The 57671-nt window shown below is 35.1% G+C and carries 53 protein-coding genes, 2 tRNA genes and 1 pseudogene (1 of these 56 cut by a window edge); 21 read left to right on the forward strand and 35 right to left on the reverse strand.

From position 1 onward, the window contains the following. Positions 1–1058: 1058 nt before the first annotated feature. Entirely contained in the window at positions 1059–1655 is a 597-nt protein-coding gene (locus CEY12_RS20795) for a Crp/Fnr family transcriptional regulator (protein ID WP_089029479.1), read from the reverse strand. 704 nt (positions 1656–2359) lie between these two features. Here CEY12_RS20795 and CEY12_RS22495 point away from each other — a divergent pair. Together CEY12_RS22495 and CEY12_RS22910 are read left to right on the forward strand one after the other, a co-directional pair. Then, a complete protein-coding gene (locus CEY12_RS22495; RefSeq protein ID WP_172821056.1) occupies positions 2360–2518 on the forward strand; it encodes a hypothetical protein in 159 nt (52 codons plus the stop codon). A gap of 19 nt (positions 2519–2537) precedes the next feature. After that, positions 2538–3485, forward strand: a pseudogene (locus CEY12_RS22910) (recombinase family protein); the annotation flags it as partial. 580 nt (positions 3486–4065) lie between these two features. Here CEY12_RS22910 and CEY12_RS20805 read toward each other — a convergent pair. Both CEY12_RS20805 and CEY12_RS20810 read right to left on the reverse strand, forming a co-directional pair. Next, positions 4066–4147 (reverse strand) — tRNA-Leu (locus CEY12_RS20805). Positions 4148–4214: 67 nt separating this feature from the next. Next, positions 4215–4982: an MBL fold metallo-hydrolase gene (locus tag CEY12_RS20810; RefSeq protein WP_089029480.1), complete on the reverse strand. Its 768-nt coding sequence runs from the start codon at positions 4980–4982 to the stop codon at positions 4215–4217. A gap of 53 nt (positions 4983–5035) precedes the next feature. On the opposite strand from CEY12_RS20810, the gene CEY12_RS20815 reads away from it, so the two are divergent. Then, complete coding sequence (locus CEY12_RS20815; RefSeq protein WP_089029481.1) at positions 5036–6463, forward strand: nicotinate-nucleotide adenylyltransferase; 1428 nt, start codon at positions 5036–5038, stop codon at positions 6461–6463. 12 nt (positions 6464–6475) lie between these two features. Further along, positions 6476–6925: a GAF domain-containing protein gene (locus CEY12_RS20820; protein WP_089029482.1), complete on the forward strand. Its 450-nt coding sequence runs from the start codon at positions 6476–6478 to the stop codon at positions 6923–6925. A gap of 219 nt (positions 6926–7144) precedes the next feature. On the opposite strand, the gene CEY12_RS20825 is transcribed toward CEY12_RS20820, so the two are convergent. From CEY12_RS20825 to CEY12_RS20835, 6 genes are all read right to left on the reverse strand, one after another. Continuing rightward, positions 7145–7879, reverse strand: a complete 735-nt coding sequence (locus CEY12_RS20825) for an ABC transporter substrate-binding protein (RefSeq protein ID WP_089029483.1) — start codon at positions 7877–7879, stop codon at positions 7145–7147. Positions 7880–7898: 19 nt separating this feature from the next. Beyond that, on the reverse strand, positions 7899–9221 hold the full coding sequence (gene mgtE / locus CEY12_RS20830) for a magnesium transporter (RefSeq protein WP_089029484.1): 1323 nt from the start codon (positions 9219–9221) through the stop codon (positions 7899–7901). Positions 9222–9423: 202 nt separating this feature from the next. Continuing rightward, positions 9424–9591, reverse strand: a complete 168-nt coding sequence (locus CEY12_RS22395) for a hypothetical protein (protein ID WP_157676869.1) — start codon at positions 9589–9591, stop codon at positions 9424–9426. Between the two features lie 20 nt (positions 9592–9611). After that, on the reverse strand, positions 9612–9755 hold the full coding sequence (locus tag CEY12_RS22400) for a bacteriocin-like protein (RefSeq protein WP_157676870.1): 144 nt from the start codon (positions 9753–9755) through the stop codon (positions 9612–9614). Between the two features lie 44 nt (positions 9756–9799). Further along, positions 9800–9943, reverse strand: a complete 144-nt coding sequence (locus CEY12_RS22405) for a bacteriocin-like protein (RefSeq protein ID WP_157676871.1) — start codon at positions 9941–9943, stop codon at positions 9800–9802. A gap of 381 nt (positions 9944–10324) precedes the next feature. Beyond that, the gene (locus CEY12_RS20835) at positions 10325–10882 is read right to left on the reverse strand and encodes a pyruvate decarboxylase (RefSeq protein ID WP_089029485.1); all 558 of its coding nucleotides are present in this window, start codon (positions 10880–10882) and stop codon (positions 10325–10327) included. 173 nt (positions 10883–11055) lie between these two features. Between CEY12_RS20835 and rpsO the strand changes: the two genes are divergently transcribed. Further along, positions 11056–11325 (forward strand): 30S ribosomal protein S15, encoded by a 270-nt coding sequence (rpsO, locus tag CEY12_RS20840; RefSeq protein WP_089029486.1) that lies wholly within the window; start codon positions 11056–11058, stop codon positions 11323–11325. Between the two features lie 260 nt (positions 11326–11585). Here the strand turns inward: rpsO and CEY12_RS20845 are convergent, their stop codons facing one another. Then, positions 11586–13010: a sugar MFS transporter gene (locus tag CEY12_RS20845; protein ID WP_089029487.1), complete on the reverse strand. Its 1425-nt coding sequence runs from the start codon at positions 13008–13010 to the stop codon at positions 11586–11588. Positions 13011–13509: 499 nt separating this feature from the next. Between CEY12_RS20845 and CEY12_RS20850 the strand changes: the two genes are divergently transcribed. Next, positions 13510–15732 carry a polyribonucleotide nucleotidyltransferase gene (locus CEY12_RS20850; RefSeq protein WP_089029488.1) on the forward strand — a complete coding sequence of 741 codons (2223 nt, stop codon included), beginning with the start codon at positions 13510–13512 and terminating at the stop codon, positions 15730–15732. Positions 15733–15798: 66 nt separating this feature from the next. On the opposite strand, the gene CEY12_RS20855 is transcribed toward CEY12_RS20850, so the two are convergent. The 9 genes from CEY12_RS20855 to CEY12_RS20895 form a co-directional block, all read right to left on the reverse strand. Then, positions 15799–18966: an ABC transporter permease/M1 family aminopeptidase gene (locus CEY12_RS20855; RefSeq protein ID WP_089029489.1), complete on the reverse strand. Its 3168-nt coding sequence runs from the start codon at positions 18964–18966 to the stop codon at positions 15799–15801. Between the two features lie 2 nt (positions 18967–18968). Beyond that, a complete protein-coding gene (locus CEY12_RS20860) occupies positions 18969–19841 on the reverse strand; it encodes an ABC transporter ATP-binding protein (RefSeq protein ID WP_089029490.1) in 873 nt (290 codons plus the stop codon). Positions 19842–20082: 241 nt separating this feature from the next. Continuing rightward, positions 20083–20286 carry a helix-turn-helix domain-containing protein gene (locus CEY12_RS20865; protein ID WP_040995723.1) on the reverse strand — a complete coding sequence of 68 codons (204 nt, stop codon included), beginning with the start codon at positions 20284–20286 and terminating at the stop codon, positions 20083–20085. A 1-nt stretch (position 20287) separates the two neighbouring features. Then, on the reverse strand, positions 20288–20800 hold the full coding sequence (locus tag CEY12_RS20870; protein WP_089029491.1) for a DUF2975 domain-containing protein: 513 nt from the start codon (positions 20798–20800) through the stop codon (positions 20288–20290). Positions 20801–21137: 337 nt separating this feature from the next. After that, the gene (locus tag CEY12_RS20875) at positions 21138–22196 is read right to left on the reverse strand and encodes a DNA polymerase beta superfamily protein (protein WP_089029492.1); all 1059 of its coding nucleotides are present in this window, start codon (positions 22194–22196) and stop codon (positions 21138–21140) included. 66 nt (positions 22197–22262) lie between these two features. After that, a complete protein-coding gene (locus CEY12_RS20880) occupies positions 22263–23009 on the reverse strand; it encodes a DNA polymerase beta superfamily protein (RefSeq protein ID WP_089029493.1) in 747 nt (248 codons plus the stop codon). 227 nt (positions 23010–23236) lie between these two features. After that, positions 23237–24988 carry a hypothetical protein gene (locus CEY12_RS20885; protein ID WP_089029494.1) on the reverse strand — a complete coding sequence of 584 codons (1752 nt, stop codon included), beginning with the start codon at positions 24986–24988 and terminating at the stop codon, positions 23237–23239. Between the two features lie 240 nt (positions 24989–25228). Then, positions 25229–25326 (reverse strand) — tRNA-OTHER (locus CEY12_RS20890). Positions 25327–25453: 127 nt separating this feature from the next. Further along, complete coding sequence (locus tag CEY12_RS20895) at positions 25454–26842, reverse strand: RtcB family protein (protein WP_089029495.1); 1389 nt, start codon at positions 26840–26842, stop codon at positions 25454–25456. A gap of 255 nt (positions 26843–27097) precedes the next feature. Between CEY12_RS20895 and CEY12_RS20900 the strand changes: the two genes are divergently transcribed. From CEY12_RS20900 to CEY12_RS20940, 10 genes are all read left to right on the forward strand, one after another. Further along, positions 27098–27430, forward strand: coding sequence for a HopJ type III effector protein (locus CEY12_RS20900; protein ID WP_089029496.1), 333 nt, complete (start codon positions 27098–27100; stop codon positions 27428–27430). Between the two features lie 86 nt (positions 27431–27516). After that, complete coding sequence (locus CEY12_RS20905) at positions 27517–28536, forward strand: helix-turn-helix transcriptional regulator (RefSeq protein ID WP_089029497.1); 1020 nt, start codon at positions 27517–27519, stop codon at positions 28534–28536. A gap of 47 nt (positions 28537–28583) precedes the next feature. Beyond that, positions 28584–28709, forward strand: coding sequence for a hypothetical protein (locus CEY12_RS22780; RefSeq protein WP_262484872.1), 126 nt, complete (start codon positions 28584–28586; stop codon positions 28707–28709). A gap of 300 nt (positions 28710–29009) precedes the next feature. Next, positions 29010–29573 carry a transporter gene (locus CEY12_RS20910; RefSeq protein ID WP_089029498.1) on the forward strand — a complete coding sequence of 188 codons (564 nt, stop codon included), beginning with the start codon at positions 29010–29012 and terminating at the stop codon, positions 29571–29573. A 115-nt stretch (positions 29574–29688) separates the two neighbouring features. Beyond that, on the forward strand, positions 29689–30735 hold the full coding sequence (locus CEY12_RS20915; RefSeq protein ID WP_089029499.1) for a glucokinase: 1047 nt from the start codon (positions 29689–29691) through the stop codon (positions 30733–30735). Between the two features lie 150 nt (positions 30736–30885). Beyond that, positions 30886–31452, forward strand: a complete 567-nt coding sequence (locus CEY12_RS20920) for a YceI family protein (protein WP_089029500.1) — start codon at positions 30886–30888, stop codon at positions 31450–31452. A gap of 78 nt (positions 31453–31530) precedes the next feature. Continuing rightward, complete coding sequence (locus CEY12_RS20925) at positions 31531–32157, forward strand: YceI family protein (RefSeq protein ID WP_089029501.1); 627 nt, start codon at positions 31531–31533, stop codon at positions 32155–32157. Between the two features lie 72 nt (positions 32158–32229). Next, a complete protein-coding gene (locus tag CEY12_RS20930) occupies positions 32230–32871 on the forward strand; it encodes an alpha/beta hydrolase (protein ID WP_089029502.1) in 642 nt (213 codons plus the stop codon). Positions 32872–32976: 105 nt separating this feature from the next. Continuing rightward, complete coding sequence (locus CEY12_RS20935; RefSeq protein WP_089029503.1) at positions 32977–34323, forward strand: ammonium transporter; 1347 nt, start codon at positions 32977–32979, stop codon at positions 34321–34323. A 95-nt stretch (positions 34324–34418) separates the two neighbouring features. Then, entirely contained in the window at positions 34419–35837 is a 1419-nt protein-coding gene (locus CEY12_RS20940; RefSeq protein ID WP_089029958.1) for an L-serine ammonia-lyase, read from the forward strand. A gap of 245 nt (positions 35838–36082) precedes the next feature. Here CEY12_RS20940 and CEY12_RS20945 read toward each other — a convergent pair whose 3' ends face one another. Further along, positions 36083–36928, reverse strand: a complete 846-nt coding sequence (locus tag CEY12_RS20945) for a prephenate dehydrogenase (protein ID WP_089029504.1) — start codon at positions 36926–36928, stop codon at positions 36083–36085. 162 nt (positions 36929–37090) lie between these two features. Further along, positions 37091–38368 (reverse strand): hypothetical protein, encoded by a 1278-nt coding sequence (locus CEY12_RS20950; protein WP_157676872.1) that lies wholly within the window; start codon positions 38366–38368, stop codon positions 37091–37093. A gap of 643 nt (positions 38369–39011) precedes the next feature. On the opposite strand from CEY12_RS20950, the gene CEY12_RS20955 reads away from it, so the two are divergent. Further along, a complete protein-coding gene (locus CEY12_RS20955) occupies positions 39012–39458 on the forward strand; it encodes a hypothetical protein (RefSeq protein WP_089029506.1) in 447 nt (148 codons plus the stop codon). Positions 39459–39624: 166 nt separating this feature from the next. Here CEY12_RS20955 and CEY12_RS20960 read toward each other — a convergent pair whose 3' ends face one another. From CEY12_RS20960 to CEY12_RS20995, 8 genes are all read right to left on the reverse strand, one after another. Next, positions 39625–41913, reverse strand: coding sequence for a cation:proton antiporter (locus tag CEY12_RS20960; RefSeq protein WP_228409748.1), 2289 nt, complete (start codon positions 41911–41913; stop codon positions 39625–39627). A 99-nt stretch (positions 41914–42012) separates the two neighbouring features. After that, a complete protein-coding gene (locus CEY12_RS20965; RefSeq protein ID WP_089029507.1) occupies positions 42013–42402 on the reverse strand; it encodes a hypothetical protein in 390 nt (129 codons plus the stop codon). Positions 42403–42510: 108 nt separating this feature from the next. After that, on the reverse strand, positions 42511–43221 hold the full coding sequence (locus tag CEY12_RS20970; protein ID WP_089029508.1) for a LytR/AlgR family response regulator transcription factor: 711 nt from the start codon (positions 43219–43221) through the stop codon (positions 42511–42513). Next, on the reverse strand, positions 43199–43969 hold the full coding sequence (locus CEY12_RS20975; protein WP_089029509.1) for a histidine kinase: 771 nt from the start codon (positions 43967–43969) through the stop codon (positions 43199–43201). Before CEY12_RS20975 ends, CEY12_RS20970 begins: the two co-directional genes overlap by 23 nt. A 26-nt stretch (positions 43970–43995) precedes the next feature. Beyond that, on the reverse strand, positions 43996–44367 hold the full coding sequence (locus CEY12_RS20980) for a hypothetical protein (RefSeq protein WP_089029510.1): 372 nt from the start codon (positions 44365–44367) through the stop codon (positions 43996–43998). Next, positions 44367–45560, reverse strand: coding sequence for an alanine dehydrogenase (locus CEY12_RS20985; RefSeq protein ID WP_089029511.1), 1194 nt, complete (start codon positions 45558–45560; stop codon positions 44367–44369). The genes CEY12_RS20980 and CEY12_RS20985 overlap by 1 nt, the downstream gene beginning before the upstream one ends. Positions 45561–45631: 71 nt before the next feature. Beyond that, positions 45632–46039 (reverse strand): tRNA (adenosine(37)-N6)-threonylcarbamoyltransferase complex ATPase subunit type 1 TsaE, encoded by a 408-nt coding sequence (gene tsaE / locus CEY12_RS20990; RefSeq protein WP_089029512.1) that lies wholly within the window; start codon positions 46037–46039, stop codon positions 45632–45634. A gap of 2 nt (positions 46040–46041) precedes the next feature. After that, the gene (locus CEY12_RS20995) at positions 46042–46635 is read right to left on the reverse strand and encodes a hypothetical protein (RefSeq protein ID WP_157676873.1); all 594 of its coding nucleotides are present in this window, start codon (positions 46633–46635) and stop codon (positions 46042–46044) included. A gap of 131 nt (positions 46636–46766) precedes the next feature. On the opposite strand from CEY12_RS20995, the gene CEY12_RS21000 reads away from it, so the two are divergent. The 4 genes from CEY12_RS21000 to CEY12_RS21020 all read left to right on the forward strand — a co-directional run bounded on the left by CEY12_RS21000 (position 46767) and on the right by CEY12_RS21020 (position 52184). After that, a complete protein-coding gene (locus CEY12_RS21000) occupies positions 46767–47513 on the forward strand; it encodes a T9SS type A sorting domain-containing protein (protein ID WP_157676874.1) in 747 nt (248 codons plus the stop codon). 80 nt (positions 47514–47593) lie between these two features. Next, entirely contained in the window at positions 47594–49573 is a 1980-nt protein-coding gene (gene dnaG, locus CEY12_RS21005) for a DNA primase (protein WP_089029515.1), read from the forward strand. A 121-nt stretch (positions 49574–49694) separates the two neighbouring features. Next, positions 49695–50381, forward strand: a complete 687-nt coding sequence (clpP, locus tag CEY12_RS21010; protein ID WP_089029516.1) for an ATP-dependent Clp endopeptidase proteolytic subunit ClpP — start codon at positions 49695–49697, stop codon at positions 50379–50381. 537 nt (positions 50382–50918) lie between these two features. Then, positions 50919–52184, forward strand: a complete 1266-nt coding sequence (locus CEY12_RS21020; protein WP_089029518.1) for an esterase-like activity of phytase family protein — start codon at positions 50919–50921, stop codon at positions 52182–52184. Positions 52185–52327: 143 nt separating this feature from the next. Here the strand turns inward: CEY12_RS21020 and tpiA are convergent, their stop codons facing one another. From tpiA to CEY12_RS21050, 6 genes are all read right to left on the reverse strand, one after another. Next, positions 52328–53086, reverse strand: coding sequence for a triose-phosphate isomerase (gene tpiA, locus CEY12_RS21025; RefSeq protein ID WP_089029519.1), 759 nt, complete (start codon positions 53084–53086; stop codon positions 52328–52330). A 16-nt stretch (positions 53087–53102) separates the two neighbouring features. Beyond that, a complete protein-coding gene (locus CEY12_RS21030) occupies positions 53103–53507 on the reverse strand; it encodes a hypothetical protein (protein ID WP_089029520.1) in 405 nt (134 codons plus the stop codon). Positions 53508–53511: 4 nt separating this feature from the next. Beyond that, a complete protein-coding gene (locus tag CEY12_RS21035; protein WP_089029521.1) occupies positions 53512–55638 on the reverse strand; it encodes a S9 family peptidase in 2127 nt (708 codons plus the stop codon). A gap of 28 nt (positions 55639–55666) precedes the next feature. Continuing rightward, complete coding sequence (locus CEY12_RS21040; protein ID WP_089029522.1) at positions 55667–56017, reverse strand: TerB family tellurite resistance protein; 351 nt, start codon at positions 56015–56017, stop codon at positions 55667–55669. A gap of 65 nt (positions 56018–56082) precedes the next feature. After that, complete coding sequence (locus tag CEY12_RS21045) at positions 56083–57192, reverse strand: BT_3928 family protein (RefSeq protein WP_089029523.1); 1110 nt, start codon at positions 57190–57192, stop codon at positions 56083–56085. A gap of 1 nt (position 57193) precedes the next feature. Next, positions 57194–57671, reverse strand: the 3' portion of a protein-coding gene (locus CEY12_RS21050; RefSeq protein ID WP_089029524.1) for a DUF1599 domain-containing protein. 89 nt of this gene lie beyond the right edge of the window; only the last 478 of its 567 coding nucleotides appear in the window; the start codon falls outside the window, past its right edge; it ends in the stop codon at positions 57194–57196.

Here is a 57671-nt window from a genome sequence, read left to right on the forward strand (position 1 = left end):
GGAATCAAAGTTGTTGCGCTTATTTCAGGTTGCAAAAATACTGTCCCAATGCTAAATTGGGTTTGTATTTTTGCCCAAGAACAGAAATGAAATAATTAAAAAATTACTGCTTTAATGCAGGTTAAAATAAACGTTTTTAGCTGTTTTTAAAAGATTACACATTTTATTTGGCTTTCAATCTCCTATCCATTATTTACCTGAAAGACTTGATTATTTTACTGGATATTTTTCAAAAGAAAAACCAAAAAAAAGAAAGCAGATACGCAGTGTTGACAATAATATAAGGCAAAAGGAAACGGAATAATGGGAGGATGTCAGTAGGGGAGGGTGCTGTTTATGCCGTAGTCTTTTGGTGGTTTAAGCGGTTGGCTGTCAACAATACCTTAGTTGCCTTTTTACTGTTTTAGGAAGAAATACCAAAGTCAATAAAACTCTACTATGGATTATTAGATTTAAGGCTACTTCTTGTAATGGTTCTGCAGATAGCTGCTCCTACAATTGATATACTTTATGGTCTAAGTAGGCAATTATTATCTCAATTCTTCCGACAATAAATTTATGTAAATAAAAATCACTGTAAAAATTACTACTAAATGATCTTAAAGGAGCCATTCATATTAAAAGACTTCCAGGAGGCACATTTATTCTCTGTGTTTTCGTAAAGCATCTCATAGCAGAAAAGTAAAGTAAGCAAAAATGATGAAAATTTATATTTTTCAGTTTAACTATTTAAATTTAGAAACTTGTTTTTAAATTATTTTATACTTCACATCATAAATATAATTAGATGTATTGAGTCCTTTTCTAAGGAGTCTCTAAATTAAAAGCTCATAAAAGGAGTCTTTCAAATCGAAAGACTCCTATCCAGTATTTATGATAATTTTAAAAAGTGTTCTAAAAAAGCTTCCCGGGGCAGGGAAGCAATATGACTGCAAAAATGATGAAAAATTATTATTAATGGATTTAAGTAATTCAAATTTATAGACTTATTTTGTGTTTATTTTATGATCATGATCATATTTTCACAATTGAAATTTGTTTCATTTTAATTTTTGGCATCAATAAAGTATCTTACCCCTTTCTATTTTTAAAATCTGTTCTGTTTCCATTTTCTTAATTGTTCTTATAACTGTCTCTACCGCTAGACCAGTGAGATTTGCAATTTGTTGTCTTGTAAATGGAACCTGAAAAGAATCGGATACATTTCTTAAGTTATAATCTTTGATGTAGTCTAAAACAGTCTTGATCTTTACAGATGGCTCTATACCAGATAAATTAAATAGCATTAAATATTTGTAATAAAGCCTCTCCGAAAGGCAGTGTAATAGATTTTGCATCACATGCACATTTTGACTCAATAAATTATCAAAATCACTCTTGCAAAGACACAATATTTTACAATCGGTCTTTGACATTGCACTCATTGGGTAGGGTCTTTCTGCAAATAATAAAGATTCGCCTATGCTTTGGCCGTCGTTTAAAATGTTTTGTGTGAATTCTTTTCCATTCTGATGATAATTAAATAACTCCACCATACCAGCGACTATTTGAAAGTAATACTTTGGAACATTTCCTTCTTCGAAAATTAATTCTCCTGGTTGAAAATTCTTATAAACCGCACCATGTGCAACTAATAAATCTTCACTTATTATCATAATCGTAAGCTTTTAGGTTAAAAAAATAATTATTAATAAAGATTGATTTAAATTGCTTATCAAATTATAAGCCATTTTTATTTATGATGTGGTATGTGATGCTAATAATTTTTAAAATAAGGAATTTTAAGTTCGTTTAAGATGGTGGATCAGGTATTTATTGGCACATTTTTTATATTATTAGGAACAATGTAATTTTTTTCAAATTATGTGTTTTTTTAGCCTGTCTTCTGATAGGCTTTTTTCTTGGTAGGTAATAGATGAATATAAACAGATAGTTTTATTGCGTTCGTCTCGAAAATCGCTGACAGTGATAGGGAACTGGCTATAACATTAATGAAAAGCAACCAGAAGAATTTATCGAAATTTATACATTATCGCTAATCTTACGCTCAAAGAATTTTACATCTGATTGATTATTTGTATTTTAGTTGACTATAAGAATGATGAATTTCTTCGCAACAATTTTCGCTTGTTGCTAATTAAAAATAAATTTTATTGAAACTGTAAATATTGTAGCTGCAGGAGAGAGTTTCTGTGAAAAGTCAAATCTTTTGTATAAATACTTAAAAATAGGAAACTGTTGTCTATCTATATTTATAAAAGATGAACAAGTTGGCAATTCTAAGCCAAGTACATCAAGAAAGTGACTTAGTTCATTAATATTTGAGTTGCCTGATACTTTTATTTAAAAAGGTATTGAAATGGATACGAATGTTGGAATTAAGAATATAAGCATTGATGAGGTTATCAAAATTTTTAGAGTAGAGGGAATTGAATTAACTCTTGAGGAAGCGGAGCAAATCATAACCTTCCTAACAATGCTCTTGAAAATTACCGTTAACCGGTTTTTAGATGAATAATATATTAGAAATTATAAAGATGAAAAAAGCCGATTTATATATTCGTGTTTCAACTGATGAACAGGCAGATAAAGGTTATTCTCAAAGAGATCAGGAGGAGAGATTAAGACGTTACTGTGAAAATAATAGTATCGTAGTTGGTCAGATTATTTATGAAGATTATTCAGCCAAGACTTTCAACAGACCCGAGTGGAGCCAACTACTTGAAACTCTTAAGAAGAAAAGTTCAAGAACAAATCTATTGCTATTTACAAAGTGGGACCGTTTTAGCAGAAATGCAGGTGATGCCTATCAGATGATCAATATTCTTAAAAAACTTAATGTTGAGCCACAAGCAATAGAGCAACCGCTAGATCTTTCCATTCCTGAGAACAAAATGATGTTAGCTATCTACCTTGCTGCACCTGAAGTTGAAAATGATAGGCGTGCTTTAAATACATACCATGGAATGCGTCGTGCCAAAAAAGAAGGAAGGTTGATGGGGAGGGCACCCTATGGCTACGCCAATAAGATTACTGAGGATGGGAGAAAGTATGTTACTCCAAAAGAACCAGAAGCTTCCAACATGAAATGGGCTTTCAATGAAATTTCGAAGGGTGTGTTTTCTGCTAGTCAAGTTATGGAAATGATGAATAGGCGAGAGGGGAAATCTGTAAAGGTCAGTGCATTCCTTGCTGGCCTACGAAATCCTGCTTATTGCGGAAAAATATTTATAGAACAATACCATGAAGAGGATGCTCATTTTATTGCAAGCATTCATGAGCCTTTGGTTAGTGACGAACTATTCGAAAAGGTTCAAAATATAATGGATGGTAATGCAAATCTAGCCAGACCCAATGTTAAAATACTGTCTGACGATAATCTACCATTAAGGGGTTTTTTGATCTGTCCTGAATGTGGACATTTGATAACAGGCAGTGCATCTACTGGACGCACAGGGCGAAAATATTATTATTATCATTGTCAGTCCCCTTGTAAATATCGTTATAAATCAGAAATTATAAACAGCAAATTTTTAGAGGTACTTCAGGCTTTGGAGATGAGGGAGTCCATAAAAAATTATTTGAAAAAAGTCCTGAAAAAAAATTTTGAGAAGTTGATTACTAATCCCCAACATGAAAGAAAAACAATTCTTTTAGAAATCGATGGTTTGAATAATAGATTAAAATTGGCAAGGAACAAATTGTTACAGGATATTATTGATGGTGATGAATACCTGGAAATTAAGAACGAATGTAAAAATCAAATTGAAAAACTAGAAGCCAAGTTAACCAAAGGAAAAGATAACAAAAAAATAGATTTTCCAAGATTACTAGACCAAGCATTATCGAACATAGCAAACCTTGCTAAAGTCTATACTGATGGCGATATAAATGAAAAACGTAAAATGATTGGTTCGATATTCCCTGAAAAATTGGAATTTTCTGAAAATCGTTATCGAACCACCAGGACGAATGTTTTACTCTCGTATATATATCAGATAAACAATGAGTTAGGAAAAGAAAAAAACCGGAATAAAAGTGAATTATCACCTCTTTCCGGTCTTGTACCCAGTGCCGGAATCGAACCGGCACATCTTTCGATACTAGAGTTTGAGTCTAGCGCGTCTACCAATTCCGCCAACTGGGCTTGCTTTAAATTGGTGTGCAAATATAGAAACTTTTCTGAAAATCTGAAAATTTTTATGAACTTTTCTTTAGAAAATTATTTCCAAACCATCGTAAGCAAGGTGCATTCCGGATGGAAGTAATTTATCTTCAACGTCATGCAGTCCTAAATGATGACTGATATGGGTAAGAAATAATTGTTTAGGTTGCAGCTCTTCGTACAGTTTAATAGTGTCTGGAAGGATAAAATGAGCCGGATGAGGGTCAAATTTCCGAATGGCGTTTAGAATGAGAACATCCAGATCTTTTAATTTTTCTTTTTCCGTATCCGAAATAAAACTGGCATCTGTGATGTAGGCAAGTTTTTTAAATTTATAACCGAAAATAGGGATCTGATGGTGCATCACCTCAATCGGGATAATTTCTGTATCTAAAATAGTGAAAGGTTTGTTTTCAATCTCATGTAAATCAAAAGCCGGGGCACCCGGATAACGTACATCTGCAAAAGCATAGGGAAAACGTTTTTTGATTTCATTTCCTACCCTTGCGTTGCTGTAAATAGGCATGTTTTGTCCACTTTTAAAAATAAGCGGACGCATATCATCGAGGCCGATAACATGGTCATTATGTTCGTGGGTAATAAGCGCGATATCTACTGTGTTTTCGTGGTTTACCAGCATCTGCTGCCTGAAATCCGGGCCGCAGTCGATCAGTATTTTTCGGTTTTCTTCTGTAGAGATCATTACCGAAGATCGTAAGCGACTGTCCTTTGGATTATCCGAAGTACAGACCTCACAAGTGCAGCCAATAACGGGTACGCCTTGGGAAGTACCAGTTCCTAAAAATTTCAACTTCATTTGTTTTGAGGTTGGTATTATTTTGGTAAATTTACAAAAAATTTAATGTCCTAATGTATCAGAAACTAACTCCTAAACAAAAAGCATTAACAATTAATCTAGATCCTACTATTTATGGTACTTTCGCGGAAATTGGAGCAGGGCAGGAGACTGTTCGACATTTTTTTAGAGCAGGTGGAGCTTCCGGTACAATTGCTAAGGCGATGTCAGCTTATGACAAAGATTTTAGTGATGCCATCTACGGGAAAGAAGCTAAAAACAGGTATGTAACCCAAAACAGACTTCGTAAAATGCTTCGCTATGAAGTAGCTTTGATCGAAGAACGAATTTCCAGAGAAAACAGCCCGAACAGAAAGTTTTTTTCCTATGCAAATACCGTTACTACCATTAACTTTGATAAGACCCTTAAAGGGCACGGTTGGGTAGGAATCCGTTTTCAGGTGAAAGAAAATGAAGGCTATAACGAAATTGTTATCCACGTTAAATTCAAAGAAAATGATGCTACTTTACAGCAGGAAACTCTTGGGAATTTAGGGGTAAACCTTATTTTTGGAGCTTTTACTTATTACGACAACCCACGAACTTTAATCGAGTCATTGTATGATGATGTAGCGACTGACAATCTTGAAATTGATATGATCGATTTCAGTGGGCCTGCATTTGATTATGTAGATAATAGACTGATGTCTTTACAGTTGGTGAAGAACAATATGACAGATGCGGTTATTTTCAACAGTCAGGGGAATAACATGCTACCTGCTGATATTTTATACAAGAAAAATATTTTTGCCGTACGGGGAAGTTTCAGACCTGTAACGAAGGTAAATATTGATATGCTTCAAAATGGTATTGATATGTTTATGAAAGATGCAGCCTGTACAGAAGATCAGACAGAAATTTTAATTGAAATTACCATTTCAAATTTACGTGCTGATGGTGATATCGATGAGAGAGATTTTATGGACAGGGTAGATATCCTGGGTAAATTAGGATATACTGTAATTGTTTCCAACTTCTCTGAATATTATCGTTTGATCGATTATTTTGCCTCTTATACCACAGGGAATATTGGGGTGGCAATGGGAGTAAATAACCTATTGATGGTATTTGATGAGAAATATTATAAAAATTTATCCGGTGGAATTCTTGAAGCTTTTGGTAAATTTTTCCGTAATGGGATGAGGGTGTATCTTTATCCGTATAAAGATCCTGAAACCCATGAACTGTTGGATGCATCAACACTTAAGGTAGAAGAAAACCTAAAAGAACTGTATAAATATTTCAAACTGAATAACCGTATTGTAGATATCAAAAATTATAATCCGGAATTCCTGGAGATCTATTCCAGAGAAATATTAAGGAAAATAGCTTGTAATATCAAAGGTTGGGAAACTCAGGTTCCTGAGGGGGTTGCAGAAATGATCAAAGAGCGTGGAATGTTCGGCTATAAAGAAGAACTTTCATTAAAACAATTTTCTTAAAACAATAATATAATGTCAGAATTAAAGAAAAGACTTTCTTCTATTCTTGAAAGTCCAAAACATAATACAGAAGAGAAACTTCAGAAAGTTTGTCACCTGCTGGATCAGGAGATTTCCTATTTCAACTGGACCGGTTTCTATTTTAAAAATGGAGATAAGGAAGAACTAATATTAGGTCCTTATGTGGGAGCTGAGACCGATCATACAATTATTCCTTATGGAAAAGGGATTTGTGGACAGGTCGCTGTTTCTAATGAAACGTTTGTAGTTCCTGATGTAAACCAGGAAAGTAATTACTTAAGTTGTTCAATCGATACAAAAGCAGAAATCGTAGTTCCTATCTTTAAAAATGGAGAAAATATCGGTCAGATCGATATTGATTCACACAAAGTAGATCCATTTACAGATGAAGATCGCGAATTATTAGAATGGCTTTGTAAGGAAGTTTCTAAAATTTTGTAATAAAGAATATCTTAAAGAAAAATAGAACTCCGGCTTTAGTCGGAGTTTTTTTTAATCTCTCGCAGATCAAGCTGATTTAGCAGATGAGTGAACATGAAAAAATCTGCATTATCTGCGCAATCTGCGAGCAAAAACAATATGCTTATTTATTCAATAGAAATGGGCTTTAGCCCGTTTAAAAAAACAAAGTATCTAAAATCGATTGGCTTTAGCCAAAACTTAAAAAGAAGAATTTATTTCAGATATCAATTCTCTGAAATAATTTTCACACTTCGCGATATGTGTTCCATACCAGGAAAAAGCTTCCCCATCCACGATCATGATTTTCTTGTCAGGATAATATTCCTTTAGCTCTGCAATATGTTTTTCCTTAAATGGGAAAGGTTCGGAAGATAGCATGATCAGATCGGTATCAGCAAGGTCTTCAATGGTAATTTCCGGATAACGCGTTTTATCCTTGAAAGTATTTTCAAAGCCTATTTCTGTTAAAATCCTGTGAATAAATGTATCAGATCCAATGGTCATATATGGATTTTTCCAGATCAGGTAAGCTGCTTTAATTTTAGAATTAATTTTAGCCAGATTTAAAACCTCATAAATTTTCAGATTGTAGGCTTTTGCCTTTTCCTCCTGATGGAAAATATTGCCAAGGCTTTTTAATAAATAATAATTATCTTCAATGGTTTCAACATTAGTGATTATAACTTTAAAATCCTCCATCAATGCTTCAACCTGCTCCTTGATATTTTCTTCTTTATTAGCAAGGATGAGATCGGGCTGCAGGCTTTTAATCTTTTCGATATTCAGATTTTTAGTTCCACCTATTATGGGAATGTTCTTGATTTTTTCTTTGGGATGAATACAGAATTTTGTTCTTCCTACAACTTCGTTTTCAGTTAACCCCAAATCAAATAAGGCCTCCGTAATAGAGGGTACCAGAGAAATAACTTTCATTGTCAGACTTTGTCTAAAATTACAAAAGTTTGCCGGTTAAGAAAAGTCCGGCTACAGAAAAGTAAATAATTAATCCTGTAACATCTACCAGAGTAGCGACAAAAGGAGCTGAAGAGGTAGCAGGGTCCAATTTTAGCTTTTTCAGGATAAATGGAACCATTGAACCTGAGAGAGTTCCCCAAAGTACGATCAATACTAAAGAAACAGCAACACTTAAGCCTACGTATACCCAATGGTCACCATAGCTGAAGAATCCTGCTTCATGCCAGATCATAATTCTTAAAAAACCGATTATCCCTAATATTCCCCCTAGGAACAAGCCTGTGAAAATTTCTTTTCGCATGACGTACCACCAGTCTTTCAAACCGATCTCCTGAAGTGCCATAGCTCGAATAATAAGTGTAGCTGCCTGTGAACCTGAGTTTCCACCACTGGAAATAATCAGAGGGACAAATAATGCCAGTACAACGGCTTTTTGAATTTCATCTTCAAAATATCCCATTGCTGATGCGGTAAGCATTTCGGAAAAGAATAATATGATCAGCCACATTCCTCTCTTTTTTACCATTTCGATAAGAGAAGTTTGTGTATAAGGTAAATCTAAGGCTTCAAGACCCCCGAATTTCTGAATGTCTTCCGTATTTTGTTGCTCAATCTGATCGAGGATGTCATCAATGGTTACAATCCCTACAAGAACCCCGGATTCTGTGATAATGGGAAGTGCCGTGCGGTCATATTTTTCAAAATAGGTCACCGCATCCTCTTTTGAGGTCATTGTAGTGATGGCTACGAAATGATTATCGGTGAGATCTGATACTAAAGTATCTTCTTCAGCCAATAGTAAACTTCCAACAGCTAAGTCATCAATAAGTCGGTTTCTTTCGTCCACCACATACAAGTGGTTCATCGTTTCAACCCTTTTTCCTACTTTTTTTATTTGTTGCAGGCATTTTTTTACGGTCCACTCTTTACGGATCTGGATGTAATAGGGAGTCATCAGACGGGCGATGGAATCAGAATGATATCCGAGCAGTTTTAAGGCAATCCTTCTTTCCTGTGGATTCAGATGATTGATGGAGTATTTGATAAGCTCATCAGGGAAATCCTCGAATAATGCTGTTCTGTCATCCGGTGTCATTGCATTCAGGATTTCTGAAACATCATCACTTCCGATGCTTCGGATAGTTTCTTCCTGAAAGTCAGGATCAAGATGTGAAAAAACCTCTGCCTTATATTCTTTAGGAACTTTCAAAAATGCCAGGAGCCTCTCATCAGCAGGAAGGTTGCTAAGAGTTTCGGCAATATCGGCAGGATTTAAGATAAGTTCGTCAGTATAATTCAAAACGTGAGATTTTTGGATATGCAAAAATAATTCAATTTTTTAAAATTGACCAATGATGTTGCAAAATTAAGGATTTATTAAAGTTTTATTCTTGTCGAAAATGTTAATTAACATGCATTTGTAGGGATATAAAAATAAAAAAAACATCCGTAAAAAACGGATGTTTAAATTAGTTTAAAACTGTTTGAAGGTTTTTGCTTGATTATTCCAGCGGTTCGCAAACCGGAAAAGGAGAGATGATACACATGCCTCCGCTGCAGCATTCTCCATCCCAACATTGAGTTGAATCTTTGCATTTTCTGATCAGCCCACCACCATTAATATCCTTTTGCATCAGCCTGCTTAGTTTTTTTAGATTTGCATTTTTCATAGTCGTTTACGTGTATTAAATTAATCTTCAATACAGGCCTGAGGTACACAGATTCCGTTACAGCACCATGCCCCGAAACACTGTCCATGGCTGGTACATCTTTTAAGAGCACCCCCATTGATTTCTTTCTGTTCTTGTCGGTTAAGTCTTTTTAGATTTTTCATAGTATTTGGTATTTAGATTGTAAAAATCAGTTGAAATAATAAGATCAAACTTCGATACATGCATCTATCATGCAAAATCTGTTGCAGCAGAATCCTCCAAAACATTGAGAATTCTCAGTACATCTTATGATGCCTCCACCATTAACTGTTTTTTGTTCCTGTCTGTTGAGTTTTTTTAAATTTTTCATAGAGTAAGATATTTTGGTTGTAATGTGAAACTAAAATACTGAAAAATATTTATATTATTCACTAAATAGTAGAATTAATTATTCATTATCAGTGCGTTATGGTATTGAGGTGTTTTGCTTAAAATAAAACACCCACAAAGAAATTGTGGGTGTAATAATGAATTTAAAAAATGAAGAGATTTATTTTGTTTGATAAATTACTTTTCAAAATGTTGATAATCCAGCTCAAATTATATCTTAATACTTGTTGGATTATTAATGCTAAACTAAATTAACAAAAATATTTGAATTATTCTCAAATAAATTCAATTTTTTTTGTCAAAATTTATTAAAATTTTGATTTGTAATGAGATGTGTGAAATTTGAAGTGTTCGAAAGATGTTAGAACCCCGCTTCTGAAGATGGTTTTATTTTTCTTAATTTTTTAAGAATAGCTTTTATAGCTCCGTTTGTTCCAATTTTAATAGAATTTTCTGCTGAACCTAACAGACGCATATTTTTACGGTAAGTATCATAATCAGATTCTGTAATTAAATTACCGGAAGCATCAAATAGTTTCATGCTTACAATAACCTGATTTGAGAAAACATATTTTCCGATGCCTACTTTGAAATATTTTACTTTTGGAACGATTGCAAAATCAGCATCATTATTAATGCAGTAATCAACAATCGTTTGAGTATCCACACTGTCAAAAGGGATCTGGATTTCGGTTCGCAGCATTTTATTCTTTTTATAACCACTTAAGTTATCCGAAACAGCACTGAAAAACGCGTGATTCGTAGGCTCCTTTATTTCTTCAATATCGGGCTCTACTTCTGGATTGAAGTATAAAACCTTTTTTATTTTATCCTCAGAAGCACCTTTTTGTGCTTTTACTGAAGTGATGCCTATCAATAAAAGGGTAGAAACTGTTGTAAAAAGTAAAATTTTTCTCATTTGTATTCATTTGTAAAATTACTGTCTTTTAATGGGATGGCATAAAATTTATTAAGAAATTTTTAACATTTTTTTCTATCAATTTTGATATATGAAATCAATAATGTTTTGCTAACTTAAAAAATAGTCGTACTTTTGCACCCGTTACATAATAATCATTAAACAATATTGGAATGTACTTAACAACAGAAAAAAAGCAGGAAATTTTCTCAAAACACGGGAAATCTGCACAAGACACAGGAAGTGCTGAAGGACAAGTAGCTCTTTTCACTTTCAGAATCAATCATTTATCTCAGCATTTAAAGGCTAACCGTCACGATTTTGCAACGGAAAGATCTTTGGTGAAATTAGTAGGTAAAAGAAAAAGTTTACTAGATTACCTTAAAAATAAAGATATCGAAAGATATAGAGCAATTATTGCTGAACTAGGTTTAAGAAAATAGTCTACAAAGATTTTCAAAATAAAAAGCAACTTCGAAAGAAGTTGCTTTTTTTATTACCGGCACAAAATAGTGTAAATACAAACTAATGAAGTTTGGGAAACCAAATCTAAGGAATAGGAGGTTTATTAAAGATTTGGGAAGCAGGAAGGCCTGGAATAGGGAGGATTAAATCTTTTTTGAATGGCGATTTGCTTTTTAACCGTATATAAAAAAAATGAGATACAAGAAGTACCTCATTTTTTACATTTATTTTAAAATTATTAATGTCCTGATTTTGATTCCGTAGCTTCTACATGTCCGAGATATTTCGTGCAGTAGGCGCCGAAGATCAGAATAATAAGATAACAGAATACCGGAATGATAAATGAGTGCTGTACTCCAAACTGATCCGCGAGGTATCCCTGGAAAATAGGAACAATAGCACCTCCCAAAATAGCCATTACAACTAAAGAAGAACCCTGGCTTGTGTATTTTCCTAATCCCGAAATAGCTAACGTATAAATATTGGAGAACATGATGGAATTGAAAATTCCAATACCTAGGATACTGTACATTGCCAGTTCACCATGATTCACCATTGCTGAAATCAGCAAGGCAACATTTATTGCCGCAAATATTGATAATGTTCTTGCCGGAGCAGCTTTACCAATGAAGAACGCTATAAAATTAAGAATGATGAAGATCAGGAAAAAGCTGATCTGAGAAAAAGTAAGATTAACAATGCTGAAGATAACGAGGAAAACAATACTTGCTGCTCCCAACATATAAATAGCCTTTTTCCCCTGACTTATGGATTGGTTTAATGAAATAGCTCCCAGGAAACGTCCAATCATAGCACCTCCCCAATACAGAGCAAGGTAATTCTTGCTTATAATTTCATTAAAGCCCATGATTTGTGGCTGTTCCAGAAAGCTGATAATAAAACTACCTACTGCAACTTCTCCGCCTACATAACAGAACATGGCGAAAACTCCAAATTTTAAATGGCTGAATTCCAGAGCTCCCCATCCTTTTACAATTTCTTCTTCTTCACTTTGGAAAGAGGGAAGCTTTACTCTTGAGATCAATAAAGCGACTAACAGGAGGATTGAAGCGAAAATTAAGTAAGGAATCCTTGTTGCTACTGCACTGAATGATCCATCTGGAGATGAAAAGAATTCAAAGATCAAATGTCCGCCCAATACGGGAGCAATTGTAGTTCCAAAGGCATTAAATGCCTGGGTCATATTTAAACGGCTGGAAGCAGATTCTTCACTTCCCAGCAAAGAAACATATGCATTAGCCGTAATTTGTAATACGGTAAAACCAAGTCCTAAAATAAACAAAGCTCCCAGGAATAAAGGATAGTAGGAAAAAGTAGCTGCAGGATAGAAAAGAATACACCCAAATGCTGCCAGGAAAATACCGAAAATAATTCCTTTTTTATATCCCACTTTGTTAATAGGATCCCCTTTAGAGATAGAAATAAAGAAATAGATGAGTGAGCCGATAAAGTAAGCCCCAAAGAAACAGAATTGTACCAACATGGACTCGAAAAACGTAAGGTTGAAAAGCTGTTTCAGGTAAGGGATCAGAATGTCATTCATACAGGTGATAAATCCCCACATAAAAAATAGCAACGTAATCGTGATCAAAGGAATTGTATAATTTCTACTTTCTGACTTTACTTCTTTATTATTAATCATAAAATTTATTTAAAAGAAAGAGAGAATCACCTGCTCTTTCATGAGTTATAAAAGTTGGATTTTCAAAACTATTATGTTCAGTCTAAAATAGATTTTGAAAAGCAGAGCAAATATAGGGGAACAACTTTTTTTTCTGCAACTTTTAAGACGCTTTTTATGTTAATTTTATCTTTAAACACAATTATTATCTCTGATTGAGACAAAAAACTGAAAAAGAGGACTTATTGTTATGAAATTATTATTAAAAAGTAAAGATAACTGGAAATGACAGATTTAGAAAGTGGTTGTTGGTTCTCCCGTCCCTTAGGTTAAAAAGTTTAAAATAAGCTCAGAGTTTTAAAAGTTGAAATAAGTAGCTGATGGATAGTTGTTTAATGCGGTAATCTCTTTTCTTTTTTATAATGGCAGTTAACGGGAAAATAGTTTATCTTTGCAAACAAAATTTAGACGAATTTATATCAATCACACTCAATACGGAGTGTTTAAACAAAAATTATTTATGAGTATACCTCAAGCGTTTACAGAAACGATTACTCTTGCAGATGGCAGAGAAATCACAATTGAAACAGGTAAATTAGCAAAACAGGCTGATGGTTCTGTAGTAGTAAAAATGGGTGGAACAATGCTTTTAGCAACAGTTGTAGCCAATAAAGAAGCTAATCCTGGTGTAGATTTCTTACCATTAACAGTTGATTACAGAGAAAAATTTTATGCGGGAGGAAAAATTCCTGGAAACTTTTTCCGTAGAGAAGCAAGACCTTCTGATCAGGAAATTTTAACAATGCGTTTGGTGGATAGAGTTCTTCGTCCGCTTTTCCCTGAAGATTTCCATGCTGAAGTTCAGGTAATGATTTCTCTTATTTCTTATGATGGACAATCTATTCCTGATGATTTAGCTGGTTTAGCTGCTTCAGCTGCAATCGCTATTACAGATATTCCTTTCAACGGACCGATGTCTGAAGTAAGAGTAGTAAGATTCGATGGAAAACTTGCTATAAACCCAAGTTATGAAGATCTTAAGAACTCTGAACTTGATATTATGGTTGGAGCTACAAAAGATTCAATTGTAATGGTAGAAGGAGAGATGAAAGAGATCTCTGAGCAGGAAATGTTAGAAGCTATTATCTTCGGACATGCTGAAATTAAAAAACAAATTGAAGCTCAGGAAAGACTGGCTGAAAAAGTAGGTAAAGCTTTCCCGAAAAGAGAATATAGCCACGAAAATCACGACGAAGATATTCGTGAGAAAGTGTGGAAAGAAACATATGATAAAGTATATGAAGTAGCAAGAACTCCTTCAGGGAAAGAAGAAAGAGGTGAAAAATTCAAAGCGGTTCGTGAAGAATTTTTAGCTCAGTATGTTGACAATGCAGAAGAACTGGAAAGAGTAACTCCTTTTGTAAAAGTATATTACCACGACGTAGAGAAAGAAGCAATGCGTCAGATGATCTTAGAGGACAATATCCGTCTTGATGGTCGTGATCCTAAGACGATCCGTCCGATCTGGTCAGAAATTGATTATCTTCCGGGAGCACATGGTTCAGCGGTTTTCACAAGAGGTGAAACTCAATCATTAACAGCTGTTACTTTAGGATCTGTAAAAGATGCTAATATGGTGGACAGCGTTATGGCAAACTATGACGAGAAATTCTTCTTACATTATAACTTCCCTCCATTCTCAACGGGTGAAGCAAGACCTTTAAGAGGAACTTCAAGAAGAGAGGTTGGACACGGAAACTTAGCTCAAAGAGCTTTACAGGCAGTTATTCCTGCTGAAAATCCATACACCATCAGAATTGTTTCTGATATTTTAGAATCTAATGGTTCTTCTTCTATGGCTACAGTTTGTGCCGGAACATTAGCATTAATGGATGCCGGTGTACAGATTACAAAACCAGTTTCGGGAATTGCTATGGGACTTATCACAGATACTAAGTCTGGAAAATTCACGGTGCTTTCTGATATCTTAGGAGATGAAGATCACCTTGGAGATATGGACTTTAAAGTAACGGGAACTGCAGATGGTATTACAGCTTGTCAGATGGATATTAAAATCCAGGGACTTTCTATGGACATCATGGAAAAAGCTCTAATGCAGGCTAAAGACGGAAGATTACACATTCTTAATAAAATCACTGAAACAATCGCAACACCAAGACCAGACGTGAAACCTCACGCTCCGAAAATGGTTGTATTGGAAATTTCTAAAGACTTTATTGGCGCAGTAATCGGACCTGGTGGAAAAATTATTCAACAATTACAAAAAGATACGGATACGGTTATCGCGATTGAAGAAGTTGGTGAGATCGGACGTATCGAAATTGCAGGAACAGACAGAGAGAAGATCAATGCTGCTATTGCAAGAATTAACGAAATTACTTTTGTGCCGGTTATAGGTGAAGTTTATCAAGGGAAAGTAGTGAAAGTAATGGATTTCGGAGCTTTTGTAGCTATTGCAAAAGGAACGGAAGGATTGCTTCATATTTCTGAAATTGAATGGGCTCGTCTAGACAAGGTACCTTATAAAGAGGGAGATGAAGTGGAAGTGAAATTTATGGGCTATGATGACCGTAAAAAAATGAAGTTGTCTCGTAAAGTTCTTTTACCAAGACCTCCAAGACCGGAGCAAAAACCAAGACAAGAACAACAGGCAAGACCTGAAGGTGATAAACCTGCAGCTCAGGCTCCACAGGAAAATCAAAATCCTTCAACTGAAGCATAAGATGTATCCTTAATAATAAAAAATCCCTCTTTTAGAGGGATTTTTTTGTTGGAGAAGCTTCAATTATTATATTTTTTTAAATAATCGGTCCACTTCTTTTTTAGCGGAATCATTGGGGCATATTTTATAAAATTCCAAAAGTAAATCAAGACTTGTTGGTTTTTTAGGATACTGATTATGTAACAAGAAGTTTCTGAGGGCGGTGTTTACTTTTTCTTCTCCAAGGAGATTACTCAGCTGTACCATTGCTACCGCGCCTTTAGAGTAAGCAATATGGGGGTTATCTCCTGTTACTTTGTAGATCGGCTCATTTTCAGATAGTCCTTTTTCATTATCATAAATCTGCTGATGCATTTTTATCCGGTCCATCATCTTTAGCTTTCCATGCATTTTCTTATATAACATCATTTCGGTATACATTGCCAATGTTTCTGTAAGCATTACCGAACCTTCTCTATCATCGGGATCGATCTGGCTGTTTCCCCACCATAGATGGGAAAGTTCGTGGCCCGCCAGCTCATTGATAACGTCTTGTTCTTTGTCAGCATGGATGTTGGAATGAAAAACCATGTCTTCCGGCATAAATATCGCCGAAGGATATGCTGTTGCTGCAAAACCTTTTGTAAACGAAGAAATCTCTGCGAATGTGATGGTTTTAAACGGATACTTCCCAAAGTTCTGTGTACAGTAATCCAGCGTGATTTTAGCGTTATTCAGAAGGTGATCTACATTTTCGGAATGTTTCTGATGATAAAATAAATTGATGGTGACGCCTTTGTAATTGATGCTTTTTTGACTGTATTTTGCCGAAGAAACCGCAAAACGAAACGGGATTTGGCTGACCTTGTACTGGAAATAAGTTCTGTTATTTTTTGTCCACTGTTTAATGAGGTCGCCTGTTCCAATTGCAGTTTGATCTTTATCCGTTGAAATGGTCATATCCAGATTAATGAAATCCTTTTGTGATACTTCAGGAGCTTCAAGTCTTTTAATTTTTGATGCTTTTCCCAGTTTGAAATCCATTCTTCTTTTTTCATCTTCGACTTCATAATTTTTCTGGTAGCCAATACTTGGATAATACCTGCTTATTCGCATAAAAGAACCATTCTGAATAATTGCATTGAATGATTCATGACCGTTCACGGCATGCCATTGATAGAATAATGTGAAACTTAATGTTGCTGTAGCATTAGGTTGTAAAGAATGTTTTAAATGAACTTCATGTACTTTAGTATTGATTTTTTCAGATTCAAAGGGAGTTGAGAAAATGGCTGATTGTATTTTTAAATTGGGGTCGAAGTTGATTAAAATCTTATCTATTGTTGTATTTGTGTTATTGGTAAGTATATATTTTCCTTCAATGGTATAGGAATGGGTAGAAGGAGATAGATTGACCTGAGTAATCACATCGGTTATCGTAGGTTGAGGAAGCATTTCATAAAATTTGAATTTTTTCTCATATTCAGCGGCTGTTGCCATCATTTTTTCTTCGTCTTTAGCAATATAGCCTTTTGTAAACTGATACCCTGCGAAAATCCCGGACACCAAAATGACAGTACTAAAAATCAATTTCTTGAGTGACCATTTTTTGGTCTTACCCCATTCATTAATCATCCATAACAAAATAATCAGACCCATACCAAATAAAAGTCTTTCGGAAAATGCAGTTACATATATTCCATATCCACTAAAATCACTGTAAACTCCTTTTAAATCTGAAAATATTCTAAATAATGGATGACTGATCAGTTTGTGGGAAGCCGGACCTGCTAACATGAAAACAGCTAAAACGGAAATTCCCAGTGCAACGAATCTGTTTTTAATAAGATCATTGATTAAGAGTAGAAAAGCGGAAAATAAGAATATTGGTAACGTATTGAACAATATGACTCCTGAATAAGCATTCCAATCTATATGGAAATAATGGTAACCGAGCTGAAAAATTAATCCTTCAATGATAAGGATTCCCGTGAAAAAGAAGAGCAGGATACCGGAAGAAAGAAGATGTCCAATGAGCTTGTTTTTGGCAAAATAGGTGCTTTTTTCAATAAGGTAAAATCCTGAGGATTGGCTTCTCCAGTAGAGGTCGTTGATGAAATAGGTCATAATCAGTAGCCCCAAAAGATGGAAATTTTCAGATATAGTGGAAGCCATTAAACCAGAACCCGCGTATTTCTGTGGCAAACGTATTCCTTTTTCAATTTCAGCATACATTTCCATACCAACTGCAAATAATAAAAGGATACATATTGCTATAATGGTAATACTTTTGAACAGGTAGATCAGATCGATTTTAGCGAATGAAAGGATTGATTTAAAGGAGGTTTTATATCCAAAATCTGATTGTGCAATATGGTAATCTGTGGGCGTTGAAATAACAGGTGGAAATAATTCATTTCTTTTCTTAGATTTTTTATCCGAATGCGCTGTAAATGAGAATAAATAATAGGACAGGAATAAAAGCATTCCAGATAATATCACATAAACTAATCTGTTAATTAATAAGTATCCTAAAGGTGGAACAATAAGCTGGTTCTTTTGTTGGATTGAAGAAGATCTGGCCTCAAAAAAATAGGCAGATATTCCAAATGGATCCAATAAAGCTGACCATTGCTGAGCTTCCGCCGACTGAGGGAGGCTTCCTGCCATAAAAGGGGAGTTAGAGAATAACAAAACAACCATATACAGAACATAGAGCAGTAGCCCTCCAATAACAACCAGAAGTTTTCTTTTTGTGCTGTAAGAAATGAGGAATAAAAAACTACAGACCAAAAGACAGTTAATAAATCCAAAAATTAGTAAGGGATATATATAATGCCAAAGATTAAAGGAGTGCTGGATTTCACTTCCCGTTCGCAAATTTTGGCCAATGATAAAACCTGAAATCAGTAATAGGAAACTGATAAAAGTTTGCAGGAAATAGCTTGTAAATCTTCCCTTAAGATAATTCCATTTTGAGAAAGGAAAAGAGAATAATATACTGTCAAATTTCGAATCCCAATCTTTAAATAACTGCTGACTCGCATAAATGATGGCAAAAAATAAGATGGAAAGACTTAGCATTGCGACCATAAAACCTATTGAATAGGGTGAGTTGAGATAAATGCCCTCACCAACACTAAGGTTGAATTGGTTTCCACAAAAAATACCAAGAAACACCAGGATTAGGCCAATAAGATAACTTAGCCAATGCTTAATGGTGCGTTTGGCTTCAAATAAAAATAAAGTATTCATGACTATGGTTTTTGAGTAAGAGTATGAAAGTAAACATGCTCCAGAAGAGGAGAAACGGGAGTGAAATTTTCTGGCTGCTTTTCTGAAAATGTCGTGATATACAATTCTCTTTCGATCAATTGCTGACTGATAATCTGATAATTGGATTGGTAAGCTTCCCACTCATCCTGGCGAATAGGTTTGGACCAGATTCTGTTTTGTAATTCTGAAATAAGCTCATTGGGTTTTCCCTTTCGAAGGAGCTGACCTTTCTTCATAATAGCCATTTCCGAACATAAATTTCTAACATCTTCCACAAGATGGGTAGAAAGAATCACGATCACTTCTTTACTGATATCATTTAGTAAAGAGTTGAAACGGTTGCGTTCCTCAGGATCTAAACCCGCTGTTGGTTCATCCACAATAATGATCTTTGGATTCCCCAATAAAGCCTGAGCGACTCCAAAGCGCTGCTTCATTCCACCAGAAAAAGTATGAACTTCTTTATTTCTAAAATCTGATAAGTTTACTTTCTCCAATAAGTTTAGTATTTGATTTTTACGTTCAGTATGATCTTTAATACCCTTAAGTAGGGCAATATGGTTCAGGAGATCGTAAGCTGAAACTTTTGGGTAAACTCCGAAATCCTGTGGTAAGAAGCCAAGGTTTTGCTTAATGAAATCAGGATTTTTGGAGATATCAACACCATTGAATAGGATATTTCCGGAGCTGGGTTTCTGTAACCCGACAATCGTTTTCATTAAAGAAGATTTTCCGGCTCCGTTCGGACCCAGTAGGCCGAACATCCCGTTTTCAATTTCCAGTGACAAGTCTTTGATAGCCTGAAAACCATTCTTATAGGTCAGACTTAGTTGGTTAATAGATAGTGTGTTCATAATCTTGAGTTTGGGTAATAGGATAACCGGCAATGTTTTTACATTGCTTTTCTTTTTTTTATATATGTAGTGATTAGTTAATGATGGTAGGCCGTATCTATACTGTAGAGAATAAAGAATAAAGAATAAAGAATAAAGAATAAAGAATAAAGAGCAAAAAGTAAAAAGACCTTGAACTTAAACTTTAGTACTCTTATCCCACACCTCGCATCTCGCACCCCTTATCCCACACCTCGTACCTCTACTCCCTATACTCCAGAATATCTCCGGGCTGACATTCCAAAATTTTACAAATTGCCTCAAGGGTATCAAAGCGAACCCCTTTGGCTTTTCCTGTTTTAAGAATAGAGAGATTAACGGGAGTGATTCCTAATTTTTCTGCCAATTCTTTACTCTGCATTTTTCGCTTGGCAAGCATCACATCTAAGTTGACTATAATTGGCATTTTATATAAATAGGTCTTGTTCGTTTTGCAAATGTAGTCCTTGCTTAAAGATATTAGCAAGAAACAGACAGAAAATTCCTAACATGAAATGGATAAAAACCAATCCCCATATCATACTTTCGACTTCTACGAAGAAACTTGCTATAACCACTATAGGAAGAGGAAAGAAGATATTATATATGTAAAATCTTTTAAGCTTGTGAATGTTTTCCTGAGTAAATAGTTTGGTCTGAAAAAATACCCTGAAAACGCTGGCTGAAAACCAGAAAAAAACACCATAGGTCAGTAAAACTGTCATGAACGAAAATATGATGTAGGGATAATTATTTTCAATATTCAGGAAAGGCTGATCTGTAAAAGGAAAATTAATATGAAGAAATTTATTTTCTTTATAGGGCGTAGTTGCGCCTGTTATCAGACATAAGATGGAGTAGACCGCCGTAAGCAGGTAACCCGCCGACAAAACAAGACAGAGGTAATAAAGAATTCTTGCAATAATTTTAGTCTGGTTCATAGCATAATAATTAATTGATATTGCAAATGTATAATTAATTATCGTAAAACAATAATTAATTTATATTTTATTTTAACAAAATAAGTTATGAATTAGAAAAACCCCCACGGATATGGAGGTTTCAATTATTAGCTTACTCTATTAATTTTTTCAGATGCTGCAATGAATAGTCTTCTTTCAAAATAAAAAGGCCTATTATCAAAGAACCCCAATCAAATAAACAGACAGATCTCAATGGATATTTCTTAAAGTAGTTGTACCAAAGATTGTAAAATGTAAAGCCTTATAGTTGTCAGTGTGAAGAGTATACGACGAAGGAATCTCAATTACCTTTACTTTAATGGTATAATCTTTCTCTTATTTCTACTAAAACCTTGGTGGTCTTTTTTAAGTCCGGCTCAGCAGGAAGACTTGAAATTGAATAATAATATTCAATCGACTTAATAAGATCTTCAGTTTTTTTCATAACCTGATCATAAGACCAGTTTCCAGCTTTTATGTCCAGCAATTCATCCCGATTTTCTACACGAATTTCCATTGAACCTGTTTTAAATATGTGTTCACAAGACTGCAATAACCGAATGGTATGCATCATGTTCTTGCTGTCATAGTTTTGTCCATGATTTTGATTCACATTATAACGGTCTTCATTTCGCTCAGAAACCCACTTCCAGTATTCCCTGTAGTCTTTGCAATAGGTAGAGTAAGCGTCCAGATTACAAAATAAATAAGCTATAGAATTTTCCTCTTTTGGAACAGAAGATACAGAGACCTGGTTGGCTTCTTCATTCATGATAATTCCTTTATATCCTAATGAATAATTTTCATCGTAGAATAAAGCAAACACGCCCTTCGTATGGTCAATGGCGGATAGCCCACATTTTTCCTGAGTTTTATGTGCTTTCAAAAGCCATTCTTTTAAAGGTAATGAACTGTGCTTCTCAAGAATAAAGCAGAAATCAAGAATAGATTTTCTTTCTTTTTCTATGGGATTAAGGATCTTCTTATTGAGTCCTTTTGCTTTTTTGATCTGCGAAACGGCATATCCTGCAAAAGTATCTTTACATAATTTTGAAAGGAAATCTTCAGGTTTTAAAAGATCGATTAAAGGGTTTTTCTTTAGAACACAATCTTCAGGACTTGCTAAAATCTCCAGAATATTTGGGTTATTCCTTTGAAGCAATTCTACCAGCCTTCCAATTTCATAATAAGTAATATCATTGGTTTCATTGGAAATCTGTGGAATATAATTGAGCCCGAAAAAATCTTCCTTCGGTATATAATATATTCCACGGATATCTGTATCTGATGTTTCCGTTGCCAATCCGAAAGCACGGCTTCCGGAAATGGCTTCGAAAAGGATCATATTCTGAGTTTTAAGATCATGAATTGTCATGGTGGTGTGTTTGTATGTATGAGTTTTTTTAATGGGTGAATATATAGAAATACTGACACTTTTTCCTTAGTGTAATATCTCTCTAAAAACCTTTTCCATTTCTACTTTATCTGACTTGCCACAAGATAAGGTCTTCATTTTTTCTTCAGTCTCAGTAACCATACTTTCTAAGAATCCAAATAATTCCCAATCATTAGCGTGATAATAAGATTCTCCTTTGGTCGCTTTAAGAGCAACAAGGTTTTCTATTTTAGTTCTTGTAAAATCATTAACCAATATTAATAGGTCGCTGAACAAAACCGGAGGAACGGTTCCTTTTTCCAATATCCATTTTCCGGTTAATGCAGTTCTGAGGCAGTAAAAATAACTTTTCAATTTTACCTCGTCGTGTCTGCAGGCTTCGAGATACTTCTTACTCATGCTTAAATAGTGGTAAGAAACCGCTATCGGAGAAAAGCATGAATCTGCTATAGGTTTAAACAATTCTGTAAATTTTTTGTTTTCCATGTACACGATAGGAGAGTAGAACCAGCTTAAAAGTGCAGCATTAGATTTTAGCAATAAATGAAAAGTTTTTCTTAGATCCCAACCGGAACCGTCCAGGTCATCTTTCGTCATAAATTCTATCGTTTCATCCTTATCCCATGGAGAAAGATACCAGTCTTTTTCGTGTCGGTATATAAACCGTATGTCATAATCGCTGTCGGGAGAGGCAAAACCCCAGGCTCTGCTTCCGGACTCTACAGCAAGAAGTATTTCTATACCACGTTTTTCTTCAACTTCTCTTAGTTTTTCTATTATTCTGTTTTTCATTGTAGTTATTTTTTGATGATACAAAATAATAATATAATTACGCAATGATCATGCGTAGTATTTTTCTTTTCGTAATTTTTTTAATTATAAGGTTTGTAGACCAGTTATAATAATATAATCTCTCGCAGATTAAGCAAATTTGCAGATTAATGTTAGAAAAAAAATCTGCCTCATCTGCTTAATCTGCGAGAGAAAAAATCCTTGTCTTGTATTGACACTAAAAAAAATTACTTGAAAATCCTGATAAAGCTATCTTTTTCCAGTCTTTCTAAAGAAAAATCAAAATCAGCTTCCTCTTTTTCTGATATAATAGTTGCCCCTAATTCTTCAACAAGATAATTAAAAGATAAAGGCTCGTACCACTGTTGGTACAGTGCATCTGTAGCCATTTTTGAAACTTCTGAATTTCCCGAGACGTGAGAATGTCCGGCTCCGAAATTCAGTAATACAAAGCATTGTTTTCCTTCGTGTATCAAAAGCATTCCCAAAATAGTTTGCTTTTGTACAGAGGTACACCTGATTTCGGCAAACAGGTTGTTAGGATTCATCATATACTCACGCGAAATATCATCTCCTTTTCCAACTACGATCTTATACCCGCAATTGCTATCTCCATAATACACGTTGTTCATAATGAGGGTAGGTGTATTAAATCCTTTATTGGCATACAGATATTCTACAGCACCATTAGGTGCAGATGTCATATCTCCTGAGTACATCAATTGTCCGTTGTCGAGATTATAAGATGCATTCCAGCCTATTTTTCCAGCGATATTCAATCCGGAAAGATCGAGATCAAAAGCACCCCATTCATCTTCCCAATACACTCCAACAGCTAATCTTTCATCATAAAACCTTGTTCCGGTAGGAATGTTCGCAACAAACATTTTTTCTGAGGTAGGTAATCCGTAGTCTACATTTTCAGGGAAATAGAATTTCTTCTCTGAAAGGTCATATTTTGTTTTCAAAAAGTTTAAAATAAACTCATAATTCCAATCGTTAACATACGTTTCTCCTCCTTTCTTCACCCAGGATTTTCCATTTCTTATTCTGTATACAAAAGTATCCTGGCCTTTCATTCTTTGATAACATGCGGATAAAGCCTTAAACAAAGCAAAAGGTGTCGCATTTTCCAGCCAGTGCAGATCGCTGTCTTCCAGTAAAGTATTTGTTGCATCATTCAGTGGATTTGACACCAGTGGCTGATGGTAAATTTTTGATAGCTTGGATATCTTATTGATTGTTTTGGGTGATTTCTTTTTATAGGCCAGAAACAATGGCTTGAATCTGTTGAAGATTTCTGCAAGTTTTTCCAGCCCGAAATTTTCAAACAAAGGTGCTGCATTAAATTTACTTTCCTTAATTGCGTTGATTAGCTCATCGTTTTTGATTAAAAGTGTTGTGTCTGTCGTTTTATAGATTACATATCGGAAGAACTCTGCAGGGTTTTCGGGATAAACATGAAATAAATCGGCAATTTTTACTATAGCTTCTTTATTTCTAATGTTTTCTTTTCCTGTGAAAATATAACCCAGTTCATGATGCAGGATATCCAGAAGGTCACCAATCGTTTCTTCTTTCAGAGCAATTCCGGATTTCAACAGGGAAAGGCACTTTTCCTGCATTTCTTCTTTTGTATATGCTTTAACGATTTTGAAAGTCAATTTCAAGCCAGGAACATCAAGTATTTCATCCGGAATGTAAATTTCTTCCTGAAACTGACTTCCATAGGTAGAAATATAATGCTCGATTTGCTCAAGCAATAACTCGAAGCGGGTGCTTTTTTTAATTTTCTTCCAGGATTTATGAAAAGTCTTGTTGAGACCATCGCCATTCAACCTTTCCTTTGAATAGAAATTGATAATGTCTTGTTTTGCCCAAATTGCACCAGGTTCAATGATAAATCCCTCTTCCGAAATAAATAGATCTTCAGTAGATTCCTTTGCTAATACAGCGTTGAATAATTTAAGTGTTTTCATTGTTTTTATAAAATAATAAGTGAGGAGTAATTCTGTGTAATCTGTATAGGAACTCCTTTTACCTATAATTTAAAAAGAGCGGGGAGTAGATTTTATCAAAAAAAATTATAGGAACTCCCTTTGCTCGAAATTTTTAAAAGGCGGAAAGTAAATAACGAAAATATAGGAACTTTCTATGCCTTAACTTTTTAATGATCAAAAACAATTGTGGATTAAATATAAATATTTTTCATCATTTTGTGGAGCAGACAGGAATCGAACCTGCGACACACGGTATAGGAACTTTTTGTGCCAATAGCGGAAAGTTATTGTTGCTCTACCATCTGAGCTACTGCTCCATGATTTTTATTAAGAATCATTGTTTTAATATCTCGCAGATTTTGCAGATGAATATCATCTAAAATCTGCCTGATTAGCTAAATCTGCGAGAATAAAATAGGTCGATTGATCCATAATCAATCAAACTTAGTTTTGTGCTTTTTTAAATTTTCTTTTCTTTTTCCAGGGAGCATTTTTTCCTACATCACCAGCCATAATACATCCGTAAGGTATCACCTCATCCAATACTTCACATAATCCGTATTCCTCGATCTGAGCCCGTACGTTTTTAGCGCTTTTATAAGCAGTTGGTAACTCGGAAATATCAATTTCATTCGAGAAGAATCGGATATCCAATCCCTCTGTTTCCTCAGCAAAAACTTCTTCAATGGTTTTATGGGCCAATGATTTTTTATGTTGAGTTCTGCTGAAATTTCTTCCTGCTCCATGAGGGGCAAATCCAAGGTTTCTTTCATTGGTTTTTCCCTGAACGATTAAAACGGGTTCTGCCATGTTTAAAGGAATCAGTCTTGGTCCTGTAATATCAGGCATGAATTTATCATCTAATGGAGTCGCTCCTTTTGCATGATAAAACAGATCTCCATCTTTGAAAACAAAATTATGCTCGTTCCAGTAACGGTTTTCTTTCTCTATTTCCATTTTGTTTAAAACAGCATCATGAATGGAAGTATGGTTTTCCTTTGTCCAGGTTCTTATCAACTGAAGGGCTTCCCAGTAAGATCTTCCGTCTTCCGTATCATAAGGGATCCAGGCATTTTCTTTTAATGTTTCCGGTGAAATATCCTGTCTGAAACGGTTGGCCACTTTCATTCCTTTATCATATAAGGCTGCACCAGGAGCTCTTGATCCGTGATGAGTTACCAGCATCGTATTTCCTGTATTTTTAGAAATTCCAACGAATAAGAAATGATTTCCATCTCCCTGAGTTCCCATATGGGAACGCGCAATACTGATGAGCTTTTCATCATTCAGGAAATAATTTTCCCTAAACGCATCCATTAATTCCTGAGACATTGGCATCTGTTCTCCTCTTGCTCTTCCTCCATATCCGAAATGCGTTACAGAATGGGCGGTATCCAATACTGCTTTAGGATCAGCCTTTCCAAAATCGGTTAACATGACCGAACAGCAAATATCTGCACTATGGAATCCCGGGTGGATTGCATTTTTAGCGACAACTACTCCTCCGACAGGAATCTGGCCTTCCGGACCTGTAGGGCATGCATCTGGCATCAAAGCTCCACTAACCAGGGTTGGTGTTTTCATTAAAACCTGCATGGTTCTGATTACTTTTTCTACATTATCTTTTTCACTTTCATGTTCAGCTCTGATATTAATGATGAAATCTTTTGGAATTTCATGCAAGGGAATAACGTCCGCTTGCTTAAATTGTTCCAGATAGATTCTGATTTCAGATTCATCCAGTTTATTTTCGTTGATATATTCTATTGCGTCTTTAAACCATTTTGCTGGTCTATATCCTAATTCAATTAAATGATTTCCATTAAATTCCATATGTTTTCTCATTTTGTTGATGCAAAGTAATTACATAAGTGTGCAATGTTTTTGCGTAGTATGAAAAATTTTAATTATTTTTACAAAAGACGAATACACGAAAAAGCTAAAAGGCTGAATTGCAAAAAGGCTGAATTGCAAAATTGCTGAATTGTAAAAATGCAAATAGACGATTTTACGAATTAACGGTTTTACAGTTTAGCCAATCTGCCATTTTGCCTTTTCGCCCCTTTTCAATTTTACAAATAAAAAAATATGCTGTTAGAACAATTAAAAGAATCTCCGGAAACCATTCAATTCAAAGAAGTTATTGCGTACATTGATGAGAATTATGATTTTACCCCTACGAAATTTAAAAATGGAAATACGGTAAATGAAGCTGATCAAAATAATGGATCGTGCAAAGTTTTCAGTTTTGGAAAACTGAATCATTTGTCTGAAGATGAAGTTTTAAGTCTTTTTGGTGATTTTTATAGAGAAGATGTGTTGAAGAATCCTGGCGGTAACGATCATCAGAATATCAGAAATTTTATGGAATTTGGCTGGGAAGGGATTGTCTTTGATGGAGAAGCTTTAAAAAAGAAGTAAGTTTAGTTAATTTAGATTATTACGAATGAGATTGCTTCACCTTCGGTTCGCAATGACAATCAAACTATACAAGTAAACAAAAGAATATGTCATCCAATAAAAATGCACTCATCCGTTACAAGACACTGGATAAATGTCTGAAAAATAAATACCGCCAATATACATTGGAAGATCTTATTGATGAGTGTTCGGAAGCGCTTTTTGAATTTGAGGGCAAAGAATCATTTGTCAGTAAAAGAACGGTACAGTTGGATCTGCAGAATATGCGCAGCGAGAAATTCGGATATGAGGCTCCTATTGAAGTGTATGATAGGAAATACTACCGGTATAGTGATCCGGAATACAGTATCCATAATATTTCTGTGAATGAAAGTGATCTGAAAGCAATGAATAATGCCATTCAGATTTTAAAGCAGTTTAAAGATTTTTCGATGTTTAAAGATATGAATGGGGTGATCCAGAAACTGGAAGACTCGATTCACTCTACCAGCCAGAAGTCGATCATTCATCTCGATAAGAATGAACGGTTGAAGGGGCTGGAACATATTGATATACTATATGAAAGTATCTTAAACAGGAAAGTGTTGAGGATTCTCTATAAAAGTTTTAAAGCAAAAGAATCTGATTATTATACCGTTCACCCACAACTGCTGAAAGAATATAACAACCGTTGGTTCCTTATCTGTTGGTTTAAAAATAAAATGTACAACCTGGCATTAGACAGGATGGAGCAGATTTCTATTGATGAAAAGACAGCCTATATTGATAAAGAGTTTGATTCTGATCGATACTTCGGTGAAGTTATTGGGGTTACTGTTTCAGATGGGCAGCGTCCCCAAAATGTTGTTTTTAAAGTGAATGCAAAACATGCCCCTTATGTTAAAACAAAACCTTTTCATCATTCACAGGTGATTGTTAAAGAAGATGAAGCAGGAACTATATTTAAAATATGTGTTCAGCTAAATTTCGAATTAGAAAGAATGATATTGGGGCTGGGCGAGTTTATAACCGTTATAAAGCCGGATAAACTTAGAAGGAGAATCCAGACCAGTCTGAAAGAAGCGTATGAGAATTATCAGAATCTTAATAGGGATGAACAGGCCTGATACAATAATGGCTTAAAAATTGTAATTATAAATCAAAATAAATAAATATGAAATCAAGAATTCTTAAAGCTGTCATTGCTATAGTTGCACCGCTTGTGATCGAATATATCGTAAAAAAAGTGAGTGAAAAATTAGATAAGAAAGAAGAAGAGAAAAAGCAGATTACTGCTTAATATAAGCGTAATTGATCATGATAAAAAAGACTGTTTCTTAAAAGGCAGTCTTTTTTATGCCTGCTGATTGTGGTTTTGTAGTGAATATTTTTTCGTGATCTAAATTAAATTTTGAATTTTTTTCAGGTTTTGAATGTTTCTTTTTTAGCATTAATTAAACATTTATTTAAATTTTAACAAAAATTAACTATTTGATTTTCATTGATTTGGATGCTTTACTGGTGTTAAAATCGCTGAAAAGTGCCTGCTTGGCATGATTTTTACATCATACAGAATAGTAAAATTTAAAGATCAGAAATTATGAAAATGTTTAAACAAGCAGTTTTATTGGCTGGAATTTTAACAGCAGGTGTTGCAAGTGCACAGAGCGTACAGATGAACAATATGCTTAAAGTAGGAGCGAATGTTGGATTAGCTGTTCCTTCTGATAACCTTTCAGCTGCTGTAGGAGTGGATGTGGCTTACCAAAATCTGATTACTCCAGGGTTTGGTTTAGGTATCGCAACTGGTTATTCCCATTATTTTGGAAAAGAGAACAACGGATATAAAAATAATGACGTAGGAGTAATTCCTGTTGCTGCATTAATAAGAATTTATCCTAAACAAACTGGTTTCTATTTTGGAACTGACTTAGGATACGGTTTCCTTGTAGGAGATGATAAAGTAGCTTCAAATACTTTGGTTGACAGACCAAGCGGAGGTTTTTATATCAAACCTGAAATAGGATACCATAACAAAGACTGGAATTTCTTCGTACAATATCAGAAGGTATTTACTGGAAGCAAAGGCGATTTAGTGAATCAGGACTACAATGTAGGTAACATTGGTGTCGGATTTTCTTACAATATTGCATTAGGAAAGTAGTTAGATTTATATATAAACAATTATTAGCCAAAACCTTTTCATCTTTTTGAAAAGGTTTTTTATTACCATATACGATTTCCGAAAACTATTATTATATTTGATAAAATTTGCGATTATGAATTTGAATCCAAAATTTCCCCTTTATTTACCGGGTGTAAAAGACAGTAGTAATAATGATGTATCTATCATTGGAGCAAACTTGCGTGAAGATATTACGACATTAGGATATTACGTCTCTGGTAACGGAGGACTTGATATAAAAATACAGACAAGCTATCCAACGAAAGAGCACGGCTCTTTCCCGGAAATCCTGAAAAAATTTATTCAGGAGAATCAGCTTACTAATGTAAAGCGTTTAGGGATTGCGGTTCCGGGACCTGTTCTTAATGGGAAAAGTAGCCCTGTAAGGTTAGGCTGGAGTTTCGATGTTGAAGAATTTAAAAATGAATTCGGGTTCGACAAAGTAGATATGCTTAATGACTTAGAAGCTTCTGCTTATGGAATGGGGCTTCTTGAAGACAGTGATTTAGACGCGATTTATACAAGCGGGCATTTAGAAAAAGGGAATGTTGCCATCCTTGCTCCAGGAAACGGACTGGGAGAAGCCGGCTATTTCTTTGATGGAAAATATTTGAGACCTTTTGCTACTGAAGGTGGTCATTCTGAGTTTTCACCCAGAACAAATGTTGAAGTGGAATTCTATCAGTTCTTAAATAACATTTATGGAATTGTAAGCTGGGAAAATGTTCTTTCTAAAACAGGACTATTTAACATTTATAGATTCCTGCGAGATGTAAAAAGACATCCTGAACCTGAATGGCTGGCTGATCGTCTTGCGAATGGTAATTTTTCAAAAGAGATTTATAAAGCGGCTGTAGAAGAGGATGTACTGATCTGTAAAATTGCTCTGGATACATTCCTGGAGTTCCTGGCAAGAGAGGCTAATAACCTTACGCTAAAACTTAAAGCTACCGGAGGTCTATTCATTTCAGGAGATATTCCACAAATGTTGAATGAATATATGGATAAGGCTAAATTCTACGAGAAATTTAAGATAAGTGACAAAATGGAGGATATGCTGCGAAACATTCCAATCTATCTGACCAAGAATAATCTTACAGGATTACATGGCGTCGCTCTTTATACTGCTTATTATCAATAAAAAAATATAAACTCCGGAAATTCCGGAGTTTTTTTATACCTGATATTATTCATGAAAATAATTGATTTTATTGATCTATATCAATAAAATCTATGAAATAAGATGGCTACATTTGTATTGTTAAATAAACAATTAAATAAACTTTATTCAATGAAAAAAATATTTTTATTAGCAGTTTTAGCTAGCGGATTGGTTTTCGGACAGTCAAAAAAAGTAGTAGCATCTGACATTCACTGGTGGGGATACAAAGTAGCAAAATCTGAGGCAAGTTCTCATGATGGTACTGTAAAAGTAAAGTCAGGAAATTTAATCATGAAAGGGAATGATGTTGTAGGCGGATCTTTTGTTCTTGATATGACTTCTATTACTTCTACAGACCTTACAGGAGAATATCAGACTAAATTAAATGGTCACCTTAAAACAGGAGATTTCTTTGAGGTTGAAAAATATCCGACAGCTGCTTTTAAAATTACTTCTGTAAAGAAAAATGATGATAAAATCTACAATTCTTTAGTAACAGGAGATCTTACAGTAAAAGGAAAAACAAGCAGTATTTCTTTCCCTGCGAAAATTGCTTACAGCAAAGGAGTAGCGAGTTTAGTGTCTAATAAATTCTCTTTCGACAGACAAAAATTTGATGTTGCTTATAAATCAACAATGCAAGACGTTTTTGTGAAAGATGATATCGATATGCTTGTAAAAGTGACTGCTAAATAATTTAATCAAAAAAAGATTATTAAAAGTGTAGAAGTTCTACACTTTTTTTTATTTTTGTTGAATTGTAAATAAAAAAGAATGAAAAGACTACTATTGTTTGCTATGATGTGTATAAGCATATCATTTGTTTCTGCTCAGAGAAAGTTTGATAAGGTTTCTAAAGTGACTTCTTCAGAGATCAGATGGTGGGGGTACAAAGTTGTAAAAACCGTTGCTTCATCACATTCCGGTACAGTAAAACTGAAAAGCGGGAAGTTCAATTTTGATAAGACGGTTTTGGTAGATGGTGAATTCACAATTGATATGAGAAGTTTGATGGCAGGAGATGTTTCTGATGAAGATCAGATCAAACTGACCAACGACCTTAAAAGCACTAATTTTTTTGAAGTTAAAAAATTCCCGATCGCGATATTTCATTTAACTAAAATTATTCCTCTGGCAAACAGTGAGTACAATTCAACGGTGTATGGAGATGTTACAATAAAAGGAGTTAGAAAGACGATTACTTTCCCTGCTAACGTATATGTTACCCAATTTACTGTAGTCGTAGAATCTGCTAAATTTTCATTGAACAGAAGAGATTTCAAAGTATTCTATCAGTCTTCATTGAAGGATTATTTCATTAAGGACGAAATGGATATTCAGTTTAAAGTTTCTACAGAAAAGTTAGATAATGATAACAGAGTTCCTGTAAAGAAAAAATAAAGGAATTACTTTTAACAATAAATTAGATATGGGTAACTTTAAATAGTTATCCATATTTTTTATTTTAGCAATATGAAAATCTATATCGTAAGCGGACTTGGTGCAGACTTTAAAGTACTGGAAAAATTGCAGTTTCCGGATCATCTTGAAGTTGTGTTCATTGATTGGCTGATACCGGGGCTGAATGAGAGCTTTCCTGAATACGTAGAGAGAATGGCGGTTAAGATCGATGATTCTGAGCCATTTTATCTTTTAGGGTATTCTTTTGGTGGAATAATGGTGCAGGAGATCAATAAAATAAAGCATGCTGAAAAAGTAGTCATCTTAGGAAGCATAAAATCAGACAAAGAAAAATCTAAATTAATAAGAGCGGGACAAATCACCGGAATTCCTAAAATGCTGCCGGTTCGTTTTTTTAATGAGAAGAGCGCTACAGCTTATTCTGTGATGAGGAAGTTTTTTGATCCGAAGAACCCTAAGGTTTTACAATATTTTAGAGTCAAAGATCCTTATTACCTGAAATGGTCAATCGAGAAGATCTCTGACTGGAGCTTTGAAGAAAATCCTGATGTAATTCAGATATTAGGGGATAAGGATATTGTTTTTCCTGTGAAAAATTCAAAACCCAATTATGTTATTAAGGGAGGGACTCATCTTTTTCCGGCTACCAAACCAAAAGAAGTGTCGAAAATTTTAAATGAAATATTTCAATAAATAATATTTTTTAATTTTTACTATATAAATATTAGGGGTTGTTGTTTTTAAAATTGATTTTTATGGAATTAATTCCTATTTTTGATAGGGTTAAAAATTAATTTTATGAAAATTGGTTTAAAATGGATTGTTTCTTTTACTGTCATTTCAGGGGTTGCCATTGGAGGTTTGTTCTGGACTCCGGCAACGGATCTGCCTAATTCAGGGGAATTTTTAAGTGACGATAAAATTGTAGGTGCTGACGTTGCATGGATTTTGGCGGCTGCAGGTCTGGTATTACTTATGACCCCCGGGTTATCTTTCTTTTATGGTGGAATGGTGGGAAAAAAGAATGTGATCTCTACGATGTTGCAAAGCTTTATTGCTTTAGGGGTTATTTCCATTCTTTGGGTGGTTGTTGGATTTTCTTTGTCGTTCGGTGATTCTCTTGGTTTTGAAATAAACGGACAGCATTATGGTTTAATAGGTAACCCTTTTAGCTATCCATTTTTCAATCATGTTGGTGTTTTGCCACATAAAGAGATGGCATCCACTATTCCTTTTATTTTATTTGCCCTTTTTCAGATGAAGTTTGCAGTGATTACTCCTGCGCTGATTACAGGTTCTTTTGCAGAACGGGTACGTTTTATTTCCTATTTGTTGTTCATGATCCTTTTCAGTATATGCATTTATACTCCGCTTTGTCATATGGTATGGCATCCTGATGGGTTGCTGAATAAATATTTTGGCGTAAAGGATTTTGCTGGTGGAACTGTCGTTCATATGAGTGCGGGATTTGCAGCTTTGGCTGGAGCGATAGTTGTTGGAAAAAGGAAAAATCCGCATCATGAACCTTCGAATATTCCATTTGTGCTTTTAGGAACCGGAATGCTTTGGTTTGGCTGGTTTGGATTTAATGCAGGATCTGCTTTGGGAGCTAATGCTACAGCTGCTATCGCCTTTGGAACAACAACAATAGCATCCGCTTCAGCGATGATGACCTGGATATTGTTTGATAGGATCAATGGAAGAAGTGTGTCTGCACTGGGGGCATGCATTGGTGCTGTAGTAGGGTTGGTTGCTATTACTCCCGGATGTGGTTTCGTATCTATTCCTGAAAGCTTGTTTATCGGATTTATTGCAGCTATTGTTTCTAATGTAATGATGAATTGGAAAAGACTTAAAAATATCGATGATACATTAGATGTTTTTGCCTGTCATGGAGTAGGGGGAATTATGGGGATGATCTTAACTGCCATTTTTGCACATGGTGAAAAGGCTAGTCTTTTACATGGCGGAATTGAGGTTTTCATTCATCATATGATCGCTTTGGTACTGGTGTCAGCATTTGCTTTTTTTGGATCTCTGATTTTGTATAAGGTGACCAATAGAATGATTACATTAAGGGTATCCGAAGAATCTGAAAATATCGGATTGGACAGGTCTCAGCATGAAGAAAGCCTCAACTGCTAGGCAACGTTTAAATATTTATTTAATCCTTGTATCAGGAGAATTAAAATAAGGATTTATCACGTATCTTTGTTATGAGGAAAAATGATGAATCTTTTATGGAATCAATATCAGTATTTGAAATTATTAAAGTAGGGATCGGTCCGTCCAGTTCGCACACGATGGGGCCATGGAATGCAGCTTCTGCATTTATCAGAATTATCAAAAGAGAAAGATCAATCGCGGAAGTAAAGGAAGTTTTCCTTGAGTTTTTCGGCTCTTTAGCAAAAACGGGGATTGGACACGGAACAGATATCGCCGGAATGCTTGGATTGAACGGTGAAGATTTTAAAACGATCAATACTTCAAAAATTGATGAGAAAATAGAGAAGATAAAAAGTGACCAGATGATTAATCTGGGAGGGGAAAAGGAAATTCCCTTTATCTACGGTTATCATTTGGTTCTCAATATGCAAAAATCTTTAGACTTTCATCCTAATGGGATGATCTTCAGGGCTGTTTTTGAAGATGGAACTGAACTGGTTCAGGACTTTTATTCTGTAGGCGGTGGGTTTATTGCAAGTCAGGAAAAAAATTCCATAGAAAAACACTGTGTTCGGACATTGTACCCATGTCACCACGGTTCGGATATTGTAAAATATTGTGAAAAACTAGGATTTAAAAAGTTTTCGGATTTGATTTTTATCAATGAAGAAAGCTGGAGAACCCAGGAAGAGACCAGACAGGAGGCATTGAACATATGGACACAAATCAAAGAATGTATCTATAAAGGTGTAAATAAAGAAGGGATCTTACCTGGAGGGTTAAACGTTACCAGAAGAGCTGCCGGAATCAACAGAAAACTTTTAGGGGATAAAATTTATAAAAATATTGATGAATGGTTTCAACAGGTTGTTGATGCAGAAGAGAATTTTACAAATATCAATAAATGGATCGCCTGTTTCGCATTAGCAGTAAATGAAGAAAATGCGAGTTTCGGAAGGATTATCACTGCTCCTACTAATGGGGCAAGTGGAGTAATTCCTGCTGTTTTAATGTATGCACAAGCTTTCACACCTTTCACGAACGAAGATGATATCGTAAGATTTTTATTAGTTGCTGGAGAGATTGGAACTTTGTTTAAAAAGAATGCCACTATTTCTGCAGCAATGGGGGGATGCCAGGCTGAGGTGGGCGTTTCTTCCGCAATGGCAGCAGCAGGCCTAACTGAGATCTTAGGTGGAAGTATAGGACAGGTATTAATGGCGGCTGAAATCGCAATGGAACATCACTTAGGTCTAACCTGTGATCCTATCAAAGGTTTGGTGCAGATTCCATGTATTGAAAGAAATACAATGGGTGCCATGAAAGCAATTACAGCAGCGAATATCGCTCTTGAAAGCGATCCTACAAAGGCAAGAGTAACTCTTGATGAGGTTATTCAGACCATGTGGGAAACAGCACAATCGATGAGTGACCGGTTTAAAGAAACTTCAGAAGGCGGATTGGCTATTGCGGTGAATGTTCCTGAGTGTTAGTAAATAAGAATGTGATTTGCTGATTTTTAAAACCACAAAAGTCACAAAAGCTTTTTGAATACTGAAGTTCGTTTAAGTCTAATGCTTTATGCATAGAAAGTTCACATAAGTTTAAAAAAAATCGAAGATTTTTATCTGAAATGAGCTTAATGAGCAAAACTTCTCTGTGCTGTCTTCAATAGGACAATGCCAACATAAACCTTTACGTTATAAACAATCGATATTAAAAATATTCAATAAGAGGATTACTTATCAAGTATTCCTCTTATTTTATTAGCATTGGAGATCAGCTCCGTTAAGTATTCGTAATTTTCTTTTTCTAAAGCAGCTTTAAATTTTCTAAGCTGGGAAATATGCTCATTAAGAACATCTAAGACATTTTCTTTGTTTTGCTTAAAGATCGGAACCCACATCTCAGGATGCGACTTTGCTAAACGCACCGTGCTTGAAAAACCGGAACTCGCCAACTGAAAAATAGTATCTTCCTCCCTTTCTTTTTCTAAAACCGTATTCGCTAATGCATAAGACGTAATATGTGAAATATGGGAGATGTATGCGGTATGAACATCATGATCTTCCGCATTCATATAGATAAGATGCATATCAAGACCTTCCACAATTTGCTGGACAAGGGCCAATGCATCAGCAGCAGATTCTTCTTTATTACAGATCACTCCTGCTTTCCCTGAGAAACTCTCAGCGATAGCTGATTTTGGACCACTGTTCTCCGTACCCCACATCGGGTGAAATGCTACAAATCTTGATCTTTTCGGATGGTCTTTTACGCCATTTACAATTCCTGCTTTGGTGGATCCTGCATCCATGACAGTTTGGTCATCTGAAACCAGATCCAAAACGGTTGGTAAAAGTTTCCTTGCAGAATCAACGGGAATCGCAATAATAACTAAATCTGAATTTTTAATACCATATTCCAGATCTACTTTAGCATCGATGATCTTCAGGTTTAATGCTTCGTCAAGATGCCTGCTGCTGTTATCTATTCCGTATATAAAATCCGCGATCCCTTTTTCTCTTAGTTTTAAAGCAATAGAACCCCCAATGAGTCCCACACCAATAATGCTTATTTTCATTTTTTTAAATTTTAAAATAAAAAACCCCGTCCTAGGACGAGGTTGTATATCATATATAAGAATCTCTATCCCAGGTCTGAGCTAAATATTCTATAGTAATATGTTCCGTTATTTGTAATCACGAAGCGAAGGTATAAAATATTTTTGAAATGATAACCAACATCAATTATTTTTTATCAAAGATGGATCCTCCTGTTGCAATTGTCCGCTTTCGATATAGTTTTTAAGTGGCTGAAGCCCAAAGTATTTATTTTTTTTAATGATTTGAAGAACTTCCGGTTGATTCATTGATGTTTTGCTTTGGAGGAAAAATAGCGGTGTTGCGGCCTGGCTCCAGGCGTTGTCACTTTTTCCTTTGAACTTATGAAAAGCAGGCCCTTCAATATTACTGATATAGGCAACTATTTCTGCTTTTTCTACAGGTGTGAACTTATTATTGTCCTCTTTATACAGATAGGAAATGATATAATCTCCTAAAGAAGTAATATATTTATCGTTATTTTCTGTTGTATTTTTTTCGATATAGTCTAACAGGCCTTTTCTTATTTCGAGCTTACCGGCACAATTTTTTACGAAAACAATCCTTCCCAATTTTCCGCCGGACTGTTCGTTTTCGGCTGCATATTCTTCAAAAAATGATTGTAGGACCAGGGAATTGATTTTTTCTTCCTTGTCATAACCGTATTCTGCAACCAGCTTTTTTAAAAAGTCTTTATCATTACCCAGTAGCCACGTTAAAGCAGACCTGTCATCGTTGGAAATGTATTTATTTATGGAAGCGGTAATCATGATATTTCTGCTTCGAAGCTCTGTTAAGTCAGCAATATCCCGCCATCTTTTAGCGTACATTTCTCCATCATCACTACTGTATTTAATGGGAGATGCTTCGAGGCTTTTCAGGTCAGGGAAGAGGTTTGTATACTCCAGAATTTCCGGTATTGAGTAAAAGTAAGTGATGAGTCTGTCTTTTTTTGATATATAAAGATCCTGTGAAGCCAAAGTGAAAGGTTTATAAGAAAGTTTTTGATCACATTTGTCCGACATGTTGATCTTTATATAGTTTAAAGAAGATGACCGGTCTACTTTTATACCAAATATATATTCAATTCTTTTAATAAAATCCTCATTGCTGAGCGGTTTAAAATTACTTTGATCCAGTATGACTTTCTGAACTTCTATTAAAGCATTTAAATCCTTTTGTGTGTAATCCTTAAAACTCCCATAATCCTTTTCAGCTCCTGCTTTCAGCTGCTTGGCAAGCATTGGTTGAATACTGTCTTTTTCCAGTTCAAGAGAGTGGGGACTCCCTTCCTGGGACTCTTTTTTACAGTTCATTGTAAATGAGCCAATAAAGAAGATCAAAAGGATTGATCTCAGGATCTGGAGATTATTTTTCATTTTTTGTGTTCCATTCACTTCTAACATTTCTTCTTTATTCATAATTTTTAGTAGAACATCGGTCATGATGATTTTAAGATATATTTCTAACAGACATTTTAACGGAGTATAAAGGTATTGTTCTTTTGCTAAATAATCTGGAGAAATTTAATCTATTTTGGATTCTGTTTAAGTGATTTTACTCGTGAAAATAATAATTAACTCATTATTCATATTCAATTATTAATAATTTATTATTCACTAAATCTTTTGATTTAAAATCCTTCGCTGCTGCACGAATCGTTTCGTGTGGTATTTAATTCTAATTATTTTTAATAAACTATCTCATTTTATGAAGAAGGGATGCAAGATATTCTTTCGGAATTAACAGAATTCTACTCACCTCCGTGGTTTTGGAGTACTCCATTTGATGAGTATCTAGTTCATAAATGGTAATTTCAAACTGATTCCATTATTGAGGCAAGTTTGTTTCCTTTCATGTTGAAATATTATTAAGCAAGGGTTCCCCCTTCGATATTAAGAGTGTCTTTGCTCATGTCCAAATAGAATAAGTTATAACATGTGAGAAAATAAAATTTCTCGGATGTTTTTTTATCTTTTGATTTAAATTTGTAATGTACAAATGCGTAACGAGCAAGATGCTCGTGTTATGAGGGAATTGTGATAAGATCTAAATAATAATATTATGAATTATTCTGTTAACATTTATTCTGATAGTTCAGAATTTTTTTTAAATAATAAATTGATTTTAAAAGTAATATTTGGAAACTTTTATTTAAGTAAAAAAAGAATTCTAGGAGTCAATAATGAAGAATTATTAGTTTTCAAAATCTTTAATATTTTCTTTAAAAGAAAAATAAAGATATTAGATCAAAATTTAAACAAAACATTTTTAGTAAAAGATAATACGCTCATTATAAATAATAATATACTTTCTATAAATGAAAAATTTAGTATACTAAAATATGAAGCGACATGTTTATTAAACAATGAAGTGATTGGATTAATAAAAGATAAATCTACTTTTTTAGACAATAAATATGATATATCATTTAAGAGAAAAGATGAATATAATTATTATTTTTTAATACTATTTGGTATGCTTTCAGTAGGGTTTGCAGATCCAGCATAGATATTCTTTATGAGCTTAGCTACATTTCGACTGCTATAACTTTAAGCTAAAATAGTAACCACAAGCTATTTAAAGTCTAGCTGCTTTGCTTCTCCGATAAAAAAGACCAACTCTACAGCTGGTCTTTTATACTTGTATGAATCCATACAAGTACCGATCAAACAAATTATGGATTAGATATTATAAGAGCGGAAGGGATGTCGGATAGCCAGATACTTTTGGTATCGATCAATCCTTTCCAGCTTTTACTGCTGATGAGCATAAGATCCTGGGAATTTAAAAACTCCTTTTCGATCTTTTTCTCGTTATATAAAGTGATGTGATTAGGGGCAACCTGTTCGATGCTTCTGATAAGTTCTTTTACTTCGATATTATTGCGGATTTGTCCGGCAACATCCAGAATAATGATCTGTGAATTGTTATTGTTGATCAACCTTTTAGCATATTCCAAAAGATAGAAATCGCTGAGATTGAAGATCGGGACAAATACTTTATCTGCGCTTTTGAAACCTCGTTCCACGAGAACTCCCACAGGGATATTGGTCTTGTCTAAAATCTGAAGGGTGAAATCGTCGAAAGGAGAGTTGTTAAAGATATTTCCTTTTCCTTTTACCGTATTCAATAATTTTTCAGGATTGATAATTTTGGTCGTGAAACCTAATAATCTACCTAGTAAACTTCCTTCATACATCGATTTTCCCAGCATAATCAGAAGGAGGTCATAATTCCCTTTATTGGTTATGCTTGTGAGATCGCTCTCCACATCGGTGGAGGCTTTAAAGAGGGTGGTTACTTCAAGCTGAAGTTCGTGGGATGTTTCAATAACATGCTTGAACTGGTCTTTTTCATAGTCTTCAATATCGAAGGCATGGAGTTCATCAACGGGAGCAATATACATTGCTGTTACGCTTTTGTTTCCATTCATTTTATGGGTAAGATTATTAGCCAGTTTGAGAAGTGTACTTCCTGACTTTGCTGTTTCAAAAGATAAAAGAACCCTGTATTTTGCATCATTATCTTCGGTCTGGTCTTCTTCTTCGATCATCGATTTTTTTCCTTTAAAAAGGTAATTGATAAGATCGAGACAAGGACCGGTCATAAAAGTGGTAAATAATGCCATGATCACTAGCATAGCGAATAATTCAGGGCCTAAAACTCCCAGATCATAACCGATATTTAAAACAATAAGCTCTGTAAGCCCTCTGGTATTCATTAAGGCTCCTATGGTGAGACTGTCTTTCCAGCTTATTTTCAGAAATTTGGCGGTAAGTGCACTTCCTGCAAATTTTCCTACCACTGCAGTTAGAATAATGATTCCACCTATTTTCCAGAGATGACTGTCATTAAGCAGTCCGATCTGCGTTCTTAATCCGGTAAATACAAAGAACAGAGGAAGTAATAAAACCAATGCAACGTCTTCAATTTTTTCGATAAACATATTCCTGAATTTTACATTCTCAGGCATAATGGCACCCGCCATAAATGCTCCGAAAAGTGCGTGAATTCCGATAACCTCTGTCGCATATGATGAAATGATAAGAACAAGGAAAAATATAGCTACCAATGCTTTGCTTATAAATCCTTTTCCTTTCTGTGATTCTGCAATTCGTTGTAAGAATGGTCTTACTGCCTTGATCATAATGAAAACGTACAGGATTGCCATTAAAATAACAAATACCGAACCAGAGAAAGAGCCTGCTTTTACAATGGCGATCACAGCAGCCAGAATACACCATGCGGTAATATCATCTGCCGCAGCACACGTAATGACAATGGTTCCTATTTTCGTTTTATGCAGGTTACGTTCCTGAACAATTCTCGCTAAAACAGGGAATGCGGTGATACTCATTGAAATAGCAATGAAAAGAGAGAATGAGGTAAACTGGATTCCCGCCGGTGCAAATTGCTGATAAATATAGTAGGAAAGTCCGATTCCTAACGCAAAAGGAATAATAATACTCGCGTGGCTGATAACCACTGCATCATGGGCCTTTTTTCTTAGAATACTCAAGTCCAGTTCCATACCGACGATGTACATGAAAAGGATCAGGCCGATCTGGCTTAAAAACTGTAAATTTCCCAGTGATTCTTTCGGGAAGATAAATGCTGAAAATTCCGGAAAATACATTCCTAAAAGAGAAGGTCCCAAAACAATACCGGCGATCATTTCGCCAATTACGGTCGGTTGTTTTATTTTCATACAGATCCATCCGAAAAGTCTGGCTACCAGGATGATTGTAACAATCTGAGCCAAAAGTAATGCCAGAGGATGGTGGATATTGGTTTTGAATGCTTCGGCAAAGTTATCCCAACTTGAGCCGCCATTAGTTTTAGCTACAATGTTTCCCTTTACTTCCAACGTCTGACCTTCTATCATGAAAAAGTACATCAGACAAGAGAAAACGGCGATTGTAACGATATAAAAAATTATATTTCTGTATTTCCCCAAATTCATAGTCCGTTAATTTTAGTGTAAATTTCTAAAGAATATATGAATGGTAGATATTTTTTTAAATTAAATGTAATAAATACCATAAATAATGTAATGAAAAATCTATTTTAAAGAATACCCCAAGCCAATACCTACTTTCCAGCTGCCATTTTGTGTAGAAGTCTTCGTGTTATAGTAAACGGGAACCTGAAGTGCTATCTTTTTATAGACAAAGGTAAGGCCAGCTCCCAGATTAGGAGTAATGGCATTATTTTTTGTTCCCTCAGACCGGTCTTCTTTTATTCTCAGGGAAGGAAGCATTCCTAAAACAAATTTTACTTGATGCCAGGTCATATTGATGTTAGGCCCCGTAAAATTAATGAAAGCCCCATGATCTACATATCCGGCCACTGCCACACCATCAAAAAATGCAGCTTTCAGTTGAGGAGCAGATTCCTGGGAAAAGCACCAACCGGATATGAGAATTCCACACACATAGAAAAATCTTTTCATGATCAAATCATTTAATCTGACACAAAAGTACATGGAATCATAGCTCTAAATGGGGGGCTGTAATAAAGCAGCTGAATTCTGCAGTGAAAACCGGATTGTTTGAAAGATTTACTTTCCAAACAATTCCAGTAAGGAGCTTTTATAGGTATCTCCAATTTGCAGTTTGAGAAAACTTTCATCTTCTCCGGGAATTGTGGTAATAATTTCGTTGGTAGAAAATACTTTGATGGAAGACAAAGCAATGATCTCTTTTTTATTTACCTGGGCAAAATCTTTTGCCGGAAGCATTTCCAGAAGGTTTTTAAAATTCAGATTTTTCAGGACGATATTGGTGCCGTCATTAAGAATAATATCCTTGTCCCGGCTGTCGATCTCTGAAGTTTTAATATAGGCGATCTGCTCTGTGAAAATAATGGTTTTCCCAATATTAGTATTCCATTCAATAAAATCTTTTTTAGGTGGAGTTGCAACCAGTTCTTTTGCTTTTTCAAAAGCCTGTATCAACCTTTCTTTTTTGATGGGCTTCCGGACATAGTCGACTACATTAAGGTCAAATGCTTCAGCCGCGTATTCTTTGTAGGCGGTAGTGAAAATGATTTTCTTGGAATCAGAGATTAATTCGGCCACCTGTAAACCGGTCATTCCCGGCATTTCAATATCTAATATGCAGACATTGCAGTCGATGGAATGTATTTCACTAAGGAAGATCTTAGGGTCATTAAAAGCCTTGACTACTTCTACGTTATCAATCTGTTCACATAGAAGCTTTAAATAGCTAATAGCCAGTAATTCATCATCAAGAATAACGCATTTTATCATAGAATTCTCCTAAATTAATTTGTAATTCAGCGGTGAAGATACCGTTTTTTGAACTTTTATGAAGGTGATAGTAGGTGTTATAGATCATTTTCAGCCTTTGGTCTAAGGATTGGCTGCCGAAACCGCTTTTTTCCTTTTCTAAAACATTTTTCACTGATGCTTTGTTGCTCACCTTCATGGTATAGATCCCGTTTTCAAGCTCCAGATGAATCGAGATAAATGAATCCTGAGCCAGGAAATCAGTATGCTTAAAGGCATTTTCTATAAGATCAACAGAGATGAGGGGAGCGAAGACTTTTTCCTCAAAAATACGGTCCGATTTATCAATCTTAGATTTAATTCTGAAATCAAAAAGTGGGTTGACTTTGATCTTATTAATTTCAATAAGGCTCAATGCAAAAGTAAGTTCCTCTTTTGGACTTACAAATTTGTTGTTGCTCTCGTATAAAATATAGTCCAGGACATTTGCCAGTTTATCCAATGACATATAGGTCTGATACGCGTGGGACTGTACCGAATTAAGAATATTTTTAAATAAATGCGGATTCAGTTTGGTTCCAATATGCTCCAGCTGAACCTCATTCAGCCGCTGCTCGATGATCTTGTTGGTTTCTGAGAGTTTGGTGTTTTTTTGTTTGTATTTTTTATTCTGGCCAAACAGGTAAATACTTACCGTAAGAAAAAAGAAAATAGCAAAGACTCCAATGAATATCAGATAATCATGAATCATATAGTAATTGCCGTCCATTGTAATTTTCTTTAAATGATGCCTGCTTATTTCAGTTTTTTAAGGCTATTCAATGTTACCGTTTCCTCACATTTTTCGTATTCTACTTCATAGATTGGATTCGTTTCCGGATAAATAAGTAAATAGCTCGGACAAGGTTTTTTCTGCGCATGACTTCGGTCGAAATCTATTTTACCCTTAGTAATGATACTGTCTTTTAAAAATTTTTCATCCACTTTATAGGTTTTCATGTCATTGGCGAAAGTCTCAGAGTATTTGAAATCTTTTGAAAGAGTTTCTGCAATCACCCGGCTGTTGGGTAAATAACCTGTACAGCTTGCCCCTTTTTTGTTTAATATAAAAAATACAATAATAAGACCCGGAATAAGGCCAATTAAATAGAACTTCAGTTTTTTCATTAGAAAATTAAAAGATTGATATCATGATAAGTAAGTCCGAAACGGTCACAGATGATTTTTTTGGTATGTCTCCCTTTGTACATATAAAGACTCTGTTTCATTTCGTTTTTGCGGATCAGCATATTTTCGAAACCGCCTTCTTCGTCGTAATTTAAAATATAAGACAAGAAGAAATTAGAAATCGCCTTCGTTGTCGTTCTAGGCATTTTAGAGGTAAGATTCGGAAGTCCGCAATGGATCACCCCATGTTTGATAACGTATGGTTCTTCCATGGTGGTAAGTTCCGAAGTTTCAATGACTTTACCATTATCAATGGTGATATCAATGATCACACTTCCTTTTTTCATCTTCATGACCATATCTTCGGTAACAATAGGCTGCATATTCAACCTCGGAAGTGCTCCGATCACAACATCAGCACGTCTTAGAGCCTTACCAAGCTCTTTAGGATCGATAATAGAAGTAGGAACCCTGCTGTCAACGATGGTATGAAGTCTCCTTAATTTTGAAAGTGAGTTATCAAAGACCCTTACGCTTGCTCCTAACCCGATAGCTGCTTTTGTAGCAAATTCACCTACAATCCCGGCTCCCAGAATAAGTACCTCTGAAGGACGTACTCCTGTAATTCCACCAAGCATCAGCCCGTTAGATAAAGCCAATAATTCTGATGCGTATAGGATTGAAACAGTTCCTGCAATTTCTCCTACCAATCTCACTAAGGCAAGCTGCTTATATTCATCAACGATAAATTCGAAAGCGATCGCATTGATCTTTTTCTCAGCCAGCTTTAAGAAATATTCTTTCTCTCTTAAATTAATTTGAAGGGCAGAAACCAGATAGGTATTAGGTTTCATATAGTCAATCTCCTCTTCTGTAGGCGGATTGATCTTTAAAATTAAATCCTGCCCGAAAGCTTCTTTAGGATCATTCGTGATCTTTGCTCCGGACTCGGAATACTGTAAATCTGTAAAAAAAGAACCCACGCCAACTCCGGATTCAATGATGATCTCGTGGCCGTGGTCTACCAATACCTGTACTGCATCGGGGGTTATACAAGTTCTTCTTTCATGAAGACAGGTCTCTTTGGGAACACCAATACTAAATTGTTTTCCCTTTTTTATAACTTCCAATTTTTCCTCTTTCGGCATTAATTCTTCTTCAGTAAAAGGAGTGAAAATATTTGTAGTACTCATTCTTTACATTAGTTATGTCTTACAGATAATTGTTTTTATAATCGAATTCAGAGAGCAAAGATACATAATATTTACTCGAATATGATTTCTCTGTTTTCCCCTGTGTTGGTAATACTCATTGCATGATATTTTAAGCCATATAAGTCTTCTTCGTATACTTCAGGCCATTCTATAATGCATAAAAAAGAATTATCAAGATATTCCTCAATGCCTATATCATAAACTTCTTCAATGTTTTTTAAACGGTAAAGATCAAAATGATAGACTTTTCCTTTTGGAGTACTGTATTCATTGACAATTGAATAAGTAGGAGAGTTAACCTCATCCTGACTTCCGAGATTTTTAAGTAAAAACTGAGTGAAAGTGGTTTTCCCTGCTCCTAGGTTACCTTTTAACAGAAGAATATTATGTTTTAAATGGGGGACAATTTGTTCAACAACGTCCTGCCAGTCTTCGAGTTTATTTATTTTAAATTCCATTATCATTTATAATTTAATGTACTGTTTCTTGCTTCTTTTGTCATGAGACCCAGTTCTATATAATAGTTAAGCTGATTGGATATTTGCAGAAGCTCTCTTATTTGTTTTATTTGAAAAAACACGAGCCTTTCTTCATAATTCAACCGTCTTATTTTGAGTTGGTTATTACATCCCTGGGAAAATTGACCATCTAATCCGTTTCTACCAATATATCTGCCTTTATGGTCATTTTGGATGATTTCAATATATTGTAAATCTTTTGTCGAGAAAACTTCGTTATCAATTGTAATCTTTTCTTTTTCAAAGATCAGTTTTCCTTGTAATTGACCTTTTAATTCTTCTGGAAAAAAAATATTTATACAACTTCCAATCAAAGCAATAAACATAGGTGGGAACGCTATCCACAAAAGCCAATGAGGAATTTCTTTATCAGGTATTCCAAGAATAAATGCAGGAGCCATAAATAGTAATGGAAGAGCAAATAAAACATAGATTATTCTTGCTCTCGTCCATACAAAACCTTTAGTCGGTTTATAAATAGTAAAAATTTTATAATCTTCCGTCATAAATTCAGGTACGCTACTTTCATGTGTCAAATTTAATCTAAATTATTTTTTATTTAAATAGAAAAAAAAGCTCATAGCGAATTATATTTTGAGGGCAAAAAATAATGATTAAATGTGCTGAAAAATGTATATTAGCATATAAACCAACAAAATATAATTACATGAAAAAAGCTTTCTTCTTATTTTCAATTTTAGGCATAAGTTTTCTTTCCGGTCAGGTAGGTACTACATGTGCCAACCCAATTGTGATCGGTTCTTTGCCTTATACGACGACAGATGATACTGCAAATTATGCAGATAATTATGACCCTGATGAGAGTAATAACCCTCCCTGTAGTGGTTCTGCAGATGATTTTGGAAATTTTTATCACGGGGGAAATGATGTGATCTACTCCTATACACCAACTACGACCGGAACAATTAAAATAGAAATACCGGCTTCAGCAGCAATAGGATGGACAGGCATGTTTGTGTATAATAGCTGTACAGATATTGGTCTTAATTATGCTGCATGTGAGGGGAATGTCAGTGACGGAGATGCATTAACGATTGATAATTTTGTTGTAACGGCGGGCCAGACTTATTATATACTAATATCTTCCTGGCCAGATCCCCAGACGGTATCTTATACTTTAAATGTGACCTCCCTTAATCTTGCAGTACAGGATACGGAATTAGCGAAAAAACAGACAAGCGTATATCCAAATCCTGCCGGAAAAGACCTGAGTTTTAAATCTCCGAAAGATATTGTATTTGCAAATGTGTATACAATGGAAGGGAAAAAAATAAAATCTTATAAGGTACACGGTAATACCATCTCTGTTGATGATCTGTCTGCAGGCAGTTATATCGTAGAGTTTACCGATAAGTCTGATACTGTATCTACCAAAGTATTCATTAAAAAATAGATACCCGGAATACAATAAATTCATGAATCCCCGCTATGGGGATTTTTTGTTTTACAGTATAAATATTATACTTTTACATCATGATTTCTAAACAGACCATAGATAAAATATTCTCCACGATCCGGGTAGAAGAGATTGTGGGTGAGTATGTGCAGTTGAAGAGGGCAGGGTCTAATTACAAAGGGCTCAGTCCCTTTCATGAAGAAAAATCTCCCAGTTTTGTCGTTTCACCCAGTAAGCAGATCTGGAAAGATTTCTCAACGGGAAAAGGAGGAACTGCCATTTCTTTTCTTATGGAAATTGAAAACTTCACCTATCCTGAAGCTCTTCGCCATGCTGCTAAGAAATATGGAATTGAGATTGAAGAAGATCAGCGGGAATTTTCTGAGGAAGCAAAAAATGCACAGTCTGAAAGGGATTTGCTCTATAAAATTCATGAAGTTGCGAATGATTATTTTCAAAACTTCATGTGGGAAACTGAAGAAGGTAAATCGATCGGTTTTGCTTACTTTAAAGAGCGTGAGCTGAAAGATGATATCATTAAAAAGTTTCAATTGGGGTATTCTCCTGAACAGAAAAATGCTTTTACGGCGCATGCTCTGGAAAAAGGCTATACTAAGGAGATTTTAGAAAAATCAGGACTTTCTATTTTCCCTGAAAATGCTCCGAATGGGATTGACCGTTTTCGCGAGCGGGTTATATTTCCGATTCATAGTTTCTCCGGAAGGGTATTGGGATTTGGTGCCAGAATTCTTAAGAATAATGTCAAAACAGCCAAATACCTCAATTCTCCGGAAACCGAGATCTATCATAAGTCGAACGTTCTTTATGGTTTAAATCAAAGTAAACAGGCTATTTCCCGGAAAAACATCTGTCTTTTAGTGGAAGGATATATGGATGTAATCTCACTTCATATGTCAGGGATCGAAAATGTGGTCGCTAGTTCTGGAACTTCTTTAACTACGGAGCAGATCAAACTGATCAAAAGGCTTACTGAAAATGTAACGATTCTTTTTGATGGAGACAATGCTGGAATTAAAGCAAGCTTCCGAAGCATTGATATGCTACTCACAGAAGGAATGAACATTCGTGTGCTTTTGTTTCCGGAAGGTGATGATCCCGATTCTTTTGCGAGAAAACACCCCCAGGATTATGTTGAAAAATTCATCGAAAATGAAGCGATGGATTTTATTGACTTTAAAGCTGAAATACTTTTAAAAGAAGCAGGAAACGACCCGATCAAGAAAGCAGAGGCGATCAGGAATATTGTAAAATCAGTTGGATTTGTTCAAAACGCCCTTAAAAGAGAGGTTTATTTAAAGGAGGTTTCCAATAAATTTGGTCTTTCTGAGCAGAGTTTATTTAATGAGCTGGATGTTCAGAAGCAAATCATTCAAAATCAGACTCAGCATGTACAGCAGCAGAAGGAGAATGTCCCTGTAAAAATGGATATTGTGCCTTTGGATGATGACAAAGGTGATCCTTTTCTGTATGATGTCCTTTTTATGGAGAGTAAGCTGGTTGATCACATGCTTATGTTTGGAGATATCGTTCTGAAAAGAACGGATGAAAATAATGGCGAGTATCAGATCACAGTGATTGAAGAGATTCTGCATCATTTTGAAGAAGAGGGATATGAGTTTTTAGTTAAAGGAAATGAGATCATCATTAATCAGGTAAGAGAAGGAATTAAAGAAGATGAGTTGCGAAGCGGAAACTTTTTTGTATCTTTTATGGACGAACAGATCACCAGCAAAGTGGTGGATGCATTAATTCCACCGGATGAACTTGAAAACTGGGCCTCCCGGAATATTTACCCACCCAATTATGGAGACAAAGTTGCAGAACAGGTAAAAGGAGATGTATTACTTCATAAATACAGGTATATCGATTATTTAATAAAAGAAACAGCTAAAGAGCTTGATCAGCATAGCGGAAGCAATGAGGAAAAATATTTTGAACTTATCAAAAAAATTACCTTGCTGAAGCAGGCATCAATGAAACTAAGCGATATTATTGAATATTCCCCTATTAAAGGTGTTTACAGAGAGAGGAAATAATATTTCTCATACAAACGTCAGGAGGTTCGTCAATCATTTCTGACAAAAAGTCCTATTAAATTTTAGGAATAAAAGTTGTAACTTATACTTTAGAAAAATTTAAAATAATACCAATAGAAATATGGACATTAAAAAAGAATTCAGAGATTTCTCTGTAAAGCATTTAGGAAACAGCGGTTTGGTTACCGATCAGTATATGGGAATGTATGGTCCAACGAATCTTACGCCTTACATTATGGAGGAGAGAAGATTGAATGTCGCTCAAATGGACGTTTTTTCACGTCTGATGATGGACAGGATTATTTTCCTTGGAACCGGAATCGATGACCAGGTTGCTAATATCGTTACAGCGCAGCTTTTATTCTTAGAAAGCGCTGATTCATCAAAAGATATTCAGATTTATATCAACTCTCCTGGAGGTAGTGTATATGCAGGTTTAGGAATTTATGACACTATGCAGATCATCAAACCGGATGTAGCAACAATCTGTACAGGTATTGCCGCTTCAATGGGAGCTGTATTATTAGTAGCAGGTGAAAAAGGAAAACGTTCTGCACTTAAGCATTCAAGAGTAATGATCCACCAGCCATCAGGTGGCGCACAAGGGGTTGCTTCTGATATGGAAATCAACTTAAGAGAAATGTTGAAATTAAAGCAGGAGCTTTATGACATTATTGCTGAACATTCAGGACAGACCTACGAGTGGGTTGAAAAATCTTCTGACAGAGATTACTGGATGACTTCTGAGGAAGCTAAAAACTACGGAATGGTAGATGAGGTTTTACAAAGATCTAAAGAGAAAAAGTAATTTTCTTTAAAATCATAATGAAAGCGTACCCATAGGTGCGCTTTTCTTTTTTATATACCGGCTAAAGCCACAATATTTTTTGAATACGCTGTCATTGCGAACGAATGTGAAGCAATAAATTTCTCGGAATATTGATCCTCCGTCAGTTCGAGTGTTTTTCGTAATGAAATGAAGAAAAATGTATCGAGAACCTCTGTAAATTCAACCACAAAAGCTACAAAAGTTTTTAAACACTTTAGTTTATTTAAGTTTAAAATATAATGCATAAGAAGTACACATAAGTTTTTTAAAAATCAAAGATTTTTTTGAGTGTTATCTTCATGAGTTGCAAAAGCTTAAAGCTTATCAAAGGCTAATGTTTTCAAGATACAAACAAGTATCACAAACAAAATCTAAAAAATATGCTTAATCTGCGAGAAAAAAATACTTGAAGAATTTTCAACCCATCCAATCCGCTATAAAATTAAAATACAATTATTATTCAATTCAAGATAAGTTCATACTCGCTGTTTACATTCGCACCCATAAAAAGTAAACATGAAAAAACTTCTTCTTTCATCACTTATCCTTGGAGCTTTATGGTCTTGTAATAATAATGATGACAACGTAAACAACCAGGACATTAATTATTCTAAACTGCCACAGGAATTTCCCTTTACTACACTGGCCACTGTAAATGGAGCAGCGGTAATTAATGGTGGTTTTGGTTCGGGAGCAACTGCACACCCTACCAGAAAGGGAGAGTTTTATGTGATCACAGATCGAGGTCCGAATACGGCCTATTCAGATGGAATTAAATTCCTTATTCCCAACTTTACTCCAACGATCATGCATTTTAAGATCAATGCTGAAGGAAATATTGAAGTATTGAAATATATAAAACTTAAAAATCCTTCCGGGCAGCCTATTACAGGACTTCCAAACCCTCAGGGAATGGGAAGTACCGGTGAAATTGCGTACGGATTGAATGGGAATGCTTTGGGTACGGATAATTATGGATTGGATAGTGAAAGTATTGTAGCTGCAGCGGATGGCACATTCTGGGTTTCTGATGAATATGGACCTCATATAGTGCATTATAATGCAGACGGTGTTGAGATGGAGCGAATCAGTCCTATTGGAGTGAATACGGGGAACAGAAAATTACCGGCAGTTTTTGCAAAAAGAAGACCCAACCGCGGGATGGAGGGAATGTGTATGACTCCGGACGGAAAAATGTTGGTTGGTACAATGCAGTCGACCATGTATGTACCTACGAAGGTTTTGGCAACCAATACCACCTTAACGAGAATCGTAACGTTTGATCTTGCAACAGGAAAGACAAAGCAATATTTATATAAACAGGATGGGGGAGCATCAGACTCTGTATGTGACATCACGGCGATAAGCAATACTGAGTTTTTGGTGATTGAAAGAGATGGGAAATTCGGTTCTCAGGGCGGATTGAAAAAAGTATACAGGATTAGTTTAGCGGGGGCTTCCGATGTGAGTGGAACTGACCTTACAGCGGTTGATGGATTGAAAATTAATAACAAAGCTTTGGAACAGTCCACCTGGACAGAGATTGCAGCAGTTGGATTACAGCCTGTTTCTAAAATGTTAGCTGTAGACTTGGTTACAAAGTTAGGCTATGAACATGATAAGTTCGAAGGAATTGTTTATTTAGGAGGAAATAAACTGGCTGTTTTCAATGATGATGATTTTGGCGTTACAGATGATGGAAACGGAAATCCTAAAGCTAAAATTCTTCCTAAGACAGGAAAAGTAGATAAAGGAACGATGTATGTAGTCGATATTCAATAATTAGATTTTTTAAAAAGCAAACGGCAGAATTTTATTCTGCCGTTTTTTATTATTATTTGAATTGAATATCGATAGGGGGACGGGCTTTAGCTAAAATGCATAATTTTACCTGTTACCTATTACCTCGTACCTGCTACCTAATATTAATTAAACCCTTCAATAATTTTAGAAAAATCTTCAAGTTTCAAAGCAGCTCCTCCAATCAATCCACCATCGATATCAGGCTGGGAGAAAATTTCTTTTGCATTGTCAGGCTTCACTGAACCTCCGTAAAGGATGGAAACTTCGTCAGCCACTTCCTGTCCATATTTTGCTGCAATGATGCTTCTGATATGAGCATGGATTTCCTGAGCTTGCTCTGGAGTAGCTGTTTCACCCGTTCCAATTGCCCAAACAGGTTCGTAAGCGATTACTACTTTCTTGATTTCTTCGGCTGAAAGGGTAAATAAAGCGACTTCAGTTTGGTTTTTTACTACTTCAAAGTGCTGACCTGCTTTTCTCTGTTCAAGAGTTTCCCCATTACAGTATACAGGGATCAAGCCTTTATCAAGAGCTAATTTAACTTTTCTGTTGCAGTGGGAGTCTGTTTCACCATGATATTGTCTTCTTTCAGAGTGTCCGATAAGGGATCCGGTTACATCAATCGACTCAAGCATATCCGCAGAAAGTTCACCAGTGTAAGCTCCGCTTTCATGCTCACTCATATCCTGTGAGAAAACACCAATTTCATCCTTTTCGTAGATGTCTTTAGCCATCATAAGGTACAAAGATGGAGGTGCTATCCAAACTTCACAGTTGGTTGGATTGTTATTTTTGTAACTTAGTAATTGGATCATTAATTGCTGAGCATCAATTACATTTTTGTTCATTTTCCAGTTTCCTGCAACTATTTTTCTTCTCATAATTATTTCACTTATTTTAATCTTCTTCTATTTTAGTGTCTATAAATGTATAGGTGTTATCTTTTTTACCCATTAATTCAATTGATTGGAACTTTACATCACCATTATCCAGTACCTCATAATGATACACGTCGGTCACATTATCATACTTGTGGAGTTCATAATATTTACCTGATTCTGTCCACCAGCTGCCATTTTCTGTTGCTTGCTGTACAGTGCCATCAGGATCAATAGAAACAAACAAGAGCATACTTTTTCCATTTTCCAATCGACAAGAAACCCAATATTTTGAGAATCCTTCAATCTGCTGGTTTTGTTCAGAACCCTTATAACATCCTATCATTTTTGGATCATAAGCCTTCTGTTGTGCTGTTACTCCTATTCCAATGCAAAGTAAGGATAGGGCCATTAGTCTTTTCATAAATTTATTGATTAATTCCTTCTAGTTTAAACATAAAAGCGTACACCAGAGAGGTATCTTTCAGGTAGTCAAATCTTCCCGAAGCACCACCATGACCATATGCCATATCTGTTTTTAAGAACAATACATTTTTATCTGTTTTCATATCTCTCAGTTTAGCTACCCATTTTGCAGGCTCAAAATACTGTACCTGAGAATCGTGCAAGCCTGTTGTTACCAAAAGATTAGGATAATTTTTCTTTTCTACATTTTCATAAGGCGAATAGGATTTCATATAGAAATAAGCCTCTTTATTATTTGGATTTCCCCATTCGTCATATTCGTTGGTTGTCAATGGAATACTTTCATCAAGCATCGTATTGACTACATCTACAAAAGGAACGTGAGCAATTACTCCATTCCACAGATTGGGACTCATATTTGCGATAGCCCCCATGAGTAGACCTCCAGCACTTCCTCCCTGCGCGTACATATGTTTGGGAGAGGTATATTTTTCTTTAACCAGATATTCCCCGGCATCGATGAAGTCTGTAAAAGTGTTTTTCTTTTTCATCATTTTGCCATCTTCATACCACTGTCTGCCCATTTCCTGGCCACCACGGATATGTGCCATTACATATACAAATCCCCGGTCTAAAAGACTTAATCTCGGGCTGCTGAATGCTGCATTAGAAGAGCTTCCATATGAACCATAAGCATAAAGTAAAAGAGGGCTGTTCCCATCTTTTTTAAATCCTTTTTTATAAACAATAGAAAGAGGTATTTTGGTACCATCCTTAGCCGTAGCGAAAAGTCTCTCTGTTACATAATTGTCTTTATTATAGCCTCCAAGAACCTCCTGCTGTTTTAATAATATTCTTTTTCCGGTTTTTAAGTCCTGTTCAAACTGAGAACTAGGAGTGATCAATGAAGTATATCCGAAACGGAAATTATCGGTATTGTATTCTGGATTTCCTGCGGGAGACACTGTATAGGTCGGCTCATCAAATTTTACAAACTCTTTTTTGCCTGTTTTTCTGTCATAGATCACCAGCTGGGAAAGGCCGTTTTGTCTTTCACTGAAAACCAGATAATTTTTAAATTCACTGATTCCCTGCATCAATACCTCTTTTCGGTGAGGAATGAAATCTTTCCAGTTTTCAACACCGGTCTTGTTTAAAGGAGTTTCTACCACTTTAAAGTTAAGGGCATCTTTATTGGTTGTGATCAGAAATTTATCTTCCAGGGGAGTGACATCATACAATACATCTTTTATCCTTGACTGAAAAACCTTAAACGTTCCATTGGGGTCATCTGCATTCAGATATCTTGTTTCAGATGATGTTGTCGCAGCAGAATAAATCATAATGAATTTTTCGTTCTTTGACTTACCTACGCCTATGTAATTGGATTTATCCTTTTCTTCATACACCACAACATCTTTTTCTGGATCTGTTCCTAGTGTATGTCTTTTAATCTTTTCAGATAATAGGGTTACAGGATTATTTTCTGTGTAATAGAGGGTTTTGTTATCATTAGCCCAAACAGCTTCACCTTCTGTATTTTTAATGCCAAGGTCAGTTGTTTTTCCGGATGATAGATCTTTCAGAAACAACTTATACTGTCTTCGTGAGACATCATCTACGCCATATACAAGTTTAGTGTTGTCCGGACTTATACTAAATCCAGCGGCTGAATAATAAGGATGACCTTCAGCAAGCTGATCAATATCTAAAAGTATTTCTTCAGGAGCGTTCAGGTTTCCTTTCTTTCTGCAATATTTGAAATATTGTTTCCCATTTTCAGTACGGGTATAATAGTAATATCCGTTTTTAAAAGAAGGTACAGACTCATCCTTTTCTTTGATCCTGGATTTCATTTCCTGGAAAAGTTTTTCCCTGAAAGGTTCAGTATCTTTCATCATTCCTTCCCAGTAGGAGTTTTCGGCCTTTAAATAGTCAACAACTTTTGTTGAATCTTTCCCTTTTTTGAAGTAGTCAATCATCCAGTAATAAGGATCATTTACTTTGTCTCCGTGTTTGATTCTGATATGTTCCTTCTTTTCTGCAACAGGTGCTTTAAGGTCAGGGAATTTTTGAGATTGGATGGTAGAAGCACTCATGATTAATAGTCCTAAATATAAATTTTTCATGCTAATATTCTGTTTTTGGATATCGATGTTAATTCAGATCCCACATATTCTTTAAAAGCTTATAGAATGTATGTTCCTCATCGGTCACCTTGTTATCAGCTTTGATAAGTGTTTTGGCAAATTCTGCAAATTTTACACGCTCTTCTTCAGTAGAATCGTCATGGAAACAGCGGGCGTGAAATTCGAAATGGTCTTTCCATTCTTCAGGCTTTAAAAGGGCGATTGTTTCCAGTTCATTATCCAAATTCATTTTAAAAGGAAATTCATCCGCTAAATATTGCTGAACAAGCATTCCTTCTTCAGGAGCAAATTCTCCGTCTACAGAAGAAAGAATCATAAGTAAGTGGTAACCAGCGATGGGTTTATTTGATTTTTGCATGAGTTGATTTAAAGTTTAGTGTTTAATTGTACTAGGATGATAAGCATTAATTCTATGCTTCCCCTTTATTTAATATAATCTTTTGCAGGCTGTTTGTCTACAATTTTCCCGTTTTGTAATACCAATATAAAAGGATTACTTCGGGCAATAGTCTTAATGGCAGTCCCGTCCATCATTACATTCTTAATCGTTTTGAAAGTATTATGATCTGTGGAAACCCCATAAATGAGTGCCCCTTTTTGTGCATTCACTTTAGCTTCTATTTTTTGAATCAGTTCTTGAGGAACTTCCTTTGGATGGTAGGAAAATACCAAAACAGCTTTTGGAGCTTTTATGATCTCATCAGTAACCTCAAGACCACTAGGATCTTCTATTTTAAACTTGACAATTTCAGATTTATAACCTTCTTTTATCAATACAGACTCATTTTTTCCTTCTTCAATCTTCCATGGAGATCCATCTGCCCAATATTTGGTTTCTTTAATATAATCGTCCTGATTTACTTTTAAAACTTCCCCTGTCTTTTGGTTTTTAAGAGAGTAGAAGGTTTTATATTCGGAAGGGTTTTTAGCGATTTTCTCTTTTTCAGTTTTAAGGTCTGTACCGATTTTATAATCACGGAAATCAATCATTGGTTCATGAAGAAGTCCTTGTGCCATTATGTAGATCATCACCAAAGAAAATGCACCTAAAATATAGTATTTAAATTTGTTTGAAGAGGGTACTACCGCATTGCTGTATTCATCTTTTTTTACAAATTCCTTTCTGTATAAAACAAATAAAATAATCAATCCTATTAAAAGTACAACATCCTTAAAGAAGCTTTGCCATGGAGTGAATTTTACAGCATCTCCAAAACATCCGCAGTCTGTCACGACATTAAAATAGGCTGAGTAAAAAGTAAGGAATCCAAAGAATATACAAAGAGCAATAAGTGCAGATAAGGTGAACTTAAGTTTTAGTTTTATTAACAGCATAAATCCAAGGAAAAGTTCCAATACGACAACAATAATTGAAAACAGTAAGGCAAATTTTTCCAGGAACGGCATGTTGAAAACCGTGGGCGAAAAGTATTCTTCCATTTTAAAGGAAAAACCTACCAGATCCACAGCTTTTACAAAGCCGGAAAGGATAAAAATAACAGCAAGAATAAAACGAAGTACACCTTTAATCATTTTAAATAGTTTTTGGTTCGAAATTATTTTCTTTTTCAGAGAATTTGATCAGACAGAAAACAGCATAATTCAGCATGTCAAAATAATTGGCATCTAAACCTTCAGAAACAATAGTCTTCCCCTGATTGTCCTCGATCTGCTTTGTTCTTAAAACTTTTTGATAGATAAGATCAGTTATGGAAGAAATTCTCATATCTCTCCAGGCCTCGCCATAATCATGATTTTTTCTTTCCATCAATGCCTGTGCTTCAGCAGAATATTTGTTGTAAAGATTTAGGATCTCTTCATTATTTTCGTTGAAGTCGTTGGAAAAACCTTTTTCAAGCTGGATAAGTCCAATAATTGAGTAGTTAACAATCGCGATAAATTCATCTTCCTCACTCTCTTCTACCATTTTTTTATCAGTCATCTGCAATGTACGGATCCTATTGACCTTAATATAGATCTGATCCGTAATGGAACTGGGTCTTAAAACCCGC

Origin of the sequence: Chryseobacterium sp. T16E-39, assembly GCF_002216065.1 — a bacterium.
Classification (GTDB): Bacteria; Bacteroidota; Bacteroidia; order Flavobacteriales; family Weeksellaceae; genus Chryseobacterium.

What these genes read in the sequence shown, in the direction of transcription:
- CEY12_RS20795 (WP_089029479.1), bottom strand. Translation starts at nt 1,655, where the DNA reads ATGATAATAAGTGAAGATTTATTAGTTGCACATGGTGCGGTTTATAAG.
- CEY12_RS22495 (WP_172821056.1), top strand. Translation starts at nt 2,360, where the DNA reads ATGGATACGAATGTTGGAATTAAGAATATAAGCATTGATGAGGTTATC.
- CEY12_RS20810 (WP_089029480.1), bottom strand. Translation starts at nt 4,982, where the DNA reads ATGAAGTTGAAATTTTTAGGAACTGGTACTTCCCAAGGCGTACCCGTT.
- CEY12_RS20815 (WP_089029481.1), top strand. Translation starts at nt 5,036, where the DNA reads ATGTATCAGAAACTAACTCCTAAACAAAAAGCATTAACAATTAATCTA.
- CEY12_RS20820 (WP_089029482.1), top strand. Translation starts at nt 6,476, where the DNA reads ATGTCAGAATTAAAGAAAAGACTTTCTTCTATTCTTGAAAGTCCAAAA.
- CEY12_RS20825 (WP_089029483.1), bottom strand. Translation starts at nt 7,879, where the DNA reads ATGAAAGTTATTTCTCTGGTACCCTCTATTACGGAGGCCTTATTTGAT.
- CEY12_RS22395 (WP_157676869.1), bottom strand. Translation starts at nt 9,591, where the DNA reads ATGAAAAATGCAAATCTAAAAAAACTAAGCAGGCTGATGCAAAAGGAT.
- CEY12_RS22400 (WP_157676870.1), bottom strand. Translation starts at nt 9,755, where the DNA reads ATGAAAAATCTAAAAAGACTTAACCGACAAGAACAGAAAGAAATCAAT.
- CEY12_RS22405 (WP_157676871.1), bottom strand. Translation starts at nt 9,943, where the DNA reads ATGAAAAATTTAAAAAAACTCAACAGACAGGAACAAAAAACAGTTAAT.
- CEY12_RS20835 (WP_089029485.1), bottom strand. Translation starts at nt 10,882, where the DNA reads ATGAGAAAAATTTTACTTTTTACAACAGTTTCTACCCTTTTATTGATA.
- rpsO (WP_089029486.1), top strand. Translation starts at nt 11,056, where the DNA reads ATGTACTTAACAACAGAAAAAAAGCAGGAAATTTTCTCAAAACACGGG.
- CEY12_RS20845 (WP_089029487.1), bottom strand. Translation starts at nt 13,010, where the DNA reads ATGATTAATAATAAAGAAGTAAAGTCAGAAAGTAGAAATTATACAATT.
- CEY12_RS20850 (WP_089029488.1), top strand. Translation starts at nt 13,510, where the DNA reads ATGAGTATACCTCAAGCGTTTACAGAAACGATTACTCTTGCAGATGGC.
- CEY12_RS20855 (WP_089029489.1), bottom strand. Translation starts at nt 18,966, where the DNA reads ATGAATACTTTATTTTTATTTGAAGCCAAACGCACCATTAAGCATTGG.
- CEY12_RS20860 (WP_089029490.1), bottom strand. Translation starts at nt 19,841, where the DNA reads ATGAACACACTATCTATTAACCAACTAAGTCTGACCTATAAGAATGGT.
- CEY12_RS20865 (WP_040995723.1), bottom strand. Translation starts at nt 20,286, where the DNA reads ATGCCAATTATAGTCAACTTAGATGTGATGCTTGCCAAGCGAAAAATG.
- CEY12_RS20870 (WP_089029491.1), bottom strand. Translation starts at nt 20,800, where the DNA reads ATGAACCAGACTAAAATTATTGCAAGAATTCTTTATTACCTCTGTCTT.
- CEY12_RS20875 (WP_089029492.1), bottom strand. Translation starts at nt 22,196, where the DNA reads ATGACAATTCATGATCTTAAAACTCAGAATATGATCCTTTTCGAAGCC.
- CEY12_RS20880 (WP_089029493.1), bottom strand. Translation starts at nt 23,009, where the DNA reads ATGAAAAACAGAATAATAGAAAAACTAAGAGAAGTTGAAGAAAAACGT.
- CEY12_RS20885 (WP_089029494.1), bottom strand. Translation starts at nt 24,988, where the DNA reads ATGAAAACACTTAAATTATTCAACGCTGTATTAGCAAAGGAATCTACT.
- CEY12_RS20895 (WP_089029495.1), bottom strand. Translation starts at nt 26,842, where the DNA reads ATGGAATTTAATGGAAATCATTTAATTGAATTAGGATATAGACCAGCA.
- CEY12_RS20900 (WP_089029496.1), top strand. Translation starts at nt 27,098, where the DNA reads ATGCTGTTAGAACAATTAAAAGAATCTCCGGAAACCATTCAATTCAAA.
- CEY12_RS20905 (WP_089029497.1), top strand. Translation starts at nt 27,517, where the DNA reads ATGTCATCCAATAAAAATGCACTCATCCGTTACAAGACACTGGATAAA.
- CEY12_RS22780 (WP_262484872.1), top strand. Translation starts at nt 28,584, where the DNA reads ATGAAATCAAGAATTCTTAAAGCTGTCATTGCTATAGTTGCACCGCTT.
- CEY12_RS20910 (WP_089029498.1), top strand. Translation starts at nt 29,010, where the DNA reads ATGAAAATGTTTAAACAAGCAGTTTTATTGGCTGGAATTTTAACAGCA.
- CEY12_RS20915 (WP_089029499.1), top strand. Translation starts at nt 29,689, where the DNA reads ATGAATTTGAATCCAAAATTTCCCCTTTATTTACCGGGTGTAAAAGAC.
- CEY12_RS20920 (WP_089029500.1), top strand. Translation starts at nt 30,886, where the DNA reads ATGAAAAAAATATTTTTATTAGCAGTTTTAGCTAGCGGATTGGTTTTC.
- CEY12_RS20925 (WP_089029501.1), top strand. Translation starts at nt 31,531, where the DNA reads ATGAAAAGACTACTATTGTTTGCTATGATGTGTATAAGCATATCATTT.
- CEY12_RS20930 (WP_089029502.1), top strand. Translation starts at nt 32,230, where the DNA reads ATGAAAATCTATATCGTAAGCGGACTTGGTGCAGACTTTAAAGTACTG.
- CEY12_RS20935 (WP_089029503.1), top strand. Translation starts at nt 32,977, where the DNA reads ATGAAAATTGGTTTAAAATGGATTGTTTCTTTTACTGTCATTTCAGGG.
- CEY12_RS20940 (WP_089029958.1), top strand. Translation starts at nt 34,419, where the DNA reads ATGGAATCAATATCAGTATTTGAAATTATTAAAGTAGGGATCGGTCCG.
- CEY12_RS20945 (WP_089029504.1), bottom strand. Translation starts at nt 36,928, where the DNA reads ATGAAAATAAGCATTATTGGTGTGGGACTCATTGGGGGTTCTATTGCT.
- CEY12_RS20950 (WP_157676872.1), bottom strand. Translation starts at nt 38,368, where the DNA reads ATGAATAAAGAAGAAATGTTAGAAGTGAATGGAACACAAAAAATGAAA.
- CEY12_RS20955 (WP_089029506.1), top strand. Translation starts at nt 39,012, where the DNA reads ATGAATTATTCTGTTAACATTTATTCTGATAGTTCAGAATTTTTTTTA.
- CEY12_RS20960 (WP_228409748.1), bottom strand. Translation starts at nt 41,913, where the DNA reads ATGAATTTGGGGAAATACAGAAATATAATTTTTTATATCGTTACAATC.
- CEY12_RS20965 (WP_089029507.1), bottom strand. Translation starts at nt 42,402, where the DNA reads ATGAAAAGATTTTTCTATGTGTGTGGAATTCTCATATCCGGTTGGTGC.
- CEY12_RS20970 (WP_089029508.1), bottom strand. Translation starts at nt 43,221, where the DNA reads ATGATAAAATGCGTTATTCTTGATGATGAATTACTGGCTATTAGCTAT.
- CEY12_RS20975 (WP_089029509.1), bottom strand. Translation starts at nt 43,969, where the DNA reads ATGGACGGCAATTACTATATGATTCATGATTATCTGATATTCATTGGA.
- CEY12_RS20980 (WP_089029510.1), bottom strand. Translation starts at nt 44,367, where the DNA reads ATGAAAAAACTGAAGTTCTATTTAATTGGCCTTATTCCGGGTCTTATT.
- CEY12_RS20985 (WP_089029511.1), bottom strand. Translation starts at nt 45,560, where the DNA reads ATGAGTACTACAAATATTTTCACTCCTTTTACTGAAGAAGAATTAATG.
- tsaE (WP_089029512.1), bottom strand. Translation starts at nt 46,039, where the DNA reads ATGGAATTTAAAATAAATAAACTCGAAGACTGGCAGGACGTTGTTGAA.
- CEY12_RS21000 (WP_157676874.1), top strand. Translation starts at nt 46,767, where the DNA reads ATGAAAAAAGCTTTCTTCTTATTTTCAATTTTAGGCATAAGTTTTCTT.
- dnaG (WP_089029515.1), top strand. Translation starts at nt 47,594, where the DNA reads ATGATTTCTAAACAGACCATAGATAAAATATTCTCCACGATCCGGGTA.
- clpP (WP_089029516.1), top strand. Translation starts at nt 49,695, where the DNA reads ATGGACATTAAAAAAGAATTCAGAGATTTCTCTGTAAAGCATTTAGGA.
- CEY12_RS21020 (WP_089029518.1), top strand. Translation starts at nt 50,919, where the DNA reads ATGAAAAAACTTCTTCTTTCATCACTTATCCTTGGAGCTTTATGGTCT.
- tpiA (WP_089029519.1), bottom strand. Translation starts at nt 53,086, where the DNA reads ATGAGAAGAAAAATAGTTGCAGGAAACTGGAAAATGAACAAAAATGTA.
- CEY12_RS21030 (WP_089029520.1), bottom strand. Translation starts at nt 53,507, where the DNA reads ATGAAAAGACTAATGGCCCTATCCTTACTTTGCATTGGAATAGGAGTA.
- CEY12_RS21035 (WP_089029521.1), bottom strand. Translation starts at nt 55,638, where the DNA reads ATGAAAAATTTATATTTAGGACTATTAATCATGAGTGCTTCTACCATC.
- CEY12_RS21040 (WP_089029522.1), bottom strand. Translation starts at nt 56,017, where the DNA reads ATGCAAAAATCAAATAAACCCATCGCTGGTTACCACTTACTTATGATT.
- CEY12_RS21045 (WP_089029523.1), bottom strand. Translation starts at nt 57,192, where the DNA reads ATGATTAAAGGTGTACTTCGTTTTATTCTTGCTGTTATTTTTATCCTT.